Raw genomic sequence first — 57671 nt, 5'->3', positions numbered from 1 at the left:
CCATGGCGGTCGCGAGGCGAGTGGTCTCCGCGAGTCCCCGGGTGATGAGCATGGCCTGCGCGTTGTGGCCCATGCCCATGCCGGAGGCGATGCCGACTGCGAGGGCGATGACGTTCTTCACCGCGCCACCCAGCTCACAGCCGGTCACGTCGGTGGACGTGTAGGGCCGGAAGTACGGGGTGTGGCAGGCGCGCTGGACGCGGTGGGCTGCGTCCTCGTCGGGGCAGGCGATGGTGGCTGCGGCGGGCTGGCCGTCCATGATCTCGCGGGCCAGGTTCGGCCCGGAGAGCACGGCGACCCGGTAGGCGGGGATGCCGGTCACCTCGGTGATGACCTGGCTCGCCCGGAGGCCGGAGCCGATCTCGATGCCCTTCATCAGCGACACGATGACGGTGTTCGGGCCGATGTGCGGGGCCCAGGCGGCGAGGCTCGCCCGCAGGGACTGCGCGGGGATGGACAGCACCAGGAAGTCCGCGCTGTCCAGCGCGGCGGCGGGGTCTGTGGTGGCCGTCAGGGTGTGGGGCAGCTCGACGTCCGGGAAGTACCCGGGGTTGTGGTGGCTGGAGTTGATCGCGTCGGCGATCTCAGCGCGCCGGGCGTGCATCGTCACGCTGGTGCCGGCGTCTGCCATGATCTTGCCGACGGCGGTGCCCCAGGATCCGGCCGAGAACACGGCCGCACGGACGTGATGCTGGTTCACTGCGGGGTCCTCTCGCCGGGCGCGGGCCTGTCGCCGGTCTGGAGGCCGGGCCGGGTCATCCTATCGACCGCCCCCACTACTGCCGGTGCGTCCGAGGCGGGGAGACGCCGCAGCGTCAGCAGGACGGCTCGGCGGTCGCCCAGGGTGGGGAGCTTGTGCTGTGCTTCACGGAGCATGTTCTCGGCCGGGGCCTCGCCCAGTTCGCGCCGCAGCTGGTCGGCGTGGGCGATCCACAGCCGGTAAAGCCGTTCCCACATCGCGGGTTCGGCGGGCCGCTCGTCCAGGTGCTCCTGCGTCAGCCCGGCGGCCTCCACTTGCTGGTGCCATGCCGGGTCCGCACCGCGCCGCAGCGCGCGGGTCACGACCAGACGGCTGCCGGGGGCCAGGATGCGGCCGAGCTCACGAAGCGCGTGCCCGCGGTCGGCGCGTCCGAGGGCGTCCACGCACACGATGCCGTGGGCACAGCCGTCCGGGAGGCCGGTGTTCTCCAGCTCGGCGACGCGGAAGACGGCGCGGTCGGCGGCCGGGCCGAGGAAGTGGCCGCGGCGGGCGGCTGCCTGGACGGTGGCGACGGGCGAGAGGTCGAAGGCGGTGAGGCGGACGGCGAGGGCGCGGGCCAGCCACAGGCCGATGCCGCCTGCGCCGCATCCGGCGTCCACGAGGACCTGGCCCGGACGCATCCGCAGCCGCCCGGCCAGCAGCCCCAGCAGAGGCCAGTCGCAGGAGCTGGAGGCAGCGACCTCCACCGGGTAGTCCTCGCCCATCGCCTCGGCGTACAGGCGGGCGACCAGATCGGTGCGGGCGCGGGCGGCGTGGAAGGCGTCGTACTGGGCGGAGCGCTGTCCAGCCGTCATCCCGCGCGGCGGCGCCGTGGTGGTGGACTTCATCGGGGCATCGACCTCCTGATGCGTGAGCGGGTGCCGGGGCAGAGGACCTGCACGGCGTGGACAGGGCAGCCTGGGGAGGACAGGTCCAGGGCCACCGGTTCGTGCCCGGTGACGTGCGCGACCTGCCGGGCCACCGCCGTCACCTGATCGGCGAAGCCGCCCCCGGCCAGGGTGAAGTGGGCCGCCGCAGCCGTCCACGGCGCGAGCCCGGCGGACTGCGGCGGATGGAAGGGCGGGGTGTCGAAGCTGCCCGGGTCGGCGGGCAGGTCGTCCCGGGTCCCGGCGATGGCGGTCAGCCGGGACTGGGCGGCCTCACTCACCGCCCGCGTCAGCGCGATCCCAGGGACGCTGTGGCAGCCGCCGCCGGCAAAGACGACGGGACAGTCCTCCGACCACAGGTAGGCCACGCACACCGGCAGCCCGTACGGGCCGTCCACCAGTGCGACCTCCAGCGCCATGCCCGCCGCCGCCAGGCGGGCGATCAGCTCCCCGCCGTGCGGGTCGTCAACCGTCTGGGGGCCAATCAGCGTGCGCCGCGCTCCGCCCGCCTGCCCGTCCCGGTGCAGTACATCGCGCTCCACCACCTCGAACAGGGCATGTAGCAGGGCCTCCTCGCGGGAGTTGCCGCAGGCGAGGCCGGTGCTTGTCGCGCGCAGTACGTCCGGGGTCCACTGCGGGCGATGCCCGCGGCGGCGGACCAGGTCGACCGGCAGCAGCACCTTCGCCCCGCTCACCAGGCCGGTACCGGCCGCCCACTCCCACACCAGCCGGGACAAGACGCGCTCCGGGTACGGGACGGCCATCGGCAGCGCGGTCACGGGACAGGCGGGGGCGACCTCGGCGGCCGGGCCCACCGCGGCGACGGGCAGCGGCTGCTCGACGTGCCACAGTTCGATGGCCTCCATGACCGCCGACAGCTTCGCCAGCAGGGGCGTTGCGCCCTTGCCCTGCGAGGTCGACAAGGTCATGGAGGCGGGCCGGATCGCGGTGAAGACCGGAATCCCGACGCAGTCCAGACCAGTCAGATCGGCGACCCGGGTGATACCGAACTCCGGCAGCCGTCCGGACAACGCGTCCCAGGTTTCCTGCGGTGTGCGGGCGCGCACCGTGCCCGGCAGCGCCACCAGCTCCTCAGTGCCCACCACGGGCCGCCTCCGTCCTCTTCGTCTCTTCCACGTATCCGGGCACGAGCCGCTTGGCCGCCGAGACGGCTCGCGCCCCGCAGACCAGCCCACGCGCGGATGCCTCCGCGTCGAACTCCCGCTCAGGGCATCCCCACACCCCGAGCAGGAGCTCGCGGGTCACCTCCTCACGCACCGCCGCCGAAAATCCGGGCCGGCTGCGGCGAGCCTCGGCATACCGGGCGACCGCCTGCCGGTCCTGCGGACTCTCGCCGGCCAGCAGCAGCTCCACCGTCCGCTCGTCGCGCAGGTCGACCGTGGGGTGGAACACGCGGTCTGCGGACAGCGCCCCGCCTGTCACCTGTGCCAGGCGCTCGGCCAGCACCAGCCCCCGCCCACCGTCAGCCGGGTGCCGGGAGAGATGTTCGAGGTAGGCCGACCACCTCTCGTGGAACGCGGGGTCGAAAACCTGCTGGTAGACGAGGCGGTCCTCGGTGGACAGCACCAGGCCGTCCACACAGCTGCCGGTGAAGGCGTTGGACCAGCGGCGGAAGTACGCCGTATCCCATACCGGCAGCTCGACGACGGCCCGGTCCGGGGCTGCGGCGCCGTCGACGGCGGCGGTGACGGCGGCGAGCGCGTCGACGCGCTTGAGGTCGCCGAAGTGCCGGTCCTGCTCACGCTGCTCGGCCAGCCACCCGGCGAACCCGGTCTCGCTCTGGCTGCGGCACACGGCCCGCACCGCGGCCCAGGTGCGCTGCGGGTAGTAGACCGCGCGCAGCGCCTCCAGCAGCCCGGCGGCCCGTGCACCGTCGAGGACCCCGGCCGAACGGGCGAGCAGAAGGGCGTGCCGGAGGTTGACCAGCGGCCAGGTCAGCGCGCCGAGCTCACCGTCCGGGGCCTGGCCGACCGCCACTTCGTCGTCGCCGTCGATCTCCCCCGAGGCGTAGGCGGCGTAGACGCTACCGATGCCGAGCATCCCGAACGGCGCCAATTCGGCGGCCCTCAACGCGCCGATGCTCGCCGCCCCGATCACCCCGACACCCCGGCCCATGACGGCGAGGATCTCTTTGTGCCGCAGCGCCGGAGCCTGGTGGTACACCCCGTCCACGAGCACCACCGTGTCACCACCACCGATCGCGGTATCGAACAGGTCGCCGTGCCGGGCCGGCGGAAGCACCCGCACGCCGGGCGCGGTGAGTACGGGTTCGGACGCCAGCAGCGTCGGCCCGACGAACACATGAATCACTACGGCCTCCTCCACGATGAAGCGCGAAGGGCGCCCCTCCGCGGGCCCATAAGCACACGAGACAGGAAGGGCGCCCAGGTCAGGACGCGAACGGGAGAGGGGACTACTCCTCGTCCTCGACGTCGACGGCGACCACCACGGGCCCGGTGATCTCCTCGGTCCCCTCCATCGAAGCCGAGGTGCTGGCGGCGGCGATACCGGACTTGGACTGCTCCATGGGATGTCTCCTTCTTGCCGATTTCGGCGGTGCGGACAGGCTGCCCGTACCGGTCGTGCCGCAGGCCCGGGGCTGGTTCGCCCAGCGGGGCCCGCCTGCCCGCCCCTGACCGGGGCGGGAAGTCTTCAGCCGCTGGTGGTGCGGTTAATCAGCGGCGATCCACTCCCTGCCTGCGCCCGCACGCCGCAGGAAGACCGCACATGGGGTGACTTGCCAGATGGCGGGGTCCTCCCACTCGCCGTGTGGCGGCTGCGACCAGTCAACGACCTCTGACGTTCGGTAGTCGGCTGCCAGGCTGTATGCCAGGGTGTATGCCAGTAACGAGGGGGCGCCCGTGACGGAACAGGCATACACACCAGGGCAGTTGATCAGAGAGGCCAGAGAGTTCCTGCGCTGGTCGCAGCAGGATGTGGCGGACGCCCTGAACACCGCGGCGGGGACCGTGAGCCTGGGGCGGCACAGCGTGTACCGGTGGGAAGCCGGACTTCGGCTGCCGCAAGAGTGGTGGCCCCTGCTCTGCCAGGTCCTCGGCGTCCCCGAAGAGGCCATGGAAGCGGCCATGGCCCTCGCCGTAGCAATGCGCGGCGGCAACCAGACCCTCGTTCCCGCGGCCCTGACCAGCGGCCTCTGGGACCGAGCCGACGCCGGTACACTCGCGGCCATGCTCGACGGCGACCAGGCGGTGACGGCGGACAACGCGACCGCCATCGCCCACGCGTGGCTCGTGACACCGCCACCCCAGATCGTGCACCAGCGCGCAGGCCGCCGGATCGGTACAGAACTCCTCGCCGACCTCGACCAACGCACCGTCCGGCTACGGCGCCTCGACGACTTCGCGGGCGTCACCGTGCTGCTTCCGGCGGTGTTACAGGAGTTACGGGAGACGGTGAAGCTCGCCCGGGAAGCCTCCTACACCGAGGAGAGCGGGCGCCGCCTGCTGGCGTTGCTCTCCGAGCAGGCCCAGCTGGCGGGCTGGGTGACCTGCGACGCCGGCCGAGTGGACCAGGGTGTGAGCCTGTATCTCACCGGGGTCAAGGCCGCCCACGCTGCCGGGGACCGCACACTGGCGGCACTGAACCTCGGGTGTGCGGGATACGCCTACGCCAACCACGGCAAGGCGGCCGAAGGACTTCTGATGGCCCGCTCCGCGCTGGCCGGCTGCGAGGGGAGCGCGAGCCCGCTGGAGCGCACCCTCCTGCTGGACAAGGTCGCGTGGACGGCCGCCATGGCGAGCGAGGTCCGGGAAGCGGAGACAGCCGTGAAACGCTCGACCGCATCTCACGACGATGTCGACGACCACGCCGAGCGACCCGACTGGCTGTACTGGTGTTCACGGGACGAGTCGGACGTGATGGCGGGCCGGGTCTTCACCGAGACCCACCGGCCGCTGCGGGCCGTCCCCCTCCTGACGGCCGCACTGGAGCGCTACGACACCACGCACGTCAGGGAAATCGCGCTGTACTCGTCGTGGCTGGCCCAGGCGTACGTCAACGCCAACGAGATCGACGAGGCCGTGGCAGTCGCCTCACGGGTCTACGACCTGGCCGCCGCCTCGGACTCACCGCGCGCCGTACGGCGCCTGGACACCGTCCTGCATGCCCTTGCCCCACACCGGGACACCCCTGCGGTGCGCGACCTCCTGGAGCGCGCCGCGCCGTAGCGGGCAGGCACACGTCTGGAGGTGCTCCGTCGAGCGGATGTCGCAGTTCCCGAACGTCGGCGGAGATAGATGCGCAGTTCCTTCTCGATCGCATCCTTGTCGCAATCCTCCACGCCTGTCCTGTTACGCACGGACTCCAGCGCGTAGGTCTCGAAGCGGTAGCGGGCCTCGTCAGGCTCATCGGCCGCGGGATCGATGTACCCCCTGCCCTTCACCCAGCCCGGCGGCCACTGCTGGCCTTGCTCATCCACGGACTTCTTGAAGACCTTCGCCGAGTCCACGTCGTCGAACCGCTCGGTCCGGAAGGGCCCCGAACGAACGTCCCCCAGACGCCACTTCACCTGACAGCTGGTGATCTCTCCGGCGGCATTCTTTCGCTCTGCGATGTACGCCGTGAACGCACAGCAGGCGCACCGTGCGCCCAAGGGAGCAGAGGGTGAGAGCGGTTCTGAGTGGTTTCCGCTGAGCGGCGCGTGTACCCGGTGTGGTGCCCGGAACCGGACTTGAACCGGTACGCCCCCGAGGGGCAGCGAGGTTTAAGCTCGCCGTGTCTGCATTCCACCATCCGGGCAAGACGCGCGGCACCGCATTCGCGATTCAGAGACTATCCGGACGCGCCGTCCGGTCACCGGAGCCTTAACCCGATGTTGTCTTATTTTATTGATGCCTGAAGGCCCGTCAGCGAGTGGATGCGCCATCGGCACATGCCGCACGCGGTGACCGGCCCGTACCGGGGGGTACGGGATTGACGGAAAGTCGCCGGTACGGTGGCTCCGCCCAGGCGCCGGCGCAGTGCGCCCCGGCATCGCCATCGACCCTTCCGGCCCCGCCCAGGCGCCCCGGTACCCGCGGGGGACGGCCTCAGGGGCGGTGTCATACCGGAGGAGGAGGCGGCGCCCTCGCGGTCACTCTCAAGAGGGCCACAGGAACGGGCATGCGGACGGACGTTCCGGCGGCGGGCGGCAGACAGGATGAAGAGGTCCCCGCATCCCGTTCCGAACAGGAGCTCCCCGTGACCTCGACCACCACCGCCCGCCGCGCCACCGCGGTGGCCGCCCGCGCCACCGAACTCTCCAAGGTGTACGGCCAGGGGGAGACCCAGGTGGTCGCCCTGGACGGGGTCTCCGTGGACTTCCGGCAGGGCGAGTTCACCGCGATCATGGGCCCGTCCGGTTCGGGCAAGTCGACGCTGATGCACTGCGTCGCCGGCCTCGACACCTTCACGTCGGGCTCCGTACGCATCGGTGAGACCGAGCTGAGCACCCTGAAGGACAAGCAGCTCACCCAGTTGCGCCGGGACAAGATCGGCTTCATCTTCCAGGCCTTCAACCTGCTGCCCACGCTGACCGCGGCCGAGAACATCACGCTGCCGATGGACATCGCGGGCCGCAAGCCCGACAAGGCGTGGCTGGCGAGCGTCATCGAGATGGTGGGGCTCAAGGACCGGCTCAGCCACCGGCCCACGCAGCTCTCCGGCGGCCAGCAGCAGCGCGTCGCGGTGGCCCGCGCGCTGGCCTCGCAGCCCGAGATCATCTTCGGCGACGAGCCCACCGGGAACCTGGACTCGCGCTCCGGCGCCGAGGTACTCGGCTTCCTGCGCAACTCCGTACGGGAGCTGGGCCAGACCGTCGTCATGGTGACCCATGACGCGATGGCCGCCGCCTACGCGGACCGGGTCATCTTCCTCGCCGACGGCCGGATCGTCGACGAGATGCTGTCGCCCGGCGCCGATGCCGTACTGGACCGGATGAAGGAGTTCGACGCCCGCGGCCGGACCAGCTGACCCCGCCGCGCCGCCGCTCCCGCCCCGGACCAGCCGACCGCACCATCCCGGCCGCCCCACCCGGGACCGGCCGAGCGCGCCCCGGACCAGCTGCCCCCGCCGCGCTCCCGCCCTCCCCGCCTGCTCCTCACCTCAGGACTGACACCCACCATGTTCCGTACCGCCCTGCGCAATGTGCTCTCGCACAAGGCCAGGCTGCTGATGACCGTCCTCGCCGTGCTGCTCGGCGTGGCCTTCGTCTCCGGCACCCTGGTCTTCACCGACACTCTCAGCCACGCCTTCCGCAACCAGTCGGCCAAGAACTACTCCGACGTGGCCGTCGCGGTCACCTCGTACGCGGACTCGGACAACCCCAAGAAGGCCCCCGGGGTCAGCGCGAAGACCCTGGACCGGATCAAGGGCCTGGACGGCGTCACCTCGGCCACCGGGCGCGTCTCCGGATTCGCCGGCGTCGCCGACCAGAAGGGCAAGCTGATCGGCAACGGCTGGTCCAACGAGGGCGGGAACTTCTCCCCCGGCGCCCACGGCAAGGACAGCCGGTACGCGTTCACCGACGGCTCGGGCCCGGCGCGGAGCGGCCAGATCGCGCTGGACCGGGACACCGCGGACAAGGGCGGCTACCACGTCGGTGACACCGTGCGGGTCGCGACCAACGGGCCGGTGCGTACGTACACCCTCTCCGGGATCTTCACCACCGACGACGGCGCGGTCGGCGCGGGCGGCAGCCTGGTCCTCTTCGACACCGCGGTCTCGCAGAAGCTCTATGTGCAGCCCGGCTGGTACAAGGACGTCGACATCACGGCCTCCCCCGGCGTGTCCCAGGCGAAGCTCCTCTCCGAGGTCAAGCCGCTCCTCCCGGACAACGCCGACGCGCAGACCGGCAAGCAGCTCGCCGACGACCAGGCCAAGCAGATCACGCGGGAGATGTCGGGGCTGAGCCAGATGCTCCTCGGCTTCGCCGCGGTCGCGCTCTTCGTCGGGATCTTCCTGATCTCCAACACCTTCACCATGCTCGTCGCCCAGCGCACCAAGGAGCTGGCCCTGCTGCGCGCCGTCGGCGCCTCCCGCAAGCAGGTCACCCGCTCGGTGCTCGCCGAGGCGCTGGTGGTCGGTGCGGTCGCATCCGTGGTCGGCTTCGTCCTCGGCATCGGGCTGGCCGTGGGGCTGCGTTCCGCGATGGGCTCGTTCGGGGCGAAGGTGCCGGGCGGCCCGCTGATCGTGGCGCCGAGCACCGCGCTGGCTGCGCTGCTCGTCGGTGTGCTGATCACCATGCTCGCCGCCTGGCTGCCCGCCCGCAGGGCGGCGAAGATCCCGCCGGTCGCCGCGATGGGCAGCGCCCATCTGCCCGCCACGACGAAGTCCCTGGTGGTACGGAACTCGATCGGCGCCGTCATCACGCTGATCGGCGCCGCGGTGGTCCTCGCGGGTGCTTCGGCCGGCTCCGGTGGCCGGACGATGATCGGCGTCGGTGCCTTCCTGGCCCTGATCGGCGTGATCGTGCTGATCCCGCTGCTCTCCCGTCCGGTCATCGCGCTCGTACGGCCGCTGCTGACCCGGGTGTTCGGGGTGTCCGGCAAGCTGGCGGGGCAGAACGCGGTCCGTAACCCGCGCCGCACCGGGGCCACCGCCTCCGCGCTGGCGATCGGTCTGACCCTGGTCACCGGACTCACGGTGATCGGTGTCACGGTGGGCCAGTCCGTGGACCGGATGACCACGGACAACTTCAAGGGCGACTACATGGTCGAGATGGCCAACGGCATGTCGCTGACGCCCTCCACCGTCACCGCGCTGGAGAAGGCGAAGGGCGTCGCCGCGGTCTCCCCGCAGACCGGCAGCCAGATCATCATCGACGGCAGCGACGAGGCGGTCTCCGGGGTGAAGCCCGGTGACATCCAGCAGGTGCTCGACCTCCCCGTGGTCTCGGGCTCGCTGGACTCACTCGCCCAGGGCCGGATCGCCGTCGAGCAGAAGACGGCGGAGAAGAAGGGCTGGAAGCCCGGCAGCAAGGTGTCCGCGAAGTACCTCGACAACAAGAAGGGCTCGCTGACGGTCGGCGCGGTCTTCAAGGAGAACCAGTTCGTCTCCCCCGTCCTGGCCTCCACGTCGGTGCTCGCCCCGCACGAGGAGAAGCCGGAGATCCAGCAGATCCTCGTCAAGACGGACGGCGGCGCCGGTGAACAAAGCCTGGTGGACGCGATGGGCGGCAACCCGGCCATCTCCGTCCTGGGCAAGCAGGAGATCCGCAACGCCATGGGCGGCATGATCAACACCACCCTGAACGTCATGTACGGGCTGCTGGCGATGGCCCTGATCATCGCGGTACTCGGTGTCATCAACACCCTGGCGATGTCGGTCTTCGAGCGTCAGCAGGAGATCGGGATGCTGCGGGCGATCGGCCTCGACCGGGTCAAGGTGAAGCGGATGATCCGGCTGGAGGCCGTGGTGATCTCGCTCTTCGGCGCGGTGGTCGGGATCGCGCTGGGGACCTTCCTGGCCTGGGCGGTCGGCCAGACCATCAAGGGGTCCATCCCGCACTACGTCCTGGTCATGCCGTGGGGCCGGATCGGAGTCTTCCTGCTGCTCGCGGCGTTCGTCGGGGTGCTGGCCGCCCTCTGGCCCGCCCGCAGCGCGGCCCGGCTGAACATGCTGACCGCGATCAAGACGGAGTAGGAAGCAGGAGCAGGGAGTAGGCGGGCCGCCACAGGTCATACGCAGCAGCACGGAGGCCCGGGACATCGACAGTGTCCCGGGCCTCCGTGCTGCTCGGTGCGGTGCGTACTCTCCCGTGCGGTCCGGTGCGTGCTGCCCGGTGCGGCGCGTGGAACGCCGTGTGGTGCGTGGAGCGCCATGCATGTGATGCGTGGAGCGGCCGTACCGTACGGGTCGTGCGCCTCCGTACCGCCGCCCTTCCGTACATACCGCGTCATGCCGTACGTACCGTGCCCCGCCGTGCGTCTCCCGGCCGGTCAGCGCCAGTCGCGGGCCCGGCGCGGCAGCCCCGACGCCCCGCCGTCCGGGGTCTTCACGGCCAGCACCTGGTTGACGCCGATCCGGTTGTTCTCGAAGGCGAGCGCCGACGCGGCCATGTAGAGCCGCCAGACCCGGGCCCGGCCCGGACTCGTCAGCCGGACCGCCTCCGCCCAGCGCGCCTCCAGATTGGCCACCCACTCCCGCAGCGTCAGCGCGTAGTGCTCGCGGAGCGTCTCGACGTCCCGGGCCTCGAAGCCGGCCTCCTCCAGGAGTTCCACGGTCCGGCCGAGCGGCGACAGTTCGCCGTCCGGGAAGACATAGGCGTCGATGAACGCGTCGATCTCGTACGCCGATTCGTCGCGCTCGGGGCGGCGGGCGATCTGGTGGTTGAGCAGCCGGCCGCCCGGCTTGAGGAGCGCGTACAGATCGTCCGCGTACTCCCGGTAGCGCACCGAGCCGACGTGTTCGGCCATCCCGATCGACGAAATCGCGTCGTACGGGCCGTCCTTGACGTCCCGGTAGTCCTGGACCTGGATCTCGATACGGTCGGTCAGGCCCTCCTCGGCGATGCGCTTGCGCGCGTACGCGGCCTGCTCGCGGGAGAGGGTGACACCGGTGACCCGCGCCCCGTACTCACGGGCGGCGTGGATCGCCATCGAACCCCATCCGCAGCCGACGTCGAGCAGCCGCACGCCCTCCTTGAGCGCGAGCTTGCGGCAGACCAGGTCGAGCTTGTCGCGCTGGGCGGTCTCCAGCGTGGAGTCCTCGGCCCAGTAGGCGCAGGAGTAGACCATGGAAGGCCCGAGCACCAGCTCGTAGAAGTCGTTGCCCACGTCGTAGTGGTGGCTGATGGCCTGCTTGTCGCGGCGCTTGGTGTGGACCGTGCCGCGGCGGCGTCTGATCTCCTCCGCGGGCGGGGGCGGTGGGGGCAGGATCCCGCCGATGTCCAGGAGCCCGCGGGCCGCGGCCCGCAGCTTCGGGTCGAGGAGCGGGAGGCGCGCCTTCTTCAACTCCGCCGGGTCGTCGCGCTCCCAGATGAGTCCGGCGAGCAGATCGAGCGCCGCGTACAGGTCGCCGTCCACGTCGATCTCACCGGCGACCCAGGCGCGGGCCAGGCCCAGCTCCCCCGGTTTCCACAACAGCCGCCGCAGAGCCCGCCGGTGACGGATCACCAGGACGGGCGTTCCCGGCGGACCCGACTCGCTTCCGTCCCAGGCCCGGATGCGGACCGGGAGCGGGGCTCCCAGCAGCTCCTCGGCGAGAGTGGTCAGCCGCAGCGCGGCGTCGGCCATGGCGCACACCTCCGTACAGATGGAAAAGGCTCAGCAGTAGGTAAACACCGAACACCCGCCGCCACAGTCCCAATACCACATAACAGGAGCGTAAAATCCGTGGTGGATACATGTACATCTGTCCAGGTACGCCGAGGGGCCGCCCGCACCACGGATGGCGGGCGGCCCCTCGGACCTGAACGAACCTGCTGTGCTACCGGGTCAGGCCTTGGCCTTCTCGGCGTCGGACTTCGTCCCGGCGTCGGGCTTGCCCGGCTCGGGAACGGCTGCCGCGGGACGGGGTGCCGGCTTGGCCGCCTCGTAGAACTCCTCGCGCGGAGTCTCCATGGCGCCGAGCGAGACGACCTCGCGCTTGAGGAACATCGCGAGCGTCCAGTCGGCGACGACGCGGATCTTGCGGTTCCAGGTCGGCACCGCGAGGCCGTGGTAACCACGGTGCATGTACCAGGCGAGACGTCCCTTGAGCTTGATCTTCATCTTGCCCATGACGATCATCGCGACGCCCTTGTGCAGGCCGAGGCCCGCCACCGCACCCTTGTTGGCGTGCTCGTAGTCGCCCTGCGGGAAGCCGCGCATGCCCGAGATGACGTTGTCGCCGAGGACCTTCGCCTGGCGCAGCGCGTGCTGGGCGTTAGGCGGGCACCAGGCGTTCTCGACACCGGCCTTGCGGGCGGCCATGTCCGGGACCTGCGCGTTGTCGCCCGCGGCCCAGATGTAGTCCGTGCCCTGCACCTGGAGCTTCTCGGAGGTGTCCACGTGGCCGCGGGGGCCGAGCGGCAGACCGTAGCGGGCCAGGACCGGGTTCGGCTTGACGCCGGCGGTCCAGACGAGCGTGTCGGCGTCGACCTCAAGGCCGTTGTTCAGCACCACGTGACCGTCGACGCAGGAGTCCATACCGGTCTTGAGGTAGACCTCGACCCCGCGGGACTCCAGGTGCTCCTTGCCGTACGCGCCGAGCTTCGGCCCGACCTCGGGAAGGATCTTGTCCGCCACGTCGACCAGCAGGAAGCGCATGTCCTCGCGCTTGACGTTGGTGTAGTACTTCGCGGCGTCCCTGGCCATGTCCTCGACCTCACCGACGGTCTCCGCGCCTGCGAAGCCGCCGCCGACGAAGACGAAGGTGAGCGCCTTGCGGCGGACGTCCTCGTCGGTCGTCGAGTCGGCCTTGTCGAGCTGTTCGAGGACGTGGTTGCGCAGGCCGATCGCCTCCTCGACACCCTTCATACCGATGCCCTGCTCGGCGAGGCCGGGGATCGGGAAGGTGCGGGAGACCGCGCCGAGCGCGATGACCAGGTAGTCGAAGGGCAGCTCGTAGGCCTCGCCGACGAGCGGCGCGACCGTGGCGACCTTGCGGTCCTGGTCGATCGTGGTGACTCGGCCGGTGAGGATCTCGGCCTTGGGCAGCACGCGTCGCAGCGGGACGACGACATGCCGAGGCGAGATGCTGCCGGCAGCAGCTTCGGGGAGGAAGGGCTGGTACGTCATGTACGAGCGCGGGTCCACGACCGTGACGGTCGCTTCGCCGTAGCGCATCTTCTTGAGAATGCGTCGAGCTGCGTACAGGCCTACGTACCCGCCTCCAACTACGAGGATCCTGGGACGCTCCGTGGTGCTCATGGCATCGAGTATCCACCTCCTGGGAGGGGGTACCTCGTGCGCCCCTTCACAAGGTCGGGTGGCACCTCTGCTACACTGCGCGGCCCGCATGACGGAGGTCACTCCCGTACCGGGGAACCAGCACGCCCCGGTGGACGTTGTCCACCCCTCTTGAGCTGGCCCTCACGCTCTCACGCCCGGTGGACCACGACCCGCGGTCATCTGCCCGCAACACGCTGGAAACGGCCCGCAGTCCACGGAAATGAAGGCTACGGGCCTCCGGCAGGGGCCCAAGTCCTGAGATCTTCGGCCGACAGGCCCCAATTCCTTGTGAAGAACTTCACGAACTTTCCGGCGGCCGGTGGCGCGGAGGGCCTCGGAGGCGGCCCCGAAAGGCTGACAACGCTGTCATCGGGGCCCTCGGAACGGCTTCCCCAAAGAGTCGTCCCGATCGTCAGGACCGGTGACCGGGACGGCTATGGCAGTCCACCGGCACCCACCGCAGGCGCCGCTCCGCCCCCACGGCAGACGCCGCTATCCGGCATCCCGGGCGACGCTCCACGCGATGCCGTCGGGCATCGCCTCCAAAGCGTCACTCACTCCCGAGGCGTGCACGTGTACACAATCGTGCGTACACTTCCTTTATGGCCGAGAGCACTGTGACTGTACGGGAAGCCCGCGCGCACTTGGCGGACCACATCAATCGTGCCGAGGAGGGCACACCTACGGTGATCACCCGCAACGGCGAGCCCGTCGCGGCCGTGGTGCCGATCGCGGACTTCAACGCGCTGGAGGAAGCAGCCGACGTGTTGCTGGCCCGGGAGGCGGAAGCGGTCCTGGCCCAGGGCGGCCCGACGGTGCCTATGGCTGAGCTGCTGGCAGACCTGTTCGCCGACCGCACCGACGACGCGGCGTGAAGTACGCGTTCCGGTTCACCACAGCCGCACAGCGGCAACTTCGGGCCATCGACCGGCCTGCCGCCATGCGCATCCTGGCGGCGCTGACCACGCTCGGCGACGATCCGTACCGTGAGGACGCCGACATCAGGAAACTCACCGGCCCGTCGGGCCTCTACCGGCTCCGGGTCGGCAGCTACCGGGTCGCCTATCAGGTCGAAGACGGCGAGCTCATCATCCTCGTCGTCAAGATCGGCGACCGGCGCGACGTCTACCGCAACATCTGAGAACAGGCGGCCCGGAGCCCTGAGACTCCGGGCCGCCTCACGGCAGAGGGTCACTCGTCGTCGAGTGCGGCATGCCAAGCAATGCCGTCCAGGATGTCGTGCTCGCTGACGACCACCTCGCGGGCTCCGGTCCGCTTCATCACGGAGTGCAGGATCATCGCGCCCGCCCCGATGACGTCGACCCGCCCCGGATGCATCACCGGGATCGCCGCGCGCTCGTCGTGGGACGAGATCAGCAGGTTCCCGGCGATCTCGCCGACCTGGGCCGCGGTGATCCGTGAGTGGTGGATCGCGGTCGAGTCGTACGCGTCGAGCCCCAGCGCGATGGCGGCGACGGTGGTCACCGAACCGGCGAGGCCGACCAGCGTGCGGTTCCCGGAGAGCGGGACCGTCTGCGCCGCCTCGTCCAGCGCGGCGTCGATGTCGGCGCGCATCGCGGTGATCTCACCGAGGGTCGGCGGGTCGTGCCGGACATGCCGCTCGGTGAGCCGGACACAGCCGATGTCCACGGAGCGGGCCGCGCTGACGCCCTCGCCCCCGACGACGAACTCGGTGGAGCCGCCGCCGATGTCCACCACCAGGTACTCGCCGCCCTGGCCGGCCAGCTCCTTCGTCGCGCCGGTGAAGGAGAACTCGGCCTCCTGGTCTCCCGTGATCACCTCGGGTTCGACACCGAGGATGTCGCGCACCCCGCTGACGAACTCGTCGCGGTTCTCGGCGTCCCGGGACGCCGAGGTGGCGACGAAGCGGAGATGTACGGCGCCATGGGCCTTGATGACCTCGGCGTACTCCGTACAGGCCGCGAAGGTCCGCTCCAGCGCCTCGGGGGCGAGCCGGCCCGTCCGGTCGACGTCCTGGCCGAGCCGGACGATGGTCATCCGCCGGTCCAGATCGACGAGTTCACCGGTGGCGGGGTCGGCGTCCGCGACGAGCAGACGGATGGAGTTCGTGCCGCAGTCAATGGCAGCGACGCGGGTCATATGGGTGTCCTCTCGTGGGGCCGGGGTTCCGTCCCGGCCCTGATCCTCAGTCACCGGGCCGCGCGGAGCCATCTCCGCCCGGCCCCGATCCTCAGTCGCCCAGCGGGGCGGAGCCCTCGCCGTCCCGCGCCCGCGGCACGCACGGGCCCTTCGCCCACCACTCGGGCAGCATCGCGATCGCCTCGTCCCCCAGCGGGTTGACGCCCGGCCCCGCGGCCAGCGAGTGGCCCACCAGGACGTGCAGGCACTTGACCCGGTCCGGCATCCCGCCCGCGCTCGGGAAGCCCTCCAGGACCTCGATGGCGTCGCGGCGCGCCAGGTAGTCCTCGTGTGCGGCCCGGTAGGCGGCGGCCAGTTCCGGGTCGGTGCCCAGCCGCTCGGTCATCTCCTTCATCACCCCGTTCGCCTCCAGCGTTCCGATCGCGGAGGCGGCACGCGGGCAGGTCAGGTAGTACGTCGTCGGAAACGGCGTGCCGTCCTCCAGACGCGGGGCCGTCTCGACGACGTCCGGGTTGCCGCACGGGCAGCGGTGCGCGATGGCGCGCAGCCCGCGGGGCGGTCGGCCGAGCTGCTCCTTGAACGCGCTGATGTCCGCGTCGGTGGGCTCGGTACGTTCGGTCTGCGGAGGGGGCGTTTCCATGCCTGCCTTGGATCTGAGTGGCTGTGAAGGGGATGGGGGTGGGGCGGGTGTGCCGGTGGAGCGGGGTGCCGGTGCACGGGGCGCGTGCTTACGGGGCGTACGCGGAGCCGGTGGCCGACGAGGCACCACCGGTCCGTGGCCCGGAGGTCCGGCGCCCCCGGGCTACGGCGCCTTGGTGCGGTCCGCGCTGTCCACGCCGTCCCACACGTTGGAGTACCACGGCCGGTCCGCGGCGCCCTTGCCCGCGGAGTGCTGGGTGCGGGAGTCGGGGTCGACCATGGTGTAGTTGGTCTCCCCCGGCCGCACGAAGTGCAGTTGCTCACGGGCCAGCCGCTCCACGTACGCGTTGTCCTGGAGGCGGGCCTTCTGGTCCCGCAGCTCCTCGACGCGCGCCTTCGCGTCGCTGACCTGGCGCCGCTGGTCGGCGATGTCGCCCCGCTGCGACACGTACTGCCGCATCGGGTAGGCGAGCGCCACCACCAGGGTGCAGAGCACCATCAGCAGTATCGCCGCCCGGCCGGTGAGCCGGGGTCTGCGCGCCTGGCGCCTGGACTGGGAGCGGTAGACACGGGCCGCGGTCTGCTCACCGAGCACCCTGAGTCTGGTCGCGGTGGAGAACCGGTCCCGGTTCCCTGCCATGCCGCCTCCCCGTTACACACGCACGTCCGTCCCCGGACACGGTACGGGACCGGGTACGGGGACGGCTGCGCGTGGCTGCGCCTTCGCTGCTGATTCAGCTGATTCAGCTATGCGGTGCTGCGGCCCGATCAGTTGGAGCGGAAGCGCGGGAACGCCGAGCGGCCCGCGTAGACCGCGGCGTCGTCGAGGATCTCCTCGATGCGCAGCAGCTGGTTGTACTTGGCGACGCGGTCCGAGCGGGCCGGGGCGCCGGTCTTGATCTGGCCGCAGTTCACGGCGACCGCGAGGTCGGCGATGGTGACGTCCTCGGTCTCGCCGGAGCGGTGCGACATCATGCACTTGAAGCCGTTGCGCTGGGCCAGCTCGACGGCGTCCAGGGTCTCGGTCAGCGAACCGATCTGGTTGACCTTGACGAGCAGGGCGTTGGCTGAGCCCTCCTCGATACCGCGGGCCAGCCGCTCCGGGTTGGTGACGAAGAGGTCGTCGCCGACGATCTGGACCTTGGCGCCCAGCTTGTCGGTGATGACCTTCCAGCCGTCCCAGTCGTCCTCGTACAGCGGGTCCTCGATGGAGACGAGCGGGTACGAGGCGACGAGCTCCTCGTAGTACTCGGTCATCTCGGCGGCCGAGCGGGACTTGCCCTCGAACTCGTACGTGCCGTCCTTGTAGAACTCGGAGGCGGCGACGTCGAGCGCGAGCGCGATGTCCTTGCCCGGCGCGTAACCGGCCTCCTTGATGGCCTCGATGATGAGGTCGAGAGCGGCGCGGTTCGACTCCAGGTTCGGCGCGAAGCCGCCCTCGTCGCCGAGGCCGGTCGACAGGCCCTTGGTCTTCAGGACCTTCTTGAGGGTGTGGTAGACCTCGGCGCCCCAGCGCAGCGCCTCCGAGAAGGACTCGGCGCCGATCGGCGCGATCATGAACTCCTGGATGTCGACGTTGGAGTCGGCGTGCGACCCGCCGTTCAGGATGTTCATCATCGGAACGGGCAGCAGGTGCGCGTTCGGGCCGCCCAGGTAGCGGAAGAGCGGGAGGTCGGAAGCCTCGGAAGCGGCGTGCGCCACGGCGAGCGAGACGCCGAGGATGGCGTTGGCGCCGAGGGAGCCCTTGTTCTCCGTCGCGTCCAGGTCGAACATCGCCTGGTCGATCAGGCGCTGCTCGGTGGCGTCGTAGCCGACGAGCTCCGGGCCGATCTGCTCGATGACGGCGAGGACTGCCTTCTCGACACCCTTGCCCTGGTAGCGGTTGGGGTCACCGTCGCGCAACTCGATGGCCTCGAACGCACCGGTGGAGGCGCCGGACGGGACGGCGGCACGGCCCGTGCTGCCGTCGTCGAGGCCGACCTCGACCTCGACCGTGGGGTTGCCTCGGGAGTCCAGGATTTCCCGGGCTACGACGACGTCGATGGACGGCACTAGCATCTCCTTCTGGGATGTGACGCTATGGGCGCAGGGTCTCTTTGGCCTTGCGCCAAGAGCCTAACCGGCCCGGGGGGCTCAGTCGGCAGGGCGCCCGGACCCTGGGACGAAAAAGGGCCCAAAAGATCGCAAGACAGTATGAAAGTCAGCATACCTACCAGGCGGTAACCCGCTGGCGGCCCCCCGTCGGCCGAGCTGTGGGCCGGGATGCGGCCCCGGCGGAGAGACCCCCGGCCCGGCGCGTACGGGGGAGTCGCGCCGGGCCGGGGGTGCTGGGGGGAGAGCTGATATCAGCTCAGGTGGAGCTGCTGACCGGGGTAGATCAGGTCGGCCTGCTTCACGATGTCCTTGTTCAGGTCGTAGACCTTCTTCCAGCCACCGCGGACGTGCTCGGCCTTGGCGATCGTGGAGAGGGTGTCGCCGGCCTTGACCTTGTACTCGCCGTCACCCTTCTTGATCGTGGTGGGCGCGGCGTGGCGGGGGGCGGCGTGCTTCGGGGCGGCCGGCGCACTGGTGCGGGCCTCGCTGCGCGAAGCGGCCTGCTGGTCGCTGTGGCCGCTCTGCTGGTCGGCGCTGGACGACGAGGAGCCGTTCGAAGAGGTGGAGACGTCCGGGCTGGGACCACCGCTGGTCAGGCCGCCGGCACCGGCGCAGGACCAGGCACCCGGGCCCTGCATGGCGAGGAGCTTCTCGGCCGTGGCGATCTGCTGGCCCTTGGTGGCGAGGTCGGCGCGGGGCGCGTACTGCGTACCACCGGCGGCGGCCCAGCTGGAGTTGTTGAACTGCAGGCCGCCGTAGTAACCGTTGCCCGTGTTGGTGGACCAGTTGCCACCGGACTCGCACTGCGCGACGGCGTCCCAGGTGGAGACCGAGGCGGCGGATGCGGAGGTCGCACCGATCAGCGGCACGGCCACAGCCGCTCCGGCGACACCGGCGAGGGTGGCGACGCGGACGGCCTTCGAGGGGCGACGGTGCTTGGACTTGCTGGAAAACAGCATGAAGAATCTCCTCACCGACGCCTACGAGGTGAGCTGTCGGGTTCGGGCCAATGAGTTGCCCGGCTGCGCGGCCTAGCGCACAGCTTCACCCCAAGCCGGTCCCGGTTCGTGCCGTTCTCTGACTCTGAACGGACGGCCGGACCCGGCGCTTACCTGGGTCCCCCGCTCCTGCCTGCGGCGCTTCTTAGCGTCAACTGCTTCCCCTCGACCGATGGCAGGATTCGGCGTGGCGATCGAAGAGGCCCGCGGTGCGAGCGGTCTGACCGTAATCACAGGACACCCCGATATTCAAAGATGAACATCGGCGAGCAAATCCCGGGTTTACGACCGCGCATGTCCCGTTTTCGCAGGTGAGAGGCGACATGCGCCGGGTGGACAGTACGGACATTCAGCCGGACCGACGAGAGCCATGTCTCACTCGAACAGAAGCGGACATACAGGCGCTAACTACCCCTGATTTTGGTCGAGATCAAGGCTCTGGCCAGGGACGATGAAGTCCGGATCGGCTCCGACCGTCCGATGGTTCGCCGCGTAGAGCGCGGGCCATCCGCCGGGCAGATCATGGGCCTTCGCGATGGACCAGAGGTTGTCACCCGCCCGGACGGTGTAGCTGCCGTCCGTACGGGCGTCATTCCGGGAGGGGTTTCCCCCGCGCGAGGCATGCCGCCCGGACTCGTCGCGGTGCGCACCGGGGCCGTCGGCGGACTCTCCGCCCCGGTGTCTGCCCGCCCCGGAAGTGTCCGGAGACGCCGGAGCATCTCCGTTGGCGGAGTCGGCGGGTGTCGCCGGGTCAGAAGTGGACGGCGAGGCGGAGTCCGAGGCGTCCGCATGAGCCGAAGAGTCGGGTCTGCCGGATCCGCCCGATGCGCCTGATGTGCCTGATGTATCCGAAGATGCGTCAGATGACGGCGAGGACGACCCGGAGGAGGAGCCGGAAGGAGAGTCCGAAGGAGAGGAGTCCGATGAGGGCGAGCCCGTGGGGGAGGAGGAGTCGGACGGGCTCGAACTCGTCCCCTTCGATGACTTCTGCCCCGATCCGTCCGTATTCGTGCTCTTCGATCCCCCGTCAGAGCCGGCCGGCTTCGAAGGAGTGGGGCTCGTGGTGGCCGGGGAGCCCGGGTCCACGGTGGCCGTGTCCGCGTCGTCCTTCGTCAGCCCGGCGACGGCCGCACAACTGGCCCAGAACTTCGCCCCCTCGGCCGCGTACGCCTTCTCGGCCACGGCTATCTGCTGGGAGCGGCTCGCCAGGTCGGGGCGGATCGCGTACTGCCCGCCGCCGTACTTGTCCCAGGCCGCCTGCGAGAACTGGAGGCCGCCGTAGTGCCCGTTGCCCAGGTCGGCGCTCCAGATGCCGCCGCTCTCGCACAGCGCCACCCGGTCCCAGGTCGTGGCGTCGGCCGCGTGGGCGCCGGTCGACGCCAGCAGCGGAAGGGCGATGGCCGAGCCCGTGACTCCTGCCGCTACGACTAGAGCTGGAGCCTGACGGGGGCGGCGGTGCCGACCGTTCCCGGTGCGCATGCGGTGGCCTTCCGTGTGACGGATGAGTTGAGGGGTGAACGTAGCCGCACTCGAACGTCAGTCACAAGTCGATGCAGCGGAGATCACGTGAAAGTCACATTCTTGACGGCACGTCACTTCAGCCCTGGTCAGACTGAGGGTCCGACAGGATCCGACGCGTCCCCGAACTCCACCGGGAGCGTGCGCAGTCCCCGCATGATGAGCCCGCCGCGCCACCGCATCTCGTCGGGCCCCACCGCCAGACGCAGGCCGGGCAGGCGCCGCAACAGGGTGGCGAGCGCCGTCTGCGCCTCCAGTCTGGCCAGGGGCGCGCCGAGGCAGTAGTGGATGCCGTGCCCGTAGCCGAGGTGCTGGTTGTCGGTGCGTCCGAGGTCCAGCGTGTCCGGCTCGGTGAAGCGCTCCGGGTCGCGGTCGGCGGCGGCCAGCACGACGAGTACGGGATCGCCCTCCGCGACGGACTGCCCGCCCAGGGTCAGCGGTTCGGTGGCGAACCGCCAGGTGGCCAGCTCCACCGGCCCGTCGTAGCGCAGCAGTTCCTCGACCCCGGTGGCGAGGAGGCCGGTCTCCCCGGCCGCCAGTGAGGTCTCAAGGCGCGCACGCTGCTCCGGGTTGCGGAGCAGCGCGTACATCCCGTTGCCGATGAGGTTGACCGTCGTCTCGAACCCGGCGAAGAGCAGGATGAACGCCATCGCGGCGGCTTCGTTCTCGGTCAGGTGCTCGCCGTGGTCGCTCGCCCTGATGAGACCGGAGATGAGGTCGTCACCGGGGTTCTCCCGCTTGCGGTGGATGAGTTCGGCGAGGTAGTTCCGCATCTTCTTGACCGAGCGCGCGACCCCGCCGCGCGGTCCGCCGCCGTGACGGATCATCATCCCCGCCCAGTCCCGGAAGTCGTCCTGGTCCTCGCGCGGGACGCCGAGCAGATCGCAGATGGCGTAGATGGGGAGCGGAAAGGCCAGGTCATGGATGAGGTCGGCCTTCCCGTCCGCCACGAAGCCGTCGATCAGCCGGTCCGTCAGCTCCTGCACCCGCGGGGCGAAGAGCGCGACGGTGCGCGGGGTGAACGCCTTGGAGACCAGCCGCCGCAGCCGGGTGTGGTCCGGCGGGTCGATGTTCAGCAGATGCGTCATCAGCTCCGCCTTGCGCTCCCCCGGGATCCCGGTCTTGCCCTTGGCGTGCGGGGACTCGGCGTGGTGCGCCGGGTTCTTCGACAGCCGGGGGTCGGCGAGCGCCGCCCGAGCGTCCGCGTACCGCGTCACCAGCCAGGCCTCCACCCCGCTGGGCAGCGCGGTCCTGTGGACGGGCGCGTGCTCCCGCAGCCAGGCGTACGCGGGGTACGGATCGGTCGCGAACTCCCAGGTGAAGAGGGTGGGGGCCGGGTCTGCGGTGCTGTTGTCGGTCACTCCTCGACGGTAGCCGCCCGGGGTGCCGCGCCCTCCACGGCCCGGATCGCGTCCCGGTACGCCCGCGCCGCCGCGCGCAGCGCCGCCTCCGGGTCCGTGCCGGCCGCCTCCGCGCTCGCGGCCAGGGCCAGCAGCCGGTAGCCGACGCCCTCGCCCGCCGGGAGCGGTACGTCGAGATCCGAGCCCCGCACCCGGGAGGTCAGCTTCGCCGCGAGGGCGAGGGCCGGCTGGCCGACCGGGACGCCGTCCGTCACCGATGTGCGCTGCTTCTCGATCGCCTTGGTCCGGTTCCAGTGGGCGTGGACGTCATCGGCGGTCTCCGCCGTCTCGTCGCCGAAGACATGCGGGTGGCGGTGGATCAGCTTCTCGACGAGGCCGCCCGCGACATCGTCGATGGAGAACGGCTCGTCCCCCTCATCGCCGGTGCCCTCCTGCGCGATCCGGGCGTGGAAGACGACCTGGAGCAGGACGTCCCCCAGCTCCTCGCGCAGTTCGTCCCGGTCGCCGTCCTCGATCGCCTCGACGAGTTCGTACGCCTCCTCGATCAGGTACTTGGCGAGCCCCCGGTGGGTCTGCTGGGAGGTCCACGGGCACTCGCGGCGCACCCGGTCCATCACCTGCACCAGGTCGAGGAGGCGTGCGCCCGGCAGATCGTACGAACCGGGCAGCAGTTCCAGGTCCGGCATCCGCACCCGGCCGCTGCCCGCGAGCCGGGCCAGACCGTCGGTGAGCTGCCGGTCGCCCTCGCCGGAGGGGAGGACGACGACCGTGTGCCCGCCCGCGCACTCCTCGACCAGCCGGTGCGCGTCGGGCGCCTCCTGCTCGACGGTCACCCCGGCCTCGCGCAGATACGGCAGCTGCGGATGGCCGGGGTCCGCGCAGACCACCCGGTCCGCCGAGTGCAGCAGCTGCCAGGCCGGCCAGGAGAGGAGTCCCGGCGCGACCCGGTGGCTGGTGGTGAGCAGCACGACCCTGCCGGGGGCGTCGAGCGCCTCGGGGACAGGGGTGGGGCCGGGGGCGGAGGCGGAGGGGGCAGGGTCGTGGGTGTTCTCAGCGGTCACCCGTCGAAACTATCCCGCCGGGCCGCTGTCCCGCTGTGCCGATCCCCCGGCGGGCCGGTGCCGGTGCCCGCTGCGCCGCTGTCCCGCCGGACCGCTATCCCGCCGCGCTGACCCCGGTCCCGGCGGACTGGCCCGTCTGCTCCTTGGTCACCTCGGTGATCCACGGCGTCTTGTACGCGCCGAGCTGGCTCTTCTTCGCGTCCCAGACCCCATAGCGCGGATTGACGTCCACGCCCATCGCCCTGGACGTCTTCATCATCGCCTGGAGCACCGCGCTCTGGCCCTGCGGAGTGCCGAGCGAGACGCCGCCCAGCTTCTCGGCCAGCTTGGACGCGGTGACCTGCTCCTGGAGCGCCTGGTCGATCTGGCCGGGTGCGATGCCGTTCTGCTGGAGGTAGACCTGCTGGAGCCGCTGCTCGCTGCCCGCCTGCTTGACCAGCTGGTCGCGCGCGTCCTGGATGTCCTTGCGGGTGACCTTCGCCCCGGCGTCCGCCGCCGCCTTCGCGAGCACCCGGTCGAAGATCATGGTGCCGAGCTTCATCCCGCTGAGGTTGTTGCTGCTCCTGATCAGCTCGGCGGCCTGCGGAGACTTGTTCTGCGCCTTGCGTACGTCGTTCACCTGCGTCTGCAGGGCCGCGACCGTGATCCGGTCCTTACCCACGACGGCTGCCGCGCCCGGATGGGGCTGGCTGCCGCAGGCGGCGAGAAGCGGGGCTGCGGCGACGAGCGCAACGGATACGGAGAGCGCAGTGCGACGGCGGCGGTGCAAAGGAGCCTCCTGGCAGGCGAGTTCGTGCGGGGGGTGGCGTGGCGCTCGGCGCCTCCTCGCGGGGGCGGCCGGGCGACGCGCGGAGCACAAGACCTTGCGTTGATCGAATGTTAGGCACTTGGGGTGGCGGGGGCCACCGGTTCGACCAACGATTCAGGGGCTTCCCGGTTGTCGGGGCGCAGCATGATCGTCCGCGAGATGAGAAAAGTCAGCGGAACGGCCGCCGCTGCCGCGACCAGCGGCGCGTAGTGGGCGCCGAGACGGGCCACGTCCACCAGGAGATAGACGCCGCCGGTGGTGATGACGAAGTTGGCCGCGTTGGTCAGCGGGAAGAGCAGGAACTTCCGCCAGGTCGGCCGGATCCGGTAGGTGAACCGGGCGTTCATGAAGAACGACCCGACCATGCTGAGGCAGAAGGCGACGGTGTGCGCGGCGAGGTACGGGAGCCGGGTGAGCAGGAGCAGGTAACAGCCGTAGTACGTGCCGGTGTTCACCACGCCGACGAGCGCGAAGCGGACCAGCTGGCCCAGCTTCGCCCCCGCCGGGGCCTGCCGTGCGGTGTGCATCTGTGTACACGCTCCTGAGTCTGTGGACGCGCTCCTGGGAACGGGAGAGGTGAAGTCCCGGCGACGGCTCGATGAACTCACCCCATCCCGGGCCAATTCAGCGTATTTCCACTGCCATATTCGGGGGCATGAGACCCCGCCGTCCGGCAGTGACAGCCCGCCTCAGCGCCACCGTACTGGCCGCGCTGCTCACCGTACTGGCCGTGTGCGCCGGGGACGCCGCCGCCCGTATCCATCCGTACGGTCCGCGCCACCGCAGCATCAGCGATCTGGGCAACCAGTACATCCCCTTCCACGCCCACCTCCAGGATCTGCTGCACGGCCGGGCGCACGGCGGGCTGCTGCTCAACTGGCAGTCGGGGTACGGCACGTCGTTCCTGCCGGACCTCGGCACGTATCTGAGCAGCCCGTTCGCGCTGCTGGTCGCGTTCTTCCCGAAGGACCGTATCGATCTCGCGGTCTACGCCGTCACGCTGCTGAAGATGGCGGCGGCGTCGGCCGCGATGACCTCGCTCCTGCTCACCCTGCGGCCCGGCCGCTGGTGGGCGGCCGGGCTGCTGGGCGCCTCGTACGGGCTCTGCGGCTGGTCGGTCCTGGAGGCGTCGTACAACCTGATGTGGCTGGACGGGCTGATCGCCTTCCCGCTGCTGTGCCTGGTTGGCGAGTGGGTGCGGGGCGGGCGCAGACCGCTGCTCGGGCCCGTGGTCGTCGCGCTCGCCTGGACCGCGAACTTCTACACCGCGTACATGGCGACCATCGGGGCGGCGCTGGTGCTGCTCGTCCGGCTGCTGCTGACGGAGGAGGCGGAGACGGGGGCGCGCCATCGGATCCGGGTGCTGCTCAGGGCGGCCGGAACGGTCCTGCTCGGCATCGGCATCGCCGCCCCGCTCCTCTGTACGGTCTTCCTCGGCACCCGGCACGCGTACCCCGGCTGGACCAAGGAGTTCACACCGGCCGCCTGGACGGATGTGTTCGCCCGTACGCTCCCCGCCACCTACAGCTTCTCCACCCCCGCGCTCTTCCTCGGCACGGGCACTCTGCTGCTCGCCTGCGCGCTGGCCTTCCACCGGCCGGTGCCGCGCCGCGAACGCCGGTGCTGGGCGGGGCTCGTGGTGCTGGTCGCGCTGTCGATGCAGTGGAAGCCCACCCATCTCCTCTGGCATCTGTTCGCGACGCCGAACGGCAGCCCGTACCGGCAGACGTTCGTCCTGAGCGGGCTGGTGGTGATCGCGGCCTGGACGGCGCTCTCGTACGGGGTGCCGAGCGGCCGGGCCCTGTCCCGCGGGGCGGCGGTCCTCACGGCGGGGGCGCTCTGCGCGGCCTTCTCACGGACGGTCACCGTCTACACGTATCCGCTCTTCGGTCTCGGCCTGGCCGGGGTGGTGGGCGGGCTTGTGCTGCTGGGGCGGTCGGGACGGGACGGGGCGGCGCGTACCGGGCGGACCGGGCCGGACAGCGCGATGCGGGCCGGGCCGGTGGACAAGCGGTCCACCGGCCCGGGTACGGCGGGTCTGCGGGTGTGGGTGCTGCGGCGGCAGCCGGTCCTGGTGGCGGCGCTGCTCCTGGTGGGGGCGCAGGCCGGTCAGGCGGCGGCGACCACGGCGTATGCGGACCGGGTCAAGATCCACCGGCTGGACGACTACGCGCCGTGGGGCCGCCATCTGGACGAGGAGGCGGCAGCGGTCGCCGGAGCGGACGGCTGGCCGCGCTACCGCACCGATCCGGGGCGCGAGCAGACCACCGGGAACGATCCGCTGCTGGTCGGCGGCGAGGGCGGCGCGTACTACAGCAGCATGACGCCGGACCCGTACACCCGGACCATGGCCGCGCTCGGGGCAGGCTGGACCTCGCGCGGCCGGAACATCCAGTCGCTGGACAACCCGGTGACGGACGCGGTCTTCTCGGTGGGCGCGCGGGTGCGGTCGGCGCCGCGCCGGAAGGGCGTCGACGGCGCGGTGACGGTGGCGCGGGCGGCGGTGCCCCCGCTGGTGACCGTACGACCGCCGGGCCCGGTGCCGCACTTCGGCCGCTCGCCGTTCCGCAACCAGGAACTGCTCATCGGCGCACACGTATATACGTACGCGGACAGCTGCCCGGCCGGTACCGATGTCTTCTACTCCGCGCCGGACCTCACGGGCACCGTCCGGCTGGGCGGAGGTGATCCGGTGGAGCTGCGGGGCGGACAGCGGGGCCGGCGCGCGGCGCTCCAGCCGATGGGCCGTGCCCCGGGCGGCGCGGCGGTCACCCCGCACCCGCAGGGCCGGACGGGCTGTCTGTCCCGCCCGGCCCTGGCCAGGGCGGTGGCCCGTCTGACGCGGACGGGCGCCCGTTCGGTCCAGGTCACGGACCGGTCCGTACGGGCCCAGCTCCCGCCGGGTTCCAGGGGCACAGCGGTCTTCGCGATGCCCCGCATCTCCGGCTGGCAGTGCCACACGGGCCACACGGCCGACCGCCCGGCCCGCTCGTATCTGGGCCTGGTGGCGGTCCCCCTGACCGGCGGTGCCACCACGGTGAGCTGCACCTTCCGTCCCCCGGGGCTCCGGCTCGGGTCAGCGGTGGGCGGCCTGGCGCTCCTGGCCCTGGCCGGGGCAGCGGTCGTACGGCGCGCGGGACGGAACGGGCGGCGGGGCCGGGGGGACACCGGGGCAACGGAACCACTCGCGGATCCGCCGCCTGCCGCCGCGCCCGCCCTGGTACGGAACGGAGGGGCGGCGGCGGTCAGTTCTGCCAGGCGGCCAGCAGGTCGGCGGGGGTGAGCACACCGTCGGGGCGTACGCCGTCGGCGATACCGGCCGGACACACCGCCAGCAGCCGGGCGGTTTCGGCACCGGGGACGTGATGCCGTGCACCGGCGAGATGCGTCAGGTCCCGCGCGTCGAACCGCTTGTTCTCGCGCCACTTCACCGACCCCACGAGCAGCACCTTCCTGCCGACCGCGGCCGGAAGGACGATGTCGTACTCGACGCTGTTGTCACGGTTCCACCAGCTTCCGGCCCGGCCCGCACTCTCCAGACCCGGTGTCCCGAGGCTGAGTCGCGACACCGCGTCCTGGACCAGCGGCTCGACCGCCCGGCCCCGCCAGCTCGCCCAGCCCCGGTCGAAGGCGCCGCGGGCGATGTCGGGGCGGCCCCGCGCGATATGGGGCAGTTGCTCCTCGACAAAACGGAACCAGAACCGCAGACAAGGGTCGTCGATACGGTAACGGCGCAGTCTGCTGCCGGGGCTGCTCCCGACGGGGACATCCACCGTCACCACGCCCTTGTCCGAAAGCACTCCTATGGCACGGGTCACCGCTGTCTGCGCTGCGGACCCGGCCTCCGGGAGCCTCCCGACGACCTGGCTGAAGGTGCCGAAGCCGATCTCCGTACCGCCGATCGCCGAGAGCACCCGACGGGCCTGGTGGGCGTCCGGGAACTCGGCGTCCAGCGACCGCTGCCCCATGACCGCGAGATCGCTGTTCTCGTCGCTCAGCTGTTCGTGCACGAAGGCCGTGGTGCTCGCCGAGCGCGCCCGGTCCGCCACGAGGCGGGGGTAGCCGCCGGTGACCAGCGCGGTGTCGAACGCGGCCGACGGGTCTGCCTCCGGCCCCAGCGCCTCGGCGCACTCGGCCGGGTTGAACGGCGAGATGGTCCGGTTCTTCGCCCTCCCGTACAGAGGCCGGTCGTGTTCGGTGAGCCGTTCCATCATGGTGACGTCCGAACCGATCAGCACGAAGAGCACGGGCGTGTGCTCCAGCTGCCGGTCCCAGGCGTTCTGGAGTTGCCCCTCAAGCGTGGAATCGGCGCCGGCGGCCCAGGGGAACTCGTCGACAACCACAACGGAGGGCGTGTTCCGGCAGGCCACGGCGGTACGGCCGAACGCGTCCCGCCAGTCGGCGGGCGGAGCAGCGAACAGCGTATCGGCGTCCTTCAGCGGGGTGGTCGAGGTGTGTATGTCGGCGGTGAGAGTCCGCAGCTGGACTGCGGGCGGTGCGTTCTTGACCGCCGTGAAGTAGAGGTAGGGCAGTCCGGCCCGCTCGACGAAGCGCGTGAAGAGGCGGGACTTCCCCACCTGTCGCCGCCCCCGCACGGCCAGCAACTGACCAGTACCGGTCTCACGGATACGGTCCAGACGGCCGTGCAGGTCGTCGAAGACGTGTCGGCGTCCGTAAAAGTCCATGGGAACTCCGTGTACCAGCGTCGGCTCAGCACCCTCGGCTGACGCCGTACTCATTAACATACAGCGACGTATCATACATCGACGTATGTGAGCCGGGTCACAGGGCCCAGGTCCCCTCGCCCGCCGTCGGCGATATCCGCTGGCCGGCGAGGGCCGGGACGTACTTGTAGCCCACGCCCACCACCGTCGCGATGACCTTTCGGTACTGCGGGCCGAGCCGTCGGCGCAGGCGGGCCACATGGACATCCACGGTGCGTTCACTGCCTGCCGTGTCGGGCCAGAGCGCGGCGATGAGCTGAGGGCGCGCGTGGACGTGCAGCGGGCGGGAAATGAAGTAGGCCAGCAGGTCGAACTCCATTTTGGGAAGTTCGAGTTGGCGCCCGGCGACATGAATGGTGCGGGCCGCGTGGTCGACTTGGAGCGGGTCGGAAAGCGGATCCGCCGTGGCGGCCGGGGCTGTTGTTTCAGCCAACTCGGCCGGATCGGCCAGATCCGCTGTTTCGGTTGTTTCCGCCCTGCGCTCCGGAAGTGCGGCGTCCCATTCCGGAGAGGGGGCGAACACGAGATGGAGTTCCGAGGGCGTCTGCCGTACCGAGACAGGGACATAGCCCTGAGCCGCGAGCACCCACCGCCCCCGGGAAATCGGTTCGACGGTCACCGCCGGATCGGTCGGCGGGCGATCCGAGACGGCGTGCCAACCCGTCCTGGCGGGACCGCGTGCTGTGAAAGTGCCTGTGGACATTGGCTACTCATTCCCGTCGGGGGCGTGCAGAGCAGACATTCACGGAGTACGACCGCGTCGACAGCGGGCGCGCCAAACACTACACGTGAGTGCACGAGTTCGGAAAGTAACATCCGTATGGTGGAGGTTACTTGCGCCCTTGATGCGAATACGCGATTAAGCGGTGGCGGCCGCGCTGTTGTCGTGTTTCTTTACGGACCCGTTCCGGCTGCCTTTTCCGCGGCGACTCCACGGTCCAGCCGCTCGGCCCGGCCGATCAGTCCAACTCCCCGTGGAGCAGGGCGTACGCCGTCGCGACGAAGGTGTCCCGGAGGCGGATACGGCGGGTGGTTACCGCGGCCACCGCCGTGTGGGTGGCCGGGCGGAAGCCGATGAACGCCTGCTGGCCCGTGGTGGCGCCGGCGTGGAAGTACAGCGGGCCCTGGGGTGAGGGGTGCTGGAACCAGGTGAGGGTGTGGGTGTGGTGGTGGCCGAGTCCTCGGCGGAGCACGGGGCGGCGGACCGTGCGGAGGGCGCTTTCCAGTGGGGTGCCGGCCGGGTCCAGATGGGCTTCGAGGTAGGTCAGCAGGTCGCCGGGGGTCGCGCGTACGGCCCCCGCGGCCTGGAAGCCGCCCATGGCCAGACCGGGTACGGGAGTGACACCGTCCGGGCGGTGGCCGGGGGCGTCGGTGCCCGGCCCGTGCTGGTCCGTGCCCATGCGCCCGCCCGCGCCCCCGGTACGGCCACGCCCGTTCGCGCGCTCCGGGTGCAGCCGGGTGGCGGTCAGGCCGAGGGGGGTCAGGACGTGGTGGGCGATCAGGTCGTCCCAGGGGGTGGCCGTGGCGGCCGCGAGGGTGTGGCCCAGGACCGAGGCCCCGAAGTTGGAGTAGTGCCAGCGGGTGCCGGGGCGGTGGCGGGGCCGGGCGCGGAGGAAGGCGGCCACGACGCGTTCGGCCGGGTAGCCCCCGTACGGGTCGGTCGACCAGCGCCGGAGCGCCTGCGGGTAGAAGTCGGCCGGCAGGGCGGGCAGTCCGGCGGTGTGGGTGATCAGGTGGAGCAGGGTCGCCCGGTTGCCGGGGGCGGTGTCCCGCGGGGCGCCGGGTGACAGATGGCGGGCCGCGATGTCGTCGTACGAGAGGCGGCCGGCACGGACGAGTTCCGCGAGGAGGAGGCCCGTGAACGTCTTGGACGCCGAGCCGATCTCGTACCGCTGCCGGTCGCGCGGGACCCCGGGCGCGGGGGCGGTGCCTCCGCAGTGGACCGTGCGGCGGCCCCGGTGGCTGACCGCGATGACGAGGCCGGGGGCGTCGATCGCCCGCGCGGCTTCGGCCAGGCGGGCCGCCACCCCGTCCCGGGGCCGTGTACGGGGCTCCGGCCGGGCTTTTGTTACGGGTGTTTCCGGGCCGGAGCCCGGTCCTGCTTCGGCCGCTGGTTCCGTACCGGCCGCTGGTCTCGGCCCGGCTTCCGGTCCCATCCCGGCCACGGGTCCCGTACCGGCCCCCGGTCCGGCTTCGGCTGCTGGTCCCGGTCCGGGCCCAGGCTCCGTACCCGCCGCCGGTCCCGGCCCGGCCCCCGGTCCCATCCCCGCCGCTGGCCCCGTCCCGGCCCTCGGTCCCATCCCCGCCGCTGGTCCCGTACCGGCCCCCGGCCCCGTCCCGGGCCGTGGTCCTCCGCCTGGCCCTGACTCCGACTCCGCCTCCGTGCCGTCCGCCGGCATCAGGAGACCGGGGCGGTCAGGTCCGCCATGGCGCGGGAGACCGCCAGGGCGGAGGCGAACGCGGCCACCAGGGTCGGGTGGTAGACGAGGTCGAAGACATACCCGTCGTCACCCTCCGGCATCGCGCCCTGCACGGGCATCGCGCCGTCGGGCTGCTGGGCGGCGGCGAAGCCGCGCCAGGCGGCCGGGTCCAGCGTGGGCTCCGGCAGACAGGCGTCCACGACGAGCAGTTCGCCCAGCAGGTCCCACCGTCCGAGGTCGAGCCAGTCGTCCAGCCAGACCGGCAGCCAGGTGGCCAGATAGCCGGCGATGTCGTCGGGCAGCCCGGACGGGTGCTCGCCCCAGTCGGTCAGGTGGAAGACCGTGTGCGTGATGTCGTAGCCGATGTGGCCCTCCACGGTCCACGGCTCCGGGCGGTGGGCCAGCCAGGTGCGGGCCGCAGCCGCGTCCTCGGGCAGGCCGGGCGGGAGGCCGAAGCGGCGCTCCATGGCGGAGAGCCCGAGACGGCGGACCGGCAGCACCTCCAGCGTCTGCCGGCTGACGAGCCGGTGGTTGAGCTGGGCTGCGGCCTCGACCTGGGGGTGGCTGTAGCCGAGCTCCTTGAACGGTACGTAGACCTCGAAGGGCACCGGCGAGAGCGGTTCGCGGGTCTGTCCGTCGACGAGGCGGGCACCGGATCCGAGGAGTTCGTGCCAGGCGTGGTCCAGCAGTCTGCGCGCGGTCGCGGCCTGCTGCGAACCCGCGACGCCCTCGCGGAAGATGACCTTCCCGATGAGGGCCAGTTCGCCGAGCGGCTTGAACCGGTCCAGCATGCCGGTTTCGGGGTCCGGGTCGTCCTCCAGGCGGAAGCCGTCCCGGTGGGCGTACAGCCACTCCAGGGCGCGCGCTCCGACGTCGTGGATCTGCCGGACCGCCCCGGCCGTACCGGTGGTCGCCGTACCGGGGGTGGCCGTACCGGGGGTGGCTGTGCCGGTGGCCGTACCGGGGGTGGCCGTCCCGGCCGTGCCCGTGTCTGGGGTGCCCGTGCCGCCGCTGGCCGCACCGCCGCCCGCCGCACCGCTCGATGCCGTACCGCCGCTCCCCGTACCGCCCGGGAGCCCGTCACCGGGGCGGGACGCGTCGCCGTTCTCCGTCGGTCCGCCGTCGTTCATACGGCGCCTCCGTCCTGTCGGCCGGCCGGATCCGGCTGCTGTCCGGTGCGGCCGGGGGCCGCCGGGGCAGGATCAGGGCCGGGCTGCTGTCCGGTGCGGCCGGTGGCCGCGGCGGTGGCCGTACCGGTGGCCGTGGCCTGGTCCGCCGGCCCGCTCCGGGCCAGGGTCAGGGCTGCCGCGAAGGCCGTCACCAGCGTCGAGTGGTAGCAGTTCAGGAACTCGCGCGGGGCCTCCAGGACATCGGCTGATGCCTCGCCCCCCGGGCCGCCCTCCTGTTGCCCTCCCCCGCCCGGGACGAGCGGCGGGCCCGTCTCGGGGACGGCGCCCGTGCCGTCCTGGACGGCGGCCAGCACCGGCCAGAAGGTCTCCACCAGCGCCTGCGGCGGCGGTTCCGGCAGACAGGCGGCGACCGCGAGGAGCTCGCCGCCGAGGTCCCACTGGCCGTTCTCGAAACAGCCGTCGATCCACGCCGGGAGCCAGGTGCGGAGGTAGTCGGAGATGTCCCGGGGCATCAGCTGCGGCGCGTTGCCCCAGTCGGTGACGTGGAAGACCGCATGGGTCAGGGCGTACCCGGAGGCGCGCTCGAAGGTCCACGGCTCGGGCAGCGCGCCCAGCCAGGTCCGGCGCAGGACCGGCTCCGCCGCCGTGTGCGGGGGGACACCGATCCGCCGCTCGGAGTTGAGCAGCCCCAGTTCGCGGTTGGCGTGCTGCTCGGTGAAGGCCCAGCCCCGGGTGGCGGCGACGGCGGACACGAGGCGCTCGAAGCCCTCGTGGCGCAGGCCGTCTCCGGCGAAGGCCGCGTAGATCTCGAAGGGGTAGGTGGCGAACGGCTCGTTGCGCGCGATGTCGAGGAGCAGCCCGCCCTCGCGTACCTGCTCCCAGGCGAACCGTACGAGAGCGGCGGCCGTCGCATGGTGCGGGTCGCCGGGGTGCGTACGGCGGCTGACCGTGGTGCACAGCTGGGCCAGTTCGCCGAGGGGCTTCATGGTGCGGTTGACGTCGCTGTGCGGTTCGAGGACATCACCGGGGAGCACGAAGCCGGAGCGGTTCCCCCGCACCCAGTCCAGGGCGGCCCCCAGCGCACCACTCACAGGACCCGCGCCCGGGGCATCGACGTCAAGTCCGTTGCCCCGGGGCCGCGTTCGCGCTTGCGGGGCGGCCGTCACCGGGCCGGTCCAGACCGCGCCCCGAGTCCGGACCGCGCCCCGAGCATCAGTCCGGCCGCGCGCAGATGCAGTGCCACCCGGGGGTCCTGACCGCCCATGAGCTGGACGAAGTCCAGTCCTGCGGCCAGGCCGACGGTGTCGGGCACCCCGTCGAGCGTGGCCAGCCAACGGCCGGCCCCGGCCGCCTGGAGCCAGTCGCGGCGCCGCACGGCACGGACGAATCCGCGGGCCACGTCGACCGGCCGGCCGCTCGCGACGCGGTTGACGGCCGATGCGGAGGCTGGACGGGCGAGCGGGGCGAGCACGGAGAGCTGATGGGTGAACGCCTGCCAGGGCGCCTCTTCGAGCCACGCGGCGGTGGGCTCGGGCGCGGCGTCGCCGGTGCGGGGCGTACGGAGCGCCGACTCCATCGCCCAGTGGCTCCAGGCGGTCGCCGCCGGGGCGCCCGCACGCGGCGGGAAGTCGATCACGGCACGCTGCAGCACCGCCACGTCACCGGGGTGCGGATCGCGTCCGTACAGCAGGCTCGGCAGCAGCAGATCGGCTCCGATCACCCTGACCGCGGCGATCCCGGTCCTGTCGTCCTCGCCGATCCCGGCGGCGCCACAGACCGTGGAGAGGTGGTCTTCGCTCTGCAGAGCGAAGACCACCTCGGACGCCAGGTCATGTACAGCCCCCGCGATGCGGGAGGTCGCACGTGACTGGTCCATGTGCGACTGCTTACGCCTTCTTCGGGCGCGGAGTCGGCGGCGAGAGCAGCAACGCACCCGACCCGCCGATCAGTGCCAGAGCCGCGCATTCACGCGAGTCGCGGAAGACGCCCTCGGCCTCGCCCGGGTTGAGTGCTGCTTCGACGTCCTCGTCGAGGTCCGTCGTCGCCAGGCGGTCGGTCACCGGTTCAGTGGAGTTCATGACGCTTCCCATCCTTATGGGGGGATTCGTTCCTTGCCCGTACAGTCAAACTCACGCGCGGGGAGCACGCAAAAGGAGCCAGGAATCCTGGTCCTCAAGGCTTCAATTGAACGGTGAACAGGGCGGGGATCCTGCTCTTCGCAGGAGGGACCACGGGGCGGGCGCACTGCCAAGGGGCTCCGGGGCCCGGTGAGGCGCAGCGCACACGACCCGGGGACTCCCCGATGTGTGGAAGAGCCGAACGGGGCAAGCCGTTCGGAGTGATACGAATCGGTTGCGTCGGACTGACAGTCGCTGCGGCTCTCGCCGCATGGGGAGCCGCAGGACAGATCTCGTGGTGGTGGCTGTTCGCGGCCGTGCCGCTCACTCTGACCGGGCTGCTCGGCGTGTGGGACCTGACCCAGCGCAGGCACACGGTGCTGCGCAACTACCCGGTCATCGGGCATGCCCGCTTCCTTCTGGAGGCTCTGCGGCCCGAGTTGCAGCAGTACTTCGTGGAACGGAACTACGACGGCCGCCCCTTCGACCGCGACACCCGGAGCATCGTCTACGAACGCGCGAAGGGCACCGCGGCCGAGGAGCCGTTCGGGACCGAGCGCGATGTCTACGCGACGGGTTACGAGTCCCTGGTGCCGTCGATGGCGCCCTGCCCGGTGCCGGAGACCCAGCCCCGGGTACGGATCGGCGGACCCGACTGCACCCGCCCGTACGACATGGCGCTGCTGAATGTGTCGGCGATGAGCTTCGGATCGCTGTCGGCCAACGCGGTCCTGGCGCTCAACGGCGGTGCGGCGGCGGGTGGTTTCGCCCATGACACCGGGGAGGGCGGCCTCTCCGCGTACCATCTGCGGCCGGGCGGCGACCTGGTCTGGGAGATCGGTACCGGATACTTCGGATGCCGCACCGACGACGGCGCCTTCAATCCGGCGGAGTTCGCCGACAAAGCGGCGCACGACCAGGTGAAGTGTGTGTCGCTCAAGCTGTCGCAGGGCGCCAAGCCGGGTATCGGCGGGGTACTGCCCGGCGCGAAGGTGAACGCCGAGATCGCCCGGGTGCGCGAGGTCCCGCAGGGCGAGACCGTCATCTCGCCCCCGTACCACCGGGCGTTCTCCACCCCACGCGAACTGGTCCGCTTCCTGGCGCGGATGCGGGAGCTGTCCGACGGGAAGCCCACCGGGTTCAAACTCTGCCCCGGCTCGCGCCGCCAGTTCCTCGCCGTGTGCAAGGCCATGCTGGAGGAGGGCATCACCCCGGACTTCATCATCGTCGACGGCGCCGAGGGCGGTACCGGCGCGGCCCCGCTGGAGTTCGCCGACCAGATCGGCACCCCGCTCACCGACGGCCTGATCGACGTACAGAACGCCCTGGTCGGCACCGGTCTGCGCGACCGGATCAGGATCGGGGCCAGCGGCAAGATCGCCACCGGCGCCGACCTGGTCAAACGTCTGCTGCAGGGCGCGGACTACGGCAACTCGGCGCGGGCGATGATGTTCGCGGTGGGGTGCATACAAGCGCAGCGCTGCCACACCAACACCTGTCCGACCGGTGTCACCACCCAGGACCCGAGACGCGCCCGCGCGCTGGACGTCGGGGACAAGACGCCCCGGGTCCAGCGTTTCCAGCACGCGACCGTGGCGAGCGCGCAGCAGATCATGGCCAGCATGGGGGTGGCGGACCCGGCGGATCTGCGGCCGCACATGCTGCGGCGCCGTATCGACCCGTTCACCGTGCGCTCGTACGCGGAGATGTACGAGTGGCTGGCCCCCGGGCAGTTGCTCGCCGACGCCCCCGAGTCCTGGGCCGCCGACTGGCACGCGGCCGACCCCGACCGCTTCACCGTCTGATCCGAGACCCCTCGGCCACCTCAGCTCTTCTCTCACCACTTCCGCACGTCCCAACCGGAGGCTTCCGTGACCCGTACCGTTGCCCGCGTCATCGTGGACGCACTGAGTGAACTCGACGTCCACCAGGTGTTCGGCGTCGTCGGGGACGCGCTCAACCCCGTGACCGAGGCCATCCGCACCACCGAGGGCGTGGAGTGGGTGGGCTGCCGCCATGAGGAGGCGGCCGCCTTCGCCGCGAGCGCCCAGTCCCAGCTGTCCGGCCGGCTCGGCGTCTGCATGGGCACCGTGGGCCCCGGCTCCGTCCATCTGCTGAACGGGCTGTACGACGCGGCCAAGAGCCGCACGCCGGTCCTGGTCATCGCGGGCCAGGTACCGCTGGCCGAGATCGGCAGCGACGCCTTCCAGGAGGTCGACAACGACGCCCTCTTCAGCGATGTGGCGGTCTTCCGGGCGACCGTCTCCTCACCCGACCAGCTGCCCCAGATGCTGGAGGCGGCCGTACGGAACGCCATCGGGCACAAGGGCGTCGCCGTGCTCACCGTGCCCGCCGACATCGGGGACCGGAAGCTGACCACGGACCGCGCGGCCCGCTTCCCGCTGAGCACCGCGGTGACCCGGCCCGACGAGTCGGCCACCCGCGACGCTGCCGGGCTGCTCGACCGGGCCGGGCGGGTCACCCTGCTCGTCGGCCAGGGTGCCCGCGCGTCCCGTGACGACGTACTGGCCCTGGCGGACCGGCTGGCCGCGCCGATGGTGCTCACGCTCAAGGCGAAGGAGGGCTTCGAGGGCCCGGACAACCCGTTCCAGGTCGGGCAGACCGGGCTGATCGGCAACCCAGCCGCGGCATCGGCCCTGCACAGCGCCGACACCCTGCTGCTTCTGGGTACGGACTTCCCGTACCGGGAGTGGTATCCGGAGGGCAAGTCCGTCATCCAGGTGGACACCGAGGCCACCCACATCGGGCGGCGCGTCCCGGTCGAGACCGGTCTGGTCGGGGATGTGGGCGCCACCGTGCGGGACCTGCTCAAGCACCTCGGCGACGGGGGCGGGCGCGACCGCGGTCATCTGGACCACGCGCGCAAGCACTTCGAGAGCTGGCGTGAGGACCAGGCCAGGCTCGCCGACCCGGAGCACGACAGGAAGGCGGTCGGGCGGGCCCGTTCGGCGCTGGACAATCCGGAGCACGGGATCCGTCCCGAGGCGCTGGCCGCCACGGTGGACCGGCTCGCGGCCGAGGACGCCGTCTTCACCTCCGACACCGGGATGGCCACCGTCTGGCTCTCGCGCTTCGTCGAGATGCGCAAGGCGCGGCGGCTGCTCGGCTCGTACAACCTGGGCTCGATGGCCAACGCCATGCCCCACGCACTCGGTGCGCAGTGCCTGGACCGCGGGCGGCAGGTGGTCGCCTTCTGCGGTGACGGCGGCCTGAGCATGCTGCTGGGCGATCTGATGACGTTGCGGAGCAATGAACTCCCGGTGAAACTCGTGGTGTTCGACAACCGCCGGCTCGGCATGGTCAAGCTGGAGCAGGAGCAGGCGGGGCTGCCCGAGTTCGGTACGGTGCTCGACAATCCGGACTTCGCCGCCGTCGCCACCGCGATGGGCATCACCGGGATCCGGGTGACCGATCCCGCCGATCTGGAGGACGCCGTACAGCGCGCCCTGGACACCCCGGGACCCGTCCTGCTGGATGTCCTGACGAACCCGGACGAGATCGCCGTCCCGGCCAAACCGACCGTCGAGCAGGGCCTGGGCTTCGCGGTGGCCAAGGTGAAGGAGATCGTCCGGGGGCACGGCGAGTAGCCGGTGAAGTGTGCCTTGTGACCCCATTCGGCAGCAGATGAACGGATACTGACGGGTAGTCATTTCGGGCGAACAGGGGCGCGTGCGAGAGACCTCAGCACTTGACGTGACGCTTGGTCCAGGCCAATATCCAATTGGTCTGGACCAAGCGCGTGGCGGCTCGGTCCCCTATCGGCACGCCAGGAAGGCCCGGCTGACCTTGCCCAGCACACCCAGCAGTGAACTGACGCATCTCGCCCTCAAGATCCTCCAGCCTGGCTTCAAGGGCACCGAGGCACCGGACTGGCTGCTCCGCCGGATCGGTGAGGGACTGTCCAGTGTCGTCCTCTTCTCGCGCAACATCGCCAACGCGGGGCAGTTGATCCGCCTCACCCGGCAGCTGCGCGCGGAGAACCCGGACCTCATCATCGCCATCGACGAGGAGGCCGGCGACGTCACCAGGATCGAGTCGCTGACCGGCAGCACCCGTCCGGGGAACCTGGCCCTCGGCGCGATCGACGACACGGAGCTGACCGAAGCGGTCGGCCGGGACATCGGCCACGAGCTGCGCTCGGCCGGCATCAGCCTGACCTACGCGCCCAGCGCCGACGTCAACTCGAACCCGGACAACCCGGTCATCGGGGTGCGGTCCTTCGGCTCGTCCCCGGATCTGGTGGCCCGGCACACCGGCGCCTGGATCCGCGGTCTGCAGTCCGCCGGAGTGGCGGGCTGCGCCAAGCACTTCCCCGGGCACGGCGACACCGCGGTCGACTCCCACCTCGGGCTGCCCCGCTACAACGCGACGGCCGATGAGATCAGGGAGCAGGCCCTCCCGCCGTTCCGGGCGGCCATGGAGAGCGGCGTACGGGCCGTCATGAGCGGCCATCTGCTCGTCCCGGCCTACGACGCCGACCTCCCCGCCACGCTGAGCCGGCGCCTCCTCGTCGACCTGCTCCGCACGGAGCTGGGCTTCGACGGCCTGGTCGTCACGGACGCCATCGAGATGGGGGCCGTCAGCGGCCTCTACGGCATCGACGGCGCCACCGTACGGGCGGTGGCGGGCGGCGCCGACGCGGTCTGCGTCGGCGGTGAGAGCGCCGACCCCGAGGTGGTCGACCTGCTGAGCGCGGCCCTGGTCTCCGCCGTCCACAACGGCGAACTGACCGAGGAACGGCTGCGGGAGGCGGTCACCCGGGTCGAGGTGTTCTCGGACTGGTCGAACGGCATCTACCACGCCGCACCGCCGCACCGGATCAAGTCGGACATCGGCTTCGTGGCCGCCCGGCGCGCGCTGCGTCTGACCACGGCGGACGGCGGCACCCTCCCGCTCGGTGCCGCGCCACACGTCGCGGAGCTCATCCCGACGATGAACCTCGCCATCGCCAAGGAGACCCCCTGGGGTGTCGCGGCCCCGCTGCGCGAGCGGCTGGCCGGTACGACATCGGTGGGGATCCACGAGGAGGACATGGCGGCGGACCCTGGCGTACTCGACCAGTACGTACTCGGTCCTGCCGCCGGACGGCCGCTGGTCGTCGTGGTCCGGGACGCCTACCGGCACACCTGGATGACGGACTCGCTCAAGCATCTGCTCAACGCCCGGCCGGACTCCGTCGTCATCGAGATGGGCCTGCCCGCATCGGAGATCCAGGGCGCGGTGCACATCGCGACCTACGGGGCGACCACCGCATCGGGTGTGGCGGCGGCCGAGGCACTGGCCGGCTGAGCAGCACACCGAGGGCCCGCACACCCCGGAACCCCTCAACCGCACCCGGCACGCCCGTACACCACCCGCACACCAACAGACCGCACACCCGCACCCCCGTACACCCACAGACCCCGGCACCCACCGCACCGCGGGACCGTCTCCCGCCGTGCGGTGCGGCCCGGAGAGCGCGCGCGGCAACGCCGCCGCAGCCGCCGCATTCACCCCGTTCACCGCATCCACCGCGTCCACCGCGGCGCGGATGAACTCCCGCCCCCCAGCCGCCGTCCCGCCGGACCCCCGGTCCGCCGACGGCACCCCCACGCGGCCGGGCCGCCCGCTGCGGCCCGCGCGTGACCGCGCCGCCTCGCCGGCCGCGCTCGATCCATCAGAACCAGCACATACGCACCTGGAGTGGTTGCATGTCGACGTCTGACCCCTATCTGCATCGAGCCGCATCGGACACCCCCTACTTCAGTACGGACGGGGAGATGTACCTGGCGCAGACACCGCTGCGGGACATCAAGAAGTCGCAGCCGCTGCGCGTGCTCTCGGATGAGGACTTCGCCTTCTGGCAGACGTACGGCTACATCGTCGTACCGGAGGCGATACCGGCCGCCGCGGCGAAGCGGCTGCTCGACTTCACCTGGGACTTCCAGGGCCTCGACCCGGAGCGCCCCGAGACCTGGTACGAGGACCGGGAGTTCCGCTCCGACCTGGACCGGGAGCTGCACATCTACGGTTTCGTGGAGGCGTACCACCACCAGCTCATCTGGGACAGCCGGCAGGCACAGCGTGTCTATGACGCGTTCGTCGACGTGTGGGACTGCGAGGAGCTGTGGGTCACCCTGGACCGGCTCAACCTGAACCCGCCGAACATCAAGAACCGTGACCGTGCGCTGATCGCGCCCACGGACAAGGGTTTCGACATCGAGCTGCACTGGGACGTCGACACCACACTCAGTGTGCTGCCCCAGCGCGTCCAGGGCATCATCGCGCTCAACGACACCGAGCCGGAGCGTGGCGGGTTCCAGTGCTCGCCCGAGCTGTTCCGGCAGTTCGACCGGTGGAAGATCGCGCAGCCCGCCGACCGGGACCCGATCAGGCCGGGCACCGACCGGGCCGAGTTCCCCGTCGTACAGCCGGAGCTGAAGGCGGGCGATCTGCTGATCTGGAACGGGCTGCTCGCCCACGGGGTCGCGCGCAACCTCTCGCAGAGCGGTGTCCGCGCCGTCCAGTACCTGTCGATGATGCCGGCCCTTGAATCCCACGAGGAGATGCGGAAGTCCCGGATCGATTCCTGGCGCACCCTCTCGACCCCGGACTGGAACAAGACGCTGGTCGGCGACGCGACCCAGCATGAATCCCTCAGGTACGGCCCCGCCGAACTGAGCGGCCTCGGCGCGAAGCTTCTGGGACTCGACACCTGGGGCGGCCGGAACGCAGAGCGGTCAACCGGAGAACTGACATGCACCGAATCTGTCTGACCCTTCCCACCAACAGGGCGTGCACGGGGACGATTTCGGCCCTGCGCGCCGAGGCCGAGTACGCGGCGGCGCACTTCGACGTCGAGGTGCGGCTGCTGATCCTGGACTCGTCGGACGAGAGCGACGTCGCGGAGCACGCGAAGGCCGCCGCCGAGCCCACCGGGACGCCGAAGGTCATCGTGCACCACCTGGACGAGACCGCGCAGCGCTCCCTGCTGCGCCGGTTCATCGCCCGTGCGGACGTCCCCAAGCCCGATCTGCTGCTCGACCTCATGCTGCCCCCGGAGGTCTCGTACGGCGCCTGCACCAACCGCGCCTTCCTGTTCGCCGCCGCGCTCGGCTGCGACTCGGTGCACCGAAGGGACTCGGACAGCACCTACCAGACGTGGGACGGCGAACCGGTGTTCCCCGTCCACCACGAGCTGATGTCGCTCGGCAAGCGCGCCGCAGACGCGGTGGGCGGCGTGTCCGACACACGTATCGAACCGGCCCAGGCGCAGCGGACGGTGTCCCTGGTGGGCAGCTCCTTCGTGGGCGAACTCTCCGTGGACATCGGCGAGATCCAGCAACTCGCCCCGTCCGTCTACCACGACGTCGTCAGCCTGTGGGCCCCTCGCGAGTGGGCCGACGAGGCGAAGGAGGAGCTGGTCGCCGAGGCGTTCAAGGGGGCGGGCACCGACCCGTTCACCGGCGACCACTCGACCGTCGGCCCGGTCGACCCCATGCGGGTGGACATGTGCAACATCAGCTTCCACCGCGAGGTGTACGAGAGCGTGCCGCTGCCGCCCGCGACCGACACCATCGGCAGCGACTACTTCCTGATGCATCTGGTGCACGACGCGGGGCTGCCCGGCGTCCTGCACAACCGGCACATCGTGAACTACTACACCGGGGAACGCCGCACCGACGCCGGGTTCATGGCGTACCAGCTGCGGCTGGTGAAGTTCTTCCTGTCGATGCTCTACTTCAACGCCGTGTACGGGCGGCTGGCCGAGGCCGGCGACACGCTGCTCGACGACCGGGTGCGGCTGCGCGCGGACACGGTGGCCGCACTCGTCAGGGAGAGCTGCTGGCTGGACCGGGAGGAGAACGAGGAGCGGCTGCGCAGCCTCGACCGCTCCTACCGGCAACTCGGCGGCAGATACGCCGAGTTCGCCGGTCTCCTGGCCGCACGCGGCGACCGGCTGCTCAACGAGGCCCAGCGGGACATGGAGGACTTCGCCCTGCTGATCGAGGCCTGGGAACCACTGATACGGGTGAGCAGGGAAGCGGGCATCGATGAGCAGTAGACACCTGGACACTCCCCGTCCGGACACCACCGGCCCGGACACCGACCACTCGGAGGCCGCCCGCCTCAAGAGCGCTCACCTCAGGAGCGCCCCGCTGAACCCCGCCCTGCACGAGGCGCTGGCGGCGGCTCCCGACGACCGGATCGTCTTCGACCTCGGCGGGATCCGGGACCAGTACACCGCGCTCACCTGGGAACTGCCGGGCGTGGACGTACGGTTCGCGATGAAGGCCTGCCCGGTGGACGAGGTGCTCGACTGTCTGGCCGGGCAGGGCGCCGGGTTCGACGCGGCCGGCCCCCAGGAGATCGAGCGGGCCATCAGGACCGGGGTACCGGTCGGCCGGATCCACTACGGCAACACCATCAAGTCCGACCGGAACATCGCCGACGCGCACCGGCTCGGCGTCCGGGACTTCGCCACGGACAGCGTGGAGGACGTGGCGGCCATCGCCGCCCACGCCCCCGGCGCGCGGGTGTTCTGCCGGCTTGCCACCAGCGGCGACGGCGCGCTCTGGGGGCTCAGCAAGAAGTTCGGCTGCTCGGGGACCGACGCCGTACGGGTGCTGGAGACGGCGCGGGCGGCGGGGCTGACACCTGCCGGTCTCTCCGTGCACGTCGGCTCCCAGCAGATGACGGCCGAGGCATGGGAGAGCGCCTTCGCGCGCCTCGCCTCCGTCCTGGTGGCCCTGCGGGAGCGGGGCATCCACCTGGACCACATCAACCTCGGCGGCGGGCTGCCCGCGCTCGGCTATCTCGACAGCCGGGGCAGACCGCTGGATCCGCCCCTGGACAAGATCTTCGCGGCGATCCGCGAGGGCATGCGGCAACTGCGCGCGGCCTCCGATTCCCCGCTGGACTTCGTCATGGAGCCGGGCCGCCATCTGGTCGCCGACCACGGCGCGATCCGGGCCCAGGTGGCGCGGCTGTCCACCCGGGAGCAGCTGGACGGCACCCGCCAGCACTGGCTGTACCTCAGCTGCGGCAAGTTCAACGGCCTGTACGAGATGGACCAGCTCCAGTACCGGCTGGTCTTCCCCTCCCACCCGGAGGCGGCCACCGTACCGGCCGTCGTCGCGGGGCCCACCTGCGACAGCGACGACGCCTACGCCCATCAGGACCGTCTCGTCCAGGTCCCCGAAGGCATCGCGTCGGGCGACCCGGTCTGGGTCCTCTCCTCCGGTGCCTACGCGACCAGTTACGCGACCCAGGGCTTCAACGGCTTCAGCCCGCTCCCCTACACGGTGGTCCGTGGCCTGCCGTCCGGCCCCGGGACACCCGGCGTGCGGGGGCCGGCCTCATGAGCCCGGACGTCCGGATACGGAACATCACCGCCGACGACTGGCAGGACATCGCGGAGCTGGAAGCGCGTACGTACACCGGGAGCGGGCTCTCCGAAGGCCGGGCCGCGCTGGAGTCCCGGGGCCGCCCGTCGCCGTCCACCTGCTTCGTACTGCACCACGACGAGCAGCCGGCGGGCTATCTGCTGGCGCTGCCCTACCCGCCGTTCCAGTACCCCGATCTGACCCGGTCCGAGGAGACCGTCTTCCACTCGCCCAATCTGCATCTGCACGATCTCGTCATCGACGAACGCCTGCGCGGCAGAGGGCTGGCGAAGCGTCTGCTGCACCACCTCACGGCGACCGCCCGGTCGAGGACCCACGAACGCATCTCCCTCGTCTCCGTCGCGGGCAGCGAGCCCTTCTGGTCGGCGAACGGATACGCGGCCCACCGCGATGTCGCGCTCCCGGGCAGTTACGGGGCGGACGCGGTGTACATGTCGAAGGCGGTATGAAGTGACCCACCACGACGTCGGAACCGGACCGCATCCGGTGGCCCCGGCCACCGGGGACCGGCGGGGGCCGCTCGATCTGATCCGCGCCCGCGACCCGTTCCGCCGGGCGCAGCTGGCGATCGCGGCGCTCTTCTGCTTCCTGGGCTTCCAGTACGGCACCTGGGCGTCCCGGTTGCCCACCCTCAAGTCGCAGCTCCAGCTGACCGAGGCACAGCTGGGCCTGCTGCTGATGGCCTGCGGGGCGGGCGCCGCGGTGTCCTTCCCCCTGGTCACCGTGTTGATGAGGCGGCTGGGCTCCCGCCGTCTCGCCTCCCTGTCCGCGCTCTGCCTCGGGCTGCTCCTGCTGGCCCTGTCCGTGGTGCCCAGCTATCCGGTCGCGGTGATCGTCGTGGGCTGCGACGGGATCGCCGTGGGCTGTCTGAACGTGGCGATGAACGCCCAGGGCGCCGCGCTCGAAACCGCGTACGGGCGTACGGCCATGGCGCGGCTGCACGCCACGTTCAGCGCCGGATCACTGGGAGCCGCGCTGCTGGCTTCCGGGGTGAACACGCTGACCACCTCGCTGGCCGCCCACTTCGGTGCGGCGGCCGTGGTCCTGCTGCTCCTGGTCGGGTTCGCCCAGACCGGGCTGCTCACGGAGGACCAGCGGCAGCCCGAATCCGCCGAGAAGTCCAGGAGCCGCCGCCGGCTGTCCGTACCGTCGCGTCTGACGCTGTGGATGGGGTGCGCGATGGCGTTCGGCACCGTGACCGAGGGCGCGATGAACGACTGGTCGGCGCTCTATATGAAGGACGTGCTCAGGGCAGCCGCCTCGGTGGCCCCGCTGGGCATCGCCGTCGTCTCGGTCATGATGGTGCTGGCCCGCGTCTTCGCCGACGGCTGGCGCACCCGCTGGGGCGACGGCCGGGTCGTGCTCGTCGGCAGTGTGCTGGCCGGCGCGGGGCTCGCCCTCGCCCTGCTGGTGGGCGGCGTGGTCCCGGCGCTCGTCGGGTTCGCCTGCGTCGGCCTGGGCGTGGCGGCCGTGACGCCCTGCGTGTACGTCGCCGCCGCCCGGCAGGGCTCGGAGGCGCTGGCTCTGGTCGCCGCGATGGGGACCGTGGGCCTGCTGGCCGGACCGGCGATGATCGGCTTCATCGCGAACGCCAGCAGCCTGGTGTGGGGCATGGGCGCCGTGGCCGCCGCCGCCCTCCTGGTCTCGGTCTGCGCCACCCGGATCCGCTGGGCCCCGGTGGCCGAGAACTGACCGTACGCCCCGAGCGCCCCGGCCCCGGGCGGCGGAACCTTTCGGAGGATCCGCCGGCCGGGGCCGCTGTGTCCGCTCTCCGGAGTCCGCGTCGTCACCGCGATCGCAGCCGTTCAGCGAACAGGACCAGAGCCGGGGCCGGGGCCTGGGCCTGGGCCTGGGCCTGGCGGTGGCATCTCGACCCGCGCGACCGGGATGCCCAGTTCATCCAGCCGTTCAACGGCCCAGGCCACGGCCTCTTCCAGATGGGGCGCCCGCACCGCGCAGGGGAAACGGGTGCCGTGCCGGTCCTCCTCCCAGCCGAGTTGCCCCCCGGCCAGGGCGTCCGCGTGATCGAAGCGGTCGGACTGCTCCTGCGTCGGCGCACCCTCGGGGTGCAGGACGAACGACCACTCACGCACACGTGGTGTGCCGTCGCGTGAATTCATCGATCCTCCTACCCTCGGTTCCTGGACTCGTGGGGGTGCTCCGCACCTTCGTGCCGGCCGTCTCGGCCTCCCACCCGGCCCGGCTCAGCCGGTGGGCAGCTTCTCGGACGGACAGGTGGAGAGGACCCGCTTCATCGCGTTCTTCTCGGCGTCCGTCACCCACAGCGCGTACTTCTTCTTCACCGCCACCTGCCGTGCGACATACCCGCACCGGGCCGGCTTGTACCCGGGCAGCCAGGTGGCCGTGTCACCGTCGCCCTTGCTGCGGTTGGTGGAGGAGTCGACGGCCAGAAGGTTCAGCGGGTCGTTGGCGAGAGCGGTCCGCTTTGTCCTGTCCCACTGCTGCGCGCCCTTCTGCCAGGCGTCGGAGAGTGCCACGACGTGGTCGATGTCGACCTTGCTGTGTCCGCGTACGAAGGAGATCGTCTTCCCGGTGTAGGGGTCCTTGACCAGCTTTCCCGACGCTATCTGGCAGTCCCCGCTCGTGTACCGGACGTCCCGCAGATCGCGCTTGAGTACGTCGTCCCGGGTCGGGCAGTGGTTGTGGTCGGTGTCCGTCCAGGCGCTGCCGAACTCCTTGCGGGCGTAACCGGTCTTGGGGGCACGCCCCTTGACGGTCAGGGCGTCGGCCGCGGCGAGCGCGGAGCCGTGCGCCGCCTTCCCGCCGGGCCCGGCGGGCGCCCCGGACGAGCCGAGGTCGTCGCTCTTGCAGCCGCCGACGGCGAGTGCGGCGACGACGGCCATGGCGGCGGGGAGGGCGGAGCGCGTACGTATCAAGGAGGGCCGTCCTGACGGGTAGGGGTTCGTGACCGCACCATCCTAGAGAGGCTGCCCCGGGCCGGCCCGCACGAAGGGGCGCGGTGCCCCCGCCTCACGACCCCAGGATCGACGCCAGGAACTCCCCGGTCCACGACAGGAGTTCACGCCCCACCACCGGCTTCCCGCCGATCTTCCCGGCCGTCGGGCGCGGGACCAGGATCTGGTGGGCCGCCGCCTTGATGACCGTACGAGGGTAGAGCCGCTTGAGCCGCAGTTCCTGAGACTCCCTCAGCTCCACTGGTGCGAAGCGGATGTTGGGCCCCTGGAGGACGATCTCGCCGACCCCGCAGGCCCGCGCCAGCATCCGCAGCCCCGCCACCAGGAGCAGGTTCTCGACCTGCTCGGGCAGCTTGCCGTACCGGTCGGTCAGCTCCTCGCGCACCGCCCTGATGTCCTCGTCCGTGGTGGCGGAGGCGATCGAGCGGTACGCCTGGAGACGCAGCCGCTCACCGGGCGCGTACTCGTGCGGGACGTGCGCGTCGACCGGCAGCTCGATCTTGACCTCCAGCGGCTGCTCCTCCTCGGCCTGCCCGTCGACCGCCGTACGGTAGTCCGCCACCGCCTCGCCGACCATCCGGATGTACAGGTCGAAGCCGACCCCCGCGATATGGCCGGACTGCTCGCCGCCGAGCATGTTGCCCGCCCCGCGGATCTCCAGGTCCTTCATCGCGACGTACATGCCCGCGCCCATCTCGGTGTGCTGGGCGATCGTCGCCAGCCGCTCGTGCGCGGTCTCCGTGAGCGGCTTCTCCGGCGGGTACAGGAAGTACGCGTACCCGCGGTCGCGGCCACGGCCGACCCGGCCGCGCAGCTGGTGCAGCTGCGAGAGGCCGAAGTTGTCACCGCGCTCCACGATCAGCGTGTTGGCGTTCGCGATGTCGATCCCGGACTCCACGATCGTCGTGGAGACCAGCACATCGAACTTCTTCTCCCAGAAGTCGACCACGACCTGTTCGAGCGCGCTCTCGCCCATCTGCCCGTGCGCGGTCTGGATACGCGCCTCCGGGACGATCTCCCGCAGCCGGGCGGCGGCGCGGTCGATCGAGTCGACCCGGTTGTGGATGTAGAAGACCTGCCCCTCGCGGAGCAGTTCGCGCCGGACGGCCGCGCCGATCTGCTTCTCCTCGTACGGGCCGACGAATGTCAGCACCGGGTGCCGCTCCTCCGGCGGCGTGGTGATGGTCGACATCTCGCGGATGCCGGTCACCGCCATTTCGAGCGTACGGGGGATGGGCGTCGCGGACATCGTCAGGACGTCGACGTTGGCGCGCAGCTTCTTCAGCTGCTCCTTGTGCTCGACACCGAACCGCTGCTCCTCGTCGACGATGACCAGGCCGAGGTCCTTGAACTTCGTCTCCGACGAGAAGAGCCGGTGGGTGCCGATGACCATGTCGACCGAGCCGTCCCGCAGCCCCTCCAGGGTGGCCTTCGCCTCGGTGTCCGACTGGAAACGGCTCAACGCCCGTACGACCACCGGGAACTGCGCGTACCGCTCGGTGAACGTACCGAAGTGCTGCTGTACGAGGAGGGTCGTCGGGACGAGTACGGCGACCTGCTTGCCGTCCTGGACGGCCTTGAACGCGGCGCGCACCGCGATCTCCGTCTTGCCGTACCCGACGTCGCCGCAGATCAGCCGGTCCATCGGGACCGTCTTCTCCATGTCCTCCTTGACCTCGGCGATCGTGGAGAGCTGGTCGGGCGTCTCCACGTACGGGAAGGCGTCCTCCAGCTCGCGCTGCCAGGGGGTGTCCTGCGCGAAGGAGTGCCCTGGCGCCGCCATCCGCGCCGAGTAGAGCTTGATCAGGTCCCCGGCGATCTCCTTGACGGCCTTCTTGGCGCGCGCCTTGGTCTTCGTCCAGTCCGAACCGCCGAGCCGGTGCAGCGTCGGGGCCTCACCGCCCACGTACTTGGTGACCTGCTCCAGCTGGTCGGTGGGGATGTACAGCCGGTCGCCGGGCTGGCCGCGCTTGGCGGGCGCGTACTCGACCAGGAGGTACTCACGCGTCGCGCCCTGCACCGTGCGCTGCACCATCTCGATGTAGCGGCCCACCCCGTGCTGCTCGTGGACGATGAAGTCGCCGGTCTCCAGCGTCAGCGGGTCGATGGACTTCCGCCGCCTGACCGGCATCCGGCCCAGGTCCTTCGATGCGGTCCGCTGCCCGGTGAGGTCGGTCTCGGAGAGCACCGCGAGCTTGATCGCCGGGTCGATGAACCCGTGGTCGACGGAGCCGCACGAGACATGCACGACCGAGGGCGTCAGCTCGGCCAGGTCGGCGTCGAGCCGGGCCGCGATGCCCTCGCCGCTCAGCACCTCGACCGTACGGCTCGCCGGGCCGTGCCCCTCCGTGAGATACACCGTGCGCCAGCCGTCCGCGATCCAGCCCTTGGTGTCGGCGAGGGCGCGCGCGGTGTCGCCGCGGTAGGTCTCCGGGGCGTGCATCCCCAGCTTGATGGTGTCGTCCGCGATCTCCTCGTCCGCGGCGAACGGGCTCACCGTCCACCACATCATGCCCAGCTCACTGGCCCGGTCGCGGACGTCCGCGATGCCCCGCAGCGAGGCGGCGCCCACATCGATGGGCGCGTCCCCGCCGCCCGCGGTCGCCGCCCACGACGCCTGGAGGAACTCCTGCGAGGTCGCCACCAGGTCGGCCGCCCGGCTGCGGACCCGCTCCGGGTCGCAGACCACGGCCATCGCACCGGCGGGCAGCACATCGAGCAGCAGCTCCATGTCGTCGACGAGGACCGGGGCCAGCGACTCCATTCCCTCGACCGCGATCCCCTCGGCGATCTTGTCGAGCAGCTCGCCCAGCTCGGGGTGGGCCAGCGCCAGGGCCGCCGCCCGCTCCCGTACGTCGTCGGTCAGCAGCAGCTCACGGCAGGGCGGCGCCCACAGCCCGTGCTCGGCGATCTCCAGGGAGCGCTGGTCGGCGACCTTGAAGTAACGGATCTCCTCGACCTCGTCACCCCAGAACTCCACCCGCAGCGGGTGCTCCTCGGTCGGCGGGAACACATCGAGGATGCCGCCCCTGACGGCGAACTCACCGCGCTTCTCGACCAGTTCCACCCGCGCGTACGCGGCGGCGGCCAGCGCCTCGGTGATCTCCGGCAGATCCGCGGACGAACCCGTCCGCAGCGACACGGGCTCCAGGTCGCCGAGCCCCTTGACCTGCGGCTGGAGCACGGACCTGATCGGTGCGACGACCACGCTGACCGGGCCCGCGGACGGGTCGTCGGCGCGCGGGTGCGCCAGCCTGCGCAGCACCGCGATCCGCCGCCCCACCGTGTCGGAGCGGGGCGAGAGCCGCTCGTGCGGCAGCGTCTCCCAGGACGGGTACTCCACCACCGTGTCCTCCTGGTCCGCCGGGAGGAACGAACGCAGCGCGGCGGCCAGGTCCTCGGCCTCACGGCCGGTCGCGGTCACCGCGAGGACCGTGCGGCGGGTCTCGCGCGCCAGCGCGGCGACGGCGAAGGGCCGGGCGGCGGGCGGGCCGACCAGATCGACATGCATCCGGTGCCCGTCACCGGCGGCCTTCACCGCTTCGGCGAGCGCGGGATCCGAAATGGCGGCATCGAGCAGACCGTGCAGGCTCATGAAGAACGCTTTCCGTCCGGTGGATCCGGAGATCAGATGGTGGCGGGCAGGGGCGGGGCAGGAATCGTACGGGGGTGGTGCGAGGGTCGTGCGCGGGTGGTGCGGGGGTCGTAAGGGGTGGTACGGGGGTGGGGCTGGTGGTGCGCAGTGCAACGCGAAGGGCCCGACACGTCTCACGGGCCGGGGGCTCTCCAGCGTACGACTTCACGAAGAAGTCGGCGTCCCCTGTCAACCGGACCGGCCTTCTCGTCGTATTCATCCATGAGACCCGAATGAGATCTGTCCACGCCTGGGAGCCGCATGACCGTCGAGGAGTTCGAGGAGTTCTACGCTCACTCCGCGAAACAGCTGGTGGGACAGGTGTACCTGATGACCGGCGATCTCCACGAGGCCCAGGACGTGGTGCAGGAGGCTTTCGTACGGGCCTGGGGCCGGCGCTCCGCGCTCTACCGGGACGCCGGGCCCGAGGCGTGGATACGGACTGTGGCGTGGCGGCTCGCCGTGAGCCGGTGGCGCAGGCGGGGCCGGAGCGCCGACGCCTGGCGCCGCCACAGCGACACCCGCCCCGCGACGGTCCCCGAGCCCGATCCGGGCACCGTCGCGATGGTCTCGGCGCTGCGGCAGCTGACCGAGCGGCAGCGGCGGGTGGCGGTCCTGCACTACGTGTGCGATCTCACCGTCGAGCAGGTGGCCGCGGAGACGGGGATAGCGGCGGGGACCGTCAAGACCCATCTCTCCCGCGCCCGCGCCTCGCTCGCGCCGCATCTCTCCGAGGAGGAGCACGGTGTCTGAGACCGAGTACCAGCCCGCGTACGAGAACGGACCCCGCCGCGGACCCGCCGCCGGCGCGGCCGGGCACGGAGCCTCCTCCGGGGAGTCCCGCGGATCCGCCTCCGGGGGCTTCCCCGGATCGCACGGGGCCTCTGGGGCCTCCGGGGCCCCCGGATCGCACGGGGCCCCCGGGGCCTCCGGGGACTCCGGGGACCCCAGCGGATACCCCTCCGCGGCCGATGACGCGTCCGGTCACGGTCACCGTCACGGCTCCGACGACGCCCTGTCACGCGCGATGAAGCAGGCCGCCGAGTCCGCGGGCCGCAGTGCGGTGCCCCCGCCGGCCGCGTACGTCTCGGCGCGGGGCGCCAGACGCAGGCGCCGGGTCCTGGCGTCGGCCGCGGCCGCCACCGTGTGTGTCCTGGCGAGCGGCGCGGTGGCGGTCCTGCTGCAATTCCAGCCCGCCGCTCCCGCGCTGCCCGCCGCGCCGCCGAGCCCCCGGCACTCCGGAACCGGCGAACGGCCGGGCCCGCCGGTGAGGTCGGACCCGGCCTCACCGCCCCCCGCCTCATCCTCGGACACCGCCCCGTCCGGTTCCGCTTCCCAGGGATCCCCGTCCGGCGCGGCGGACAGCACCCCCACCGCACCGGCCACCACACCCCAGTGGACACCTCCGCCGGACTGACGGCGGGCGGGTGACGGGCGGGTGACGGGCGTCCGGACCCGGCGGACACGACTCAGCCCCGGCAGACGCGCCTGGCGTCCACCGGGGCTGAATCCCCCCGTTCCCCCGTGCTCCCCCGATCACGGGGCCCGGCCCCGGCCGCCCCGGACAGGGCCGGAACGGTGGCCGTAGCCGTAGCCGTAGCCGGCGCCGCAGCCGCCACCCGGGACCGGAAGGATCCCGGCGAGGGCGGACCGCACCGGCCGGCCGGTCAGTGGGTCACTCGGTCGCGATCGCGTTCAGTACGTTCATCCGGCCCGCCCGGAACGCCGGGATCAGAGCCGCGAACAGGCCCACGAACGCCGAGGCGATGAAGACCGTGATGATCGTGGACCACGGGATCTCCAGGACCCCCATGCCCTTGAGGGCGAGGATCCGCTGCGCCGACGTGCCCCAGCCCATCCCGAGCGCCAGCCCGAGCAGCGCACCGAAGAGCGCGATGACCACCGACTCCAGCCTGATCATCCGGCGCAGCTGCCGGCGCGAGAGCCCGATCGCCCGCATCAGGCCGATCTCCCTGGTCCGCTCGACGACCGACAGGGCCAGCGTGTTCACCACACCGAGCACCGCGACGATGATCGCCAGCGCCAGCAGCGCGTACACGATGTTGAGCAGCTGCCCGATCTGGTCCTTCAGCTCCTGTTTGAAGTCGGTCTGGTCCTCGACCTTGTACTGCGGGTACGCGGCCAGCGACTTCTTCAGCCCGGCGTAGGCGGTCTTCTCCTGACCGTCCTTGGCCTTGGCGAACATGATGACGTTCGGCGGCATCTTGGCGGCGGGCACGTACTGCGCGGCGGTGGTGATGTTCAGATACATCGCCCCCTTGTCGACGTTCGTGTCGTCGGAGGTGATCGCCGCGATCTTCAGCTTCGCCGTCCGCCCGCTCTTGAACGCCACGGACATGGTGTCGCCGACCTTGATGTGGTGCTTCTTGGCGAAGGCGTCGCCCACGGACATGGCGTCCTTGCCGTACGCCGCCGAGAGGTGGCCCGAGACGGTCTCGCGCCGCAGGTCCTGGGCGTACGTCGGGTCGGCCGCGACGACCGGCTGGTCCACGCTCTTCCCGTCGGGCCCCGTCAGCTTCGTGTCGATGGCCTTGTAGTTGGTGACGTGCTCGATGCCCGGCGCCGCTTCGAGTGCCTTCTGCGCCTGCGGCACGATCAGCTGGCCGCTGCCGCTCTGCACGATGAAGTCCGCACCGACCGACTTGTCCAGCTCGTCGGTGGCCGAAGCGACCATCGACGAGCCGACGACCGACAGACAGGCGACCAGGGCGAGCCCGATCATCAGCGCGGCGCCCGTCGCTCCCGTACGGCGCGGGTTGCGCAGGGCGTTGCGCTCGGCCATCCGCCCGACCGGGCCGAAGATCCGCAGCACGACGGAGCTGATCGCCCGGACCACCACACCCGCGAGCAGCGGGCCGATGACCACGAAGCCGATGAGCGTGAGCACCACACCGATCCCGAGATAGAGCGAACCCTGGGTCGACTTGTCCGCGGCCGCCGCACCGAGCAGGGCCGCCGCACCGCCGACGGTCAGCACCAGGCCGATCGCCGCCCTGATCCGTCCGGTGCTGCCGTCGGCGGGCATACCGGAGTCCCGCAGCGCGGCCATCGGGGAGATCTTCCCGGCCCGGCGGGCCGGGATGTACGCGGCGACGACCGTCACGATGACACCGAGCAGCACACCGGCGGCCGGCGTCGTCCACTTGACCGTCAGGTCCTGCGTGGACAGGTCCATGCCCACGGCGCTCATCACCCGCATCAGCCCGACCGCGAGACCGATACCCGCGCCGACCCCGAGCACCGAGCCGAACACACCGAGCAGCAGCGCCTCGATCAGCACCGAGCGGTTGACCTGCTTGCGGCTGGAGCCGAGGGCCCGCATCAGGCCGATCTCGCGGGTGCGCTGGGCGACCAGCATCGAGAAGGTGTTGATGATCAGGAAGATGCCCACGAGGAAGGCGATCCCGGCGAAGCCGAGCATCGCGTACTTCATGACGTCGAGGACCGAGCCGACCTCCGAGCGGTTGGCGTCGGCGTTCTCCTTCTTCGTCTCGAACTTGTACGGACCGGGCAGCGCCGCCCGCACGTCCTTCTTCAACTGCACATCGCTCACACCGGACTTGGCGTAGACGGAGATGTTCGTGAAGAGGTCCGGGCCGCCCAGCAGCTCCCGCTGCGCGGTGGCGGTGTCGAGGTAGACGACGGCCGCACCGGGGTTGGTCACCTCGAAGGTGGCGATACCGGAGATCCGGCCCTTGATGTCACCGCTGACCGAGATCGTGCGCAGCTCGTCGCCCAGTGCGAGGTGGTGCTTCTTCGCGGTGTCCGCGTCGACCATCACCTCGGTGGGGCCGCGCGGGGCGTGGCCGGAGGTGATCTTCATCGACTTGGTCTCTTTGGCCGTCCAGTTGCTGGCGATCGTCGGGGCGCCGTTGCTGGAGCCCATGTCCTTGTTGTGGCTGTCGACGACCGTCACGCTGGAGCTGCTGACCCCGGCCTGCACGGACCGTACGCCCTCGGCCTTGGCGACCCTGCGCACCACGGAGGCGGGCAGGGAGTCCGGCTTGCCGTTCTGGGTGCCACCGGAACCCTTGACGGGCTTGGGGCTGACCGTGACATCCGCGGCGGTGGCCGCGAAGAGCTTGTCGAACGTGGTGTTCATGGTGTCGGTGAAGACCAGCGTGCCGCATACGAAGCCGACCGAGAGCAGGACCGCGACGGCGGAGAGCGCCATCCGCCCCTTGTGCGCGAAGAAGTTGCGCATCGAGGTCTTCCAGACGGTCATGAGGTCCGCCCGCGCGCGTCGAAGTCCTTCATACGGTCGAGGACCTGCTCGGCGGTCGGGCTGTTCATCTCGTCCACGATCCTGCCGTCCGCAAGGTAGAGCACCCGGTCCGCGTACGCGGCAGCCACCGGGTCGTGCGTCACCATCACGATGGTCTGGCCCAGTTCGGAGACCGACTTGCGCAGGAAGCCGAGCACCTCGGCTCCCGCCCGCGAGTCGAGGTTCCCGGTCGGCTCGTCCCCGAAGATGATCTCGGGCTGCGCGGCCAGGGCGCGCGCCACGGCGACCCGCTGCTGCTGCCCGCCGGAGAGCTGCGTCGGCCGGTGCTTGAGCCGGTCCGCGAGACCCACGGTCTCCACCACCTGTTGCAGCCACTGCTCGTCCGGTTTGCGCCCGGCGATGTCCATCGGCAGCGTGATGTTCTCGATGGCGTTGAGCGTGGGCAGCAGATTGAACGCCTGGAAGATGAAGCCGATACGGTCCCGGCGCAGCTGGGTGAGCTTCTTGTCCTTGAGCCCGGTGATCTCGGTCTCGTCGAGGTAGATCTCCCCCTCGCTCACCGTGTCGAGTCCGGCGAGGCAGTGCATCAGCGTCGACTTGCCGGAGCCCGACGGCCCCATGATCGCGGTGAACTGCCCCCGGGCGATGTCCACATCGACATGGTCCAGCGCCACGACCCGGGTCTCGTCCGCCCCGTACGCCTTGACGACCTGCCGGGCTCGCGCGGCAACGGCCGTACGCCCTCCAGTACCCCCGTGCCTGGGAGTGGTCACAGCCGTTGTCACGGTGAAATCTCCTATGTCGTTCCTGCCCTGCTGGTCAGCAGGCATGGTCGAAGTCTGTCGATCCGCGAAGCCCCGCACACTGGTGCACGTATCCGCATCCGCCGTGGGGTTTCCCCCACCCCTCCGGTGCGGGCGCCCCCAGGCTCTGGCCGGCCGGCCGGCCAGACCCTAGAAGGCTAGGGACCGGCCCGGCCCCCCACCTCCTCCGGCCGGACGAACCCACCCCGGCCCCGCGTAGGGGGCGCTCCCTAGGGGGTCCGCACTCCGGGGCGGGCCCTGTCTCAGGGAGGGCGACACCTGAGAGGCGGCCCACGACGCACAATCTGACACTTCGACAGGAAAGGTGTACGGGGCGGACGGCCGCGCGGCTGCCGGCCTCAACCCCGCTCGGAGCAGGCCACGTTGGCCTGGAGAAGGACGCGAAGAACACTTGGCGCATCCCCGCAACATAGGCGTTGGCCGATCTCGGCAACACCCGGTCACGACAGATCCCAAGGAAATTGATGACCAACTCCGGGTCACCCCGGAGTTGCTTCTTCCGGCCCGGGGCCACCCGGCCGGAAAGGCACCGGGAAGGACCGCGGAGAGAGCTGTGGGAAGGCTGTGGGAAGGGTCTCGACGAGCTGTGGAAAAGCTGTGGGACGGGCCTCGGGAAGACCACGGGGAAGGCCCTGCCCGAGAGCAGTCCTGGCGGTGCCGATCGGTGGTGCCGCAGCGGCGCGGCCTGCGGACTCCTCCCCCGCCCCGGCCGACTTCGGGCCGTCCCCTCCACCCGGCGGAGAGGACGGCCCGGCAACGGCCCGGTGGTCATCGGCAGGACCGGAACCGGCCCCGCGAAAAGCGCGCGGCCCACCGAGGGGGGCGGCCCGGCGGTCGGCGGCCCTCGGTCACCGGCACACCGGGGGCGGCCCGGCGTTCAACTGCCGTCAGCGGCCGGGGTACCGAGACCGCCCGATGTTCAACTGCCGTCGGTCGCCGGGGTGCGTCCCGTCAGTGAGGCCAGGCTGCTCTTCACATGCGACATATGCGCCCGCAACTCCTCCTGCGCCTCGCCGTTCTCGCGCAGCACCCGCTCCGTCTCACGTTCCGTACGGTCCGCACGGACCCGCGCGTGCGCGATCAGCTCCGCGGCCCGTGCGTCCGCGTCCTCCTGGCTGTGCCGCGCCGACTCCTCCGCCGCCGACAGCGTCCGGTGCGCCTCCGCGAGGCGGGCCTCGGCCCGGGTGATCAGTTCCGTATGCCGGGTGTCGAACTCGTCGTCCCTGGCGGCCAGTTCACGCTGAGCCGCCTCGGCCCGCTCGCCGTGCCCCTGCTCCAGCTCCGCCAGCGCCGCCGCCGTACGTTCCCGCATCTCCCGCAGCACACCCAGCGACTCACCGCGCCACTGCTTCGCGTCCTTGCGCGAAGCGACCCGCAGCCCGTCCGACTCACCCTGCGCGGCGGCCAGCACCTCCCGGGCGTGCGCCTCCGCCGCGGCCAGCACCGCGTCCGCGTCCGTACGCGCCGCCTCCCGCAGCCCCCGCTCCGCCGCGCCCGCCTCGTCATGGAGCCGCTGCGCCGCCGCCAGAGCGTCGGCGCGCAGCTCGGCGGCCTCCTCTGTGACCAGCGCGATCAGTGTCCTGGCCCGCTCGCCCAGCGTCTCGTACGTCTGCGGGGCCAGCCCGGCCACCTGCTCGGCCAGCGCCGCGGACGCGGCCTCCATCTCCTTCATGAGGACGGTCAGCCGCGCCGCACGCTCCCAGGCCCCGTCGCGGTCGTCAGAGAGTTCCGCGACGAACCGGTCGACCTGCTCCGGCCGGTAACCACGGCCCCGCACACCCGTGAAGCCATGAGGTGACACCGCTGCTGAACTCATCCGTCAAGCCCCTCTTCGAACACGATGCGCGACGGGTCGCCCCACGCGGCCCGGCGCACATCTTGGTAGATCATGGCGAAGTGCCCATACCGCGACACTCCGCCCATCCCATCCACCCAGGATGCGCCACCCGGCGCGGGAAGTCGGCATCAGCGTCCGGGACGGCTGATTTCAGCCCCCGCACCGGGGGCACCGGCACCTCGCACGGACCCGCGGAGCCCGACCCGTACTGCCGGAGACACCTCCCCGTACGACCCGCGTACGCCCATACGGCAGAGGCGCCCGGCCGCGGATCGCGGC

At 71.1% G+C, this 57671-nt stretch carries 45 protein-coding genes, 1 tRNA gene and 1 riboswitch (1 of these 47 running past the window's edge); of the genes, 15 read left to right on the top strand and 31 right to left on the bottom strand.

What is annotated here, in order from left to right; all coding sequences use genetic code 11:
* The 4 genes in view from ACWGKJ_RS23535 to ACWGKJ_RS23520 are tightly spaced (each overlapping or abutting the next) and all read right to left on the bottom strand, a layout consistent with a single transcriptional unit that may run on beyond the window.
* A protein-coding gene (locus ACWGKJ_RS23535) for an NAD(P)H-dependent glycerol-3-phosphate dehydrogenase (RefSeq protein ID WP_385032170.1) crosses the window boundary here: on the bottom strand, positions 1-700 show its 5' portion. Its footprint begins 311 nt before the window's first position; only the first 700 of its 1011 coding nucleotides appear in the window; it begins with the start codon at positions 698-700; its stop codon lies beyond the left edge, outside the window.
* A complete protein-coding gene (locus tag ACWGKJ_RS23530) occupies positions 697-1587 on the bottom strand; it encodes a class I SAM-dependent methyltransferase (protein ID WP_385032173.1) in 891 nt (296 codons plus the stop codon). The genes ACWGKJ_RS23535 and ACWGKJ_RS23530 overlap by 4 nt, the downstream gene beginning before the upstream one ends.
* On the bottom strand, positions 1584-2732 hold the full coding sequence (locus tag ACWGKJ_RS23525; protein ID WP_385032176.1) for a YcaO-like family protein: 1149 nt from the start codon (positions 2730-2732) through the stop codon (positions 1584-1586). The genes ACWGKJ_RS23530 and ACWGKJ_RS23525 overlap by 4 nt, the downstream gene beginning before the upstream one ends.
* A complete protein-coding gene (locus ACWGKJ_RS23520) occupies positions 2719-3957 on the bottom strand; it encodes a TfuA-like protein (protein ID WP_385032179.1) in 1239 nt (412 codons plus the stop codon). Before ACWGKJ_RS23520 ends, ACWGKJ_RS23525 begins: the two co-directional genes overlap by 14 nt.
* A gap of 551 nt (positions 3958-4508) precedes the next feature.
* On the opposite strand from ACWGKJ_RS23520, the gene ACWGKJ_RS23515 reads away from it, so the two are divergent.
* Positions 4509-5834 (top strand): helix-turn-helix transcriptional regulator, encoded by a 1326-nt coding sequence (locus ACWGKJ_RS23515; protein ID WP_385032182.1) that lies wholly within the window; start codon positions 4509-4511, stop codon positions 5832-5834.
* A gap of 485 nt (positions 5835-6319) precedes the next feature.
* Here ACWGKJ_RS23515 and ACWGKJ_RS23510 read toward each other — a convergent pair.
* Positions 6320-6405, bottom strand: a tRNA-Leu gene (locus tag ACWGKJ_RS23510).
* Between the two features lie 441 nt (positions 6406-6846).
* Here ACWGKJ_RS23510 and ACWGKJ_RS23505 point away from each other — a divergent pair.
* Together ACWGKJ_RS23505 and ACWGKJ_RS23500 are read left to right on the top strand one after the other, a co-directional pair.
* The gene (locus ACWGKJ_RS23505) at positions 6847-7617 is read left to right on the top strand and encodes an ABC transporter ATP-binding protein (RefSeq protein ID WP_385032185.1); all 771 of its coding nucleotides are present in this window, start codon (positions 6847-6849) and stop codon (positions 7615-7617) included.
* A gap of 150 nt (positions 7618-7767) precedes the next feature.
* Positions 7768-10287, top strand: a complete 2520-nt coding sequence (locus tag ACWGKJ_RS23500) for an ABC transporter permease (RefSeq protein ID WP_385032188.1) — start codon at positions 7768-7770, stop codon at positions 10285-10287.
* A 296-nt stretch (positions 10288-10583) separates the two neighbouring features.
* On the opposite strand, the gene ACWGKJ_RS23495 is transcribed toward ACWGKJ_RS23500, so the two are convergent.
* Complete coding sequence (locus ACWGKJ_RS23495; RefSeq protein ID WP_385032191.1) at positions 10584-11879, bottom strand: class I SAM-dependent methyltransferase; 1296 nt, start codon at positions 11877-11879, stop codon at positions 10584-10586.
* 201 nt (positions 11880-12080) lie between these two features.
* The gene (locus ACWGKJ_RS23490; protein WP_385032194.1) at positions 12081-13496 is read right to left on the bottom strand and encodes an NAD(P)/FAD-dependent oxidoreductase; all 1416 of its coding nucleotides are present in this window, start codon (positions 13494-13496) and stop codon (positions 12081-12083) included.
* A gap of 623 nt (positions 13497-14119) precedes the next feature.
* On the opposite strand from ACWGKJ_RS23490, the gene ACWGKJ_RS23485 reads away from it, so the two are divergent.
* Positions 14120-14392: a type II toxin-antitoxin system Phd/YefM family antitoxin gene (locus ACWGKJ_RS23485; RefSeq protein WP_385032197.1), complete on the top strand. Its 273-nt coding sequence runs from the start codon at positions 14120-14122 to the stop codon at positions 14390-14392.
* On the top strand, positions 14389-14658 hold the full coding sequence (locus ACWGKJ_RS23480) for a type II toxin-antitoxin system RelE family toxin (protein ID WP_385032200.1): 270 nt from the start codon (positions 14389-14391) through the stop codon (positions 14656-14658). Before ACWGKJ_RS23485 ends, ACWGKJ_RS23480 begins: the two co-directional genes overlap by 4 nt.
* Before the next feature lie 50 nt (positions 14659-14708).
* Here ACWGKJ_RS23480 and ACWGKJ_RS23475 read toward each other — a convergent pair whose 3' ends face one another.
* The 10 genes from ACWGKJ_RS23475 to ACWGKJ_RS23430 form a co-directional block, all read right to left on the bottom strand.
* Complete coding sequence (locus ACWGKJ_RS23475; protein WP_453315807.1) at positions 14709-15638, bottom strand: Ppx/GppA phosphatase family protein; 930 nt, start codon at positions 15636-15638, stop codon at positions 14709-14711.
* A gap of 91 nt (positions 15639-15729) precedes the next feature.
* Positions 15730-16278 (bottom strand): DUF501 domain-containing protein, encoded by a 549-nt coding sequence (locus tag ACWGKJ_RS23470; protein WP_385032207.1) that lies wholly within the window; start codon positions 16276-16278, stop codon positions 15730-15732.
* 162 nt (positions 16279-16440) lie between these two features.
* Positions 16441-16917, bottom strand: coding sequence for an FtsB family cell division protein (locus ACWGKJ_RS23465; RefSeq protein WP_385032210.1), 477 nt, complete (start codon positions 16915-16917; stop codon positions 16441-16443).
* Positions 16918-17045: 128 nt separating this feature from the next.
* Positions 17046-18335 (bottom strand): phosphopyruvate hydratase, encoded by a 1290-nt coding sequence (gene eno / locus ACWGKJ_RS23460; protein WP_385032213.1) that lies wholly within the window; start codon positions 18333-18335, stop codon positions 17046-17048.
* 287 nt (positions 18336-18622) lie between these two features.
* Positions 18623-19330, bottom strand: coding sequence for a transglycosylase family protein (locus tag ACWGKJ_RS23455; protein WP_385028836.1), 708 nt, complete (start codon positions 19328-19330; stop codon positions 18623-18625).
* 3 nt (positions 19331-19333) lie between these two features.
* Positions 19334-19520: riboswitch (cyclic di-AMP (ydaO/yuaA leader) on the bottom strand.
* 257 nt (positions 19521-19777) lie between these two features.
* On the bottom strand, positions 19778-20848 hold the full coding sequence (locus ACWGKJ_RS23450; RefSeq protein WP_385028839.1) for a transglycosylase family protein: 1071 nt from the start codon (positions 20846-20848) through the stop codon (positions 19778-19780).
* Between the two features lie 128 nt (positions 20849-20976).
* A complete protein-coding gene (locus ACWGKJ_RS23445) occupies positions 20977-22248 on the bottom strand; it encodes a cytochrome P450 family protein (RefSeq protein WP_385028842.1) in 1272 nt (423 codons plus the stop codon).
* Entirely contained in the window at positions 22245-23216 is a 972-nt protein-coding gene (locus ACWGKJ_RS23440) for a nucleoside triphosphate pyrophosphohydrolase (protein WP_385028916.1), read from the bottom strand. Before ACWGKJ_RS23440 ends, ACWGKJ_RS23445 begins: the two co-directional genes overlap by 4 nt.
* A 187-nt stretch (positions 23217-23403) precedes the next feature.
* Positions 23404-24078 (bottom strand): SurA N-terminal domain-containing protein, encoded by a 675-nt coding sequence (locus ACWGKJ_RS23435; RefSeq protein WP_385028845.1) that lies wholly within the window; start codon positions 24076-24078, stop codon positions 23404-23406.
* A gap of 110 nt (positions 24079-24188) precedes the next feature.
* Positions 24189-24644, bottom strand: coding sequence for a GtrA family protein (locus ACWGKJ_RS23430; RefSeq protein ID WP_385028848.1), 456 nt, complete (start codon positions 24642-24644; stop codon positions 24189-24191).
* Positions 24645-24772: 128 nt separating this feature from the next.
* Here ACWGKJ_RS23430 and ACWGKJ_RS23425 point away from each other — a divergent pair, with 128 nt between their 5' ends.
* On the top strand, positions 24773-27400 hold the full coding sequence (locus ACWGKJ_RS23425) for a YfhO family protein (protein ID WP_385028851.1): 2628 nt from the start codon (positions 24773-24775) through the stop codon (positions 27398-27400).
* On the opposite strand, the gene ACWGKJ_RS23420 is transcribed toward ACWGKJ_RS23425, so the two are convergent.
* From ACWGKJ_RS23420 to ACWGKJ_RS23390, 7 genes are all read right to left on the bottom strand, one after another.
* A complete protein-coding gene (locus ACWGKJ_RS23420; RefSeq protein WP_385028854.1) occupies positions 27363-28802 on the bottom strand; it encodes an ATP-binding protein in 1440 nt (479 codons plus the stop codon). The genes ACWGKJ_RS23425 and ACWGKJ_RS23420 overlap by 38 nt on opposite strands.
* A gap of 97 nt (positions 28803-28899) precedes the next feature.
* Positions 28900-29460: a winged helix-turn-helix domain-containing protein gene (locus tag ACWGKJ_RS23415; protein WP_385028857.1), complete on the bottom strand. Its 561-nt coding sequence runs from the start codon at positions 29458-29460 to the stop codon at positions 28900-28902.
* Positions 29461-29800: 340 nt separating this feature from the next.
* On the bottom strand, positions 29801-30997 hold the full coding sequence (locus tag ACWGKJ_RS23410) for a serine hydrolase domain-containing protein (RefSeq protein ID WP_385028860.1): 1197 nt from the start codon (positions 30995-30997) through the stop codon (positions 29801-29803).
* Positions 30998-31239: 242 nt separating this feature from the next.
* Positions 31240-32391, bottom strand: coding sequence for a DUF6895 family protein (locus ACWGKJ_RS23405; protein ID WP_385028863.1), 1152 nt, complete (start codon positions 32389-32391; stop codon positions 31240-31242).
* Entirely contained in the window at positions 32388-33482 is a 1095-nt protein-coding gene (locus ACWGKJ_RS23400) for a DUF6895 family protein (RefSeq protein ID WP_385028866.1), read from the bottom strand. The genes ACWGKJ_RS23405 and ACWGKJ_RS23400 overlap by 4 nt, the downstream gene beginning before the upstream one ends.
* A 71-nt stretch (positions 33483-33553) precedes the next feature.
* Entirely contained in the window at positions 33554-34267 is a 714-nt protein-coding gene (locus tag ACWGKJ_RS23395) for a hypothetical protein (RefSeq protein WP_453315806.1), read from the bottom strand.
* Between the two features lie 10 nt (positions 34268-34277).
* Positions 34278-34469, bottom strand: coding sequence for a hypothetical protein (locus ACWGKJ_RS23390; protein ID WP_385028871.1), 192 nt, complete (start codon positions 34467-34469; stop codon positions 34278-34280).
* Positions 34470-34729: 260 nt separating this feature from the next.
* Between ACWGKJ_RS23390 and ACWGKJ_RS23385 the strand changes: the two genes are divergently transcribed.
* From ACWGKJ_RS23385 to ACWGKJ_RS23350, 8 genes are all read left to right on the top strand, one after another.
* Entirely contained in the window at positions 34730-36313 is a 1584-nt protein-coding gene (locus ACWGKJ_RS23385; RefSeq protein WP_385028874.1) for an FMN-binding glutamate synthase family protein, read from the top strand.
* A 66-nt stretch (positions 36314-36379) separates the two neighbouring features.
* Positions 36380-38116: a thiamine pyrophosphate-dependent enzyme gene (locus ACWGKJ_RS23380; protein ID WP_385028877.1), complete on the top strand. Its 1737-nt coding sequence runs from the start codon at positions 36380-36382 to the stop codon at positions 38114-38116.
* A 199-nt stretch (positions 38117-38315) separates the two neighbouring features.
* Positions 38316-39818, top strand: a complete 1503-nt coding sequence (locus tag ACWGKJ_RS23375; protein WP_385028880.1) for a glycoside hydrolase family 3 protein — start codon at positions 38316-38318, stop codon at positions 39816-39818.
* 401 nt (positions 39819-40219) lie between these two features.
* A complete protein-coding gene (locus tag ACWGKJ_RS23370) occupies positions 40220-41284 on the top strand; it encodes a phytanoyl-CoA dioxygenase family protein (protein ID WP_385028883.1) in 1065 nt (354 codons plus the stop codon).
* Entirely contained in the window at positions 41266-42573 is a 1308-nt protein-coding gene (locus ACWGKJ_RS23365; protein WP_385028886.1) for a DUF6271 family protein, read from the top strand. The genes ACWGKJ_RS23370 and ACWGKJ_RS23365 overlap by 19 nt, the downstream gene beginning before the upstream one ends.
* Positions 42563-43873: a type III PLP-dependent enzyme gene (locus ACWGKJ_RS23360; protein WP_385028889.1), complete on the top strand. Its 1311-nt coding sequence runs from the start codon at positions 42563-42565 to the stop codon at positions 43871-43873. Before ACWGKJ_RS23365 ends, ACWGKJ_RS23360 begins: the two co-directional genes overlap by 11 nt.
* Positions 43870-44364: a GNAT family N-acetyltransferase gene (locus ACWGKJ_RS23355; protein WP_385028892.1), complete on the top strand. Its 495-nt coding sequence runs from the start codon at positions 43870-43872 to the stop codon at positions 44362-44364. Before ACWGKJ_RS23360 ends, ACWGKJ_RS23355 begins: the two co-directional genes overlap by 4 nt.
* Before the next feature lie 76 nt (positions 44365-44440).
* Complete coding sequence (locus ACWGKJ_RS23350; RefSeq protein WP_385028919.1) at positions 44441-45607, top strand: MFS transporter; 1167 nt, start codon at positions 44441-44443, stop codon at positions 45605-45607.
* 113 nt (positions 45608-45720) lie between these two features.
* On the opposite strand, the gene ACWGKJ_RS23345 is transcribed toward ACWGKJ_RS23350, so the two are convergent.
* The 3 genes from ACWGKJ_RS23345 to mfd all read right to left on the bottom strand — a co-directional run bounded on the left by ACWGKJ_RS23345 (position 45721) and on the right by mfd (position 50446).
* On the bottom strand, positions 45721-46035 hold the full coding sequence (locus tag ACWGKJ_RS23345; RefSeq protein WP_385028895.1) for a hypothetical protein: 315 nt from the start codon (positions 46033-46035) through the stop codon (positions 45721-45723).
* An 84-nt stretch (positions 46036-46119) separates the two neighbouring features.
* The gene (locus ACWGKJ_RS23340) at positions 46120-46812 is read right to left on the bottom strand and encodes an HNH endonuclease family protein (RefSeq protein ID WP_385028898.1); all 693 of its coding nucleotides are present in this window, start codon (positions 46810-46812) and stop codon (positions 46120-46122) included.
* A 94-nt stretch (positions 46813-46906) separates the two neighbouring features.
* Positions 46907-50446 carry a transcription-repair coupling factor gene (gene mfd / locus ACWGKJ_RS23335; RefSeq protein WP_385028901.1) on the bottom strand — a complete coding sequence of 1180 codons (3540 nt, stop codon included), beginning with the start codon at positions 50444-50446 and terminating at the stop codon, positions 46907-46909.
* A gap of 300 nt (positions 50447-50746) precedes the next feature.
* Here mfd and ACWGKJ_RS23330 point away from each other — a divergent pair, with 300 nt between their 5' ends.
* On the top strand, positions 50747-51238 hold the full coding sequence (locus tag ACWGKJ_RS23330) for a SigE family RNA polymerase sigma factor (RefSeq protein WP_385028904.1): 492 nt from the start codon (positions 50747-50749) through the stop codon (positions 51236-51238).
* A 243-nt stretch (positions 51239-51481) separates the two neighbouring features.
* On the opposite strand, the gene ACWGKJ_RS23325 is transcribed toward ACWGKJ_RS23330, so the two are convergent.
* The 4 genes from ACWGKJ_RS23325 to ACWGKJ_RS23310 all read right to left on the bottom strand — a co-directional run bounded on the left by ACWGKJ_RS23325 (position 51482) and on the right by ACWGKJ_RS23310 (position 57371).
* The gene (locus tag ACWGKJ_RS23325) at positions 51482-51874 is read right to left on the bottom strand and encodes a hypothetical protein (RefSeq protein ID WP_385028907.1); all 393 of its coding nucleotides are present in this window, start codon (positions 51872-51874) and stop codon (positions 51482-51484) included.
* 286 nt (positions 51875-52160) lie between these two features.
* Positions 52161-54731 carry an ABC transporter permease gene (locus tag ACWGKJ_RS23320; protein ID WP_385028910.1) on the bottom strand — a complete coding sequence of 857 codons (2571 nt, stop codon included), beginning with the start codon at positions 54729-54731 and terminating at the stop codon, positions 52161-52163.
* The gene (locus ACWGKJ_RS23315; RefSeq protein ID WP_385028922.1) at positions 54728-55516 is read right to left on the bottom strand and encodes an ABC transporter ATP-binding protein; all 789 of its coding nucleotides are present in this window, start codon (positions 55514-55516) and stop codon (positions 54728-54730) included. Before ACWGKJ_RS23315 ends, ACWGKJ_RS23320 begins: the two co-directional genes overlap by 4 nt.
* A gap of 958 nt (positions 55517-56474) precedes the next feature.
* Positions 56475-57371, bottom strand: a complete 897-nt coding sequence (locus ACWGKJ_RS23310) for a coiled-coil domain-containing protein (protein ID WP_385028913.1) — start codon at positions 57369-57371, stop codon at positions 56475-56477.
* Positions 57372-57671: the final 300 nt, after the last annotated feature.

The organism is Streptomyces sp. NPDC054757 (assembly GCF_053612185.1).
This window is presented reverse-complemented; position numbering and strand designations above follow the sequence as displayed.

What these genes read in the sequence shown, in the direction of transcription:
- ACWGKJ_RS23355 (WP_385028892.1), top strand. Translation starts at nt 43,870, where the DNA reads ATGAGCCCGGACGTCCGGATACGGAACATCACCGCCGACGACTGGCAG.
- ACWGKJ_RS23470 (WP_385032207.1), bottom strand. Translation starts at nt 16,278, where the DNA reads ATGGAAACGCCCCCTCCGCAGACCGAACGTACCGAGCCCACCGACGCG.
- ACWGKJ_RS23425 (WP_385028851.1), top strand. Translation starts at nt 24,773, where the DNA reads ATGAGACCCCGCCGTCCGGCAGTGACAGCCCGCCTCAGCGCCACCGTA.
- ACWGKJ_RS23370 (WP_385028883.1), top strand. Translation starts at nt 40,220, where the DNA reads ATGTCGACGTCTGACCCCTATCTGCATCGAGCCGCATCGGACACCCCC.
- ACWGKJ_RS23345 (WP_385028895.1), bottom strand. Translation starts at nt 46,035, where the DNA reads ATGAATTCACGCGACGGCACACCACGTGTGCGTGAGTGGTCGTTCGTC.
- ACWGKJ_RS23495 (WP_385032191.1), bottom strand. Translation starts at nt 11,879, where the DNA reads ATGGCCGACGCCGCGCTGCGGCTGACCACTCTCGCCGAGGAGCTGCTG.
- ACWGKJ_RS23490 (WP_385032194.1), bottom strand. Translation starts at nt 13,496, where the DNA reads ATGAGCACCACGGAGCGTCCCAGGATCCTCGTAGTTGGAGGCGGGTAC.
- ACWGKJ_RS23530 (WP_385032173.1), bottom strand. Translation starts at nt 1,587, where the DNA reads ATGAAGTCCACCACCACGGCGCCGCCGCGCGGGATGACGGCTGGACAG.
- ACWGKJ_RS23405 (WP_385028863.1), bottom strand. Translation starts at nt 32,391, where the DNA reads ATGAACGACGGCGGACCGACGGAGAACGGCGACGCGTCCCGCCCCGGT.
- ACWGKJ_RS23450 (WP_385028839.1), bottom strand. Translation starts at nt 20,848, where the DNA reads ATGCGCACCGGGAACGGTCGGCACCGCCGCCCCCGTCAGGCTCCAGCT.
- ACWGKJ_RS23310 (WP_385028913.1), bottom strand. Translation starts at nt 57,371, where the DNA reads ATGAGTTCAGCAGCGGTGTCACCTCATGGCTTCACGGGTGTGCGGGGC.
- ACWGKJ_RS23395 (WP_453315806.1), bottom strand. Translation starts at nt 34,267, where the DNA reads ATGGACCAGTCACGTGCGACCTCCCGCATCGCGGGGGCTGTACATGAC.
- ACWGKJ_RS23455 (WP_385028836.1), bottom strand. Translation starts at nt 19,330, where the DNA reads ATGCTGTTTTCCAGCAAGTCCAAGCACCGTCGCCCCTCGAAGGCCGTC.
- ACWGKJ_RS23430 (WP_385028848.1), bottom strand. Translation starts at nt 24,644, where the DNA reads ATGCACACCGCACGGCAGGCCCCGGCGGGGGCGAAGCTGGGCCAGCTG.
- ACWGKJ_RS23475 (WP_453315807.1), bottom strand. Translation starts at nt 15,638, where the DNA reads ATGACCCGCGTCGCTGCCATTGACTGCGGCACGAACTCCATCCGTCTG.
- mfd (WP_385028901.1), bottom strand. Translation starts at nt 50,446, where the DNA reads ATGAGCCTGCACGGTCTGCTCGATGCCGCCATTTCGGATCCCGCGCTC.
- ACWGKJ_RS23485 (WP_385032197.1), top strand. Translation starts at nt 14,120, where the DNA reads ATGGCCGAGAGCACTGTGACTGTACGGGAAGCCCGCGCGCACTTGGCG.
- ACWGKJ_RS23320 (WP_385028910.1), bottom strand. Translation starts at nt 54,731, where the DNA reads ATGACCGTCTGGAAGACCTCGATGCGCAACTTCTTCGCGCACAAGGGG.
- ACWGKJ_RS23465 (WP_385032210.1), bottom strand. Translation starts at nt 16,917, where the DNA reads ATGGCAGGGAACCGGGACCGGTTCTCCACCGCGACCAGACTCAGGGTG.
- ACWGKJ_RS23390 (WP_385028871.1), bottom strand. Translation starts at nt 34,469, where the DNA reads ATGAACTCCACTGAACCGGTGACCGACCGCCTGGCGACGACGGACCTC.
- eno (WP_385032213.1), bottom strand. Translation starts at nt 18,335, where the DNA reads ATGCTAGTGCCGTCCATCGACGTCGTCGTAGCCCGGGAAATCCTGGAC.
- ACWGKJ_RS23360 (WP_385028889.1), top strand. Translation starts at nt 42,563, where the DNA reads ATGAGCAGTAGACACCTGGACACTCCCCGTCCGGACACCACCGGCCCG.
- ACWGKJ_RS23330 (WP_385028904.1), top strand. Translation starts at nt 50,747, where the DNA reads ATGACCGTCGAGGAGTTCGAGGAGTTCTACGCTCACTCCGCGAAACAG.
- ACWGKJ_RS23420 (WP_385028854.1), bottom strand. Translation starts at nt 28,802, where the DNA reads ATGGACTTTTACGGACGCCGACACGTCTTCGACGACCTGCACGGCCGT.
- ACWGKJ_RS23365 (WP_385028886.1), top strand. Translation starts at nt 41,266, where the DNA reads ATGCACCGAATCTGTCTGACCCTTCCCACCAACAGGGCGTGCACGGGG.
- ACWGKJ_RS23500 (WP_385032188.1), top strand. Translation starts at nt 7,768, where the DNA reads ATGTTCCGTACCGCCCTGCGCAATGTGCTCTCGCACAAGGCCAGGCTG.
- ACWGKJ_RS23410 (WP_385028860.1), bottom strand. Translation starts at nt 30,997, where the DNA reads ATGGGACCGGAAGCCGGGCCGAGACCAGCGGCCGGTACGGAACCAGCG.